The organism is Nonomuraea sp. NPDC048882, from assembly GCF_040649755.1.
Taxonomy (GTDB): domain Bacteria; phylum Actinomycetota; class Actinomycetes; order Streptosporangiales; family Streptosporangiaceae; genus Nonomuraea; species Nonomuraea maheshkhaliensis.
Window position 1 is genome coordinate 1036436 of the sequence record NZ_JBEZGB010000001.1, and the last position, 55258, is coordinate 1091693.

Consider the following 55258-nt stretch of genomic DNA (forward strand, 5'->3'; position numbering starts at 1 on the left):
GGCCGCCTCGACCCCCGCTGCACGCTTGGCGCTGGACGCCGCCTCGCGCTTGTCGACGTCAACCGCTTGACTCATGCTTGTTACACCTCCGGAGAAGACCTGCACGGTCTTCGTTGAGAGAAGGAATACCGGCCGTTCGCCGGCCGGAGCCGGTGCGGTCGGCGACCGCACCGTTCCACCGCCCTCCGTCGCGGAAGCCCGCGGAACGGTCGCGCCTTGACGTGGCGCGACCACTGCCGCGTGGCACCGGCGTAGAGCAGGTCTACGGGGAGCGCACCAGACCGACGCCCCGGTCGGCGATGTCCACGCCGGAGGCCAGCGGGCTGACGGCGGCGTTGGCGAGAAGGCGGGCCAGCACCGTCGTCGACGTGGCCGGCAGCGGTGACTTCATCACTTCCTCCCACCACAGCGCCGCCACGCCCGCGACGTGCGGCGTCGCCATGCTGGTGCCGCTGAGCGAGCGCAGGCCGCCACCGACCCGGGCGGAGACCACGCCGACCCCGGGCGCGCTGATCTGCGGGAAGGTGTTGGAGAAGGGCGCGACGACCAGGCCGTTGCCGGTGGGCGACTGCGCCAGCGCGCCCACCGCGATGACGCCCTCGGCTGCGGCGGGCAGCGACACGGCGATCTCGAAGTCAGGCCCGGTCTGGCGCTCGCTCTCGTTCCCCGCCGCGGCGACGACAAGGGTGCCGGGGCTCACGGCCTCGCGGGCGGCGACCATCCGCATGAGCGCGTCGAAGAGCCGCAGGTTGGCCCGGTACGCCTCCAGCGCCAGCGACGTGGCGAACTTGGGCTGCCGTCCGAGGTCGACCAGGCGCTGCACCATGCCGGGGAAGTCGAACCCCAGCGACATGGAGATCACCTGCGCGCCCTGGCGCAGTGCCCACTCCATCCCGCGCAGCAGCCCTTCGGTGTCGCCGCTCCCGTCGTCGGCGAGCACCTTGCCGATCACGGCGCGGGTCACGCCGGGCGCGACGCCGATCCTGGTGCCGTCCACGGCCCGGCCGAAGATCGTGCCGGCGCAGTGGGTGCCGTGTCCCTGCTTGTCGCCGACGCCGGAGCCGCTGAAGTCCTCCTGGATGAGGGTGACGCCGGTGAACGCGGGGTGGTTGCCGTCGATGCCGGTGTCGAGGACGGCCACGATCACGTCCGCGCCCGTCCGGGTCGAGACGTCGGCGCCCACCGCCTTGACGCCCCAGGTGGCCGCGGCGGCCGCCGCCTCGGCCGTGGCACGTTCGTCGGCGCCGTCCTCGAACGGCTGGATGAGCATGGTCGGCATGACCGGCGCCACCGCCCGCACCTCCGGATCACGGGAGATGTCGCGCAGCTCGTGCTTGGCCAGTTCGAGCACCTCGACGTGCGGCTCGCCGCCGGCGAGGACGCGAGCGGGCTCCGGCCCCGGCTGCCGCGCCGACTCGAAAGGACTCGCTGTGCTCACGCCGCTCATGTCGCGCAGCACGCTGTATCTTTCACCCACCGAAATTTCTCCCCCTCGCACCCGTCCGTTTCCGGACGGGGGCCGGACGTGCCCGGCTCCACCCGGATCAGTTCCCAGCACCGGCTCGGCTCGTGCTCAAGGCACGCCCGGAATACCGCCAAGGGCACGCACAGGACTCACAAGTGGGGTGCCGGCTCGAACGGCTGGTCCGCGCGCTTCTCCTGGAGTCCACGGGTGAGGTGCTGCTGCAACTCGATGTGGCGGAACTGGTAGTACGGGCCTTCCGTACGCAGCAGGCCGAGCCGGTGGGCGTCGTCCAGGAAGTCCATCGCCCGCATGGGCAGACTGCCCTTGGCGGCCAGGCGCGGCACGGTCAGGTTGTAGGCCAGCCAGGCGTGGTGCCGGCCCACGACGAGCCCGAACAGCAGGCCGAGCAGCAACCCGCCGACGATCGCGACGGTCGTGGGGAGCCGGGCCTCCCTGGCGATGAGCCCGGCCATGAGGCCGACCACGATCCCGCTGAGCATCCGGATGACGGTCAGGGTCCGGTCCGCCCGCCAGGTCGAGCGGGGGGATCGCGCGGTCGCGGTGACGGTCGGGTGCTCGACCCAGCGGATCAGGCCGAGGACGATGACGAAGCCGATGCCCGACAGCAGCCCGATGTTCCGCGCGGTGTTCCAGGCGGCCTCGTAGTTACCGAAGTACCAGCCCACCAGCCAGCCGAGGATCGCCCCGACAAGTCCGATGATCAGCCCGGCCAGGAGCACGCGGGCCAGTTCGCCGAGCCGGCCGCGCCACTGGAGCTCGGCGTGACCGGGGGTCTCGGTGAACCAGGACCCGGTCATGACGATGACCACCAAGGCCGCCAGCAAGCCGGTCACCACGCCTACGAGCACCATCCCGTCGGTCAGTAGGAAGAAGACCAGCCCGGTCACGACGCCGATGCCGATGCCGCACCAGAGGCGCACCGTGCGGTTGGGCGTGCGGCCCGCCAGGTGCCACCAGGCCATGTCGCGGGTGTCGTCCTCGCTCACGGCCAACTGCCGGCAAACGTACGTGAGCCAGCGGCCGACCTGCTCCGGGGTCCACGCGTGCCGGGGCCTGAAGGGCTGCACCGGACCGTCGGCGGGCGTCCTGGTGCTCACCAGAGCGGGAATGAGCTGGTCGCAGAGGTGGTCCTGCAGTTCGGCCGCGCTGCCGTGCGCGTACCGCAGCAGCGGGGACGGATCCACGCGCGGGGCGATGTAGGTGGCGCGGACCAGCCACAGGCCCAGCGAGGTCGAGGTGACCTCCGCCAGAGCGGGGGCCGCGCCTGTGCGCAACGCCTCGATGACCGCCGGCCAGTTGGGATGCGGCACCGGCGGAAGGCAGGCCTGCAGATAGTCGGCGGCGACGTCGGGCCCCATAGGCTGCGGCTCGATGACCGCAGCCGCTGTCAGGACGTCGCCGATCTCCTCGACCGACTCGGCGAACTGCTCCGTCCGGCAGGTGAGGATGAGCTGGTCGTTTCCGCACATCGACCGGTTGAGCGCGGCCAGCAGATCCGCGCGGGCGTGGTCGGGCAGCTCGTCCAGGCCGTCGATGACGGGCAGGATCTCCCCCCTCGCCACCAGCGACTCAGGGATGTCGGTGCCGAGTTCCGCCGCACGCAGCGCGGGATAGTCCATGACCAGGCTCCCGGCCAGCCATTCCTGAAGCCGGGGATACGCGCGATCGTCCCAGCGGGCGGCCGACAGCAGCACCGGGACGGGCTCGTCCGGCTCGCGGGTGCGCAGAAGTTCGAGCACGAGCTGCACCGCCAGCGTCGTCTTGCCGGTGCCTGGGCCGCCGAGGATGACCAGCCGCCTGCAGCGCAGGGCACGGAAGTTACGGACCATGTCCTCGATGTGCACATCCAGGCCGGAGAAGGCGACGGTCCCCTCGGCGATGATCTCGGAGCGGTCGGCGAGTTCGCGGCGCTCGGTCGAGCGCCAGGCCAGCGGCATCGGCTCGGGGTCGGCCAGCGAACGCAGGGCGGTCTCGTCCCGCCACTGCTGCGCCACCAGGCCGGCGAGCACATCCTTCGCGGTGCTGATCTGGGCGGAGGTCGGGGCGGGCAGGGGCGCGCCGCTGCGCCGCCACCAGGACACGGACTGCAACACGTGGGTGCCCAACGCGATCACAGTGCTCGCGAAGGCGTAGATCTGGGCGGACCCGAACACCTGCCCCAGGGGCTGGCCCTTGAGATTCGTGGCGGCCATGTAGAACACCAGGGACAAGAACCCGAACAGCAGGAAGAAACCGAACGACATCCTGGCCAGGCGATTTTGTCGTCGCCAATATCGAGCAGTCATAAACTCAGTATGCGCAGGTTCCACGCGAAACCAGTGCTCGGAATTCTCCGCACAAGGTTGATTATCGGAAAACAGGGCTGCGGCTCTCCAATATCCGTCAAAGACGTGGCAGAGATACGTTCTCAAGGGCAGAAAGTGCGGCCGCCCTGCCGCGACGGCCGGGAATGACGAGGTTTCCGTCGATCACCAGCATGAAACGCTCCAGCCCAGGAACGAACACGTGCACGGCGGTGACGCCGGAAGGAAGGGCGTGCACCGTCCGGCCATAAGCGGTGAAACCCCGCGCCGCCAGCGCCGCGACGACCCTCCATAGCTGATCCCCAGGCGTCCCTGCCGTCACACCCGCCGGCGCATCGGCCGGGAAGGGCACCACGTGGGCGTCGGGCAGGGCCTGGGCGAGGTCGAACCGGGCGCACGCGTGCAGCGCGGGATGCGCCGCCGGCGCGGCCGGGTCGCGGTGTGTGCCGGCCGGGAGCCGTTCGCCGAGCGTGGTCTGGACGAGTTCGGTGAGGGCGCGCCAGGCGGCGTGGGACGGGCTCAGCGAGGTGCCGGTGCCGCGCCGGTGCGGGTGGCGGGAGGTGGGCAGCGTGTACGCCAGCATGGTCGGCACGCCGAGGTCGCTGGTGATGTCCAGCAGGTACACCGGGGATCCGGTCAGCTCCCGGGCCACCGCGTACGCCCGCGCGGGCCTGTCGGGCAGCGTCCCCGGATCGATCAGCCGGGGGCGGAACCCGGGCCCGCCCAGGAAGGCCCGTACCAGGAGCAGGGACAGGGCGTCCCGCTCGATCGTCTCGTTGAGCGCGTGCAGCAACGCCTCGGCCACGGTGACGCCGACGGCGGAGCCGCTGTTGCAGCTGTAGCGCATGAGGTCGGCGTAGTCGCAGCGGTCGCCCACCAGCTCCCGGAGCGGCGCGGAGCCCGCCTCGACGTACCAGGGAGCCGACAGAAAGAGCGGCACCAACACCCCGCCGCCGCCACTGAGGCCATCCTCGCTGCGGCCGCCACCGCTTGGACCGCCGCCATCGAGGCCGTCCCCGCTTGGACCGCCCCCGTTCAGGTGACCGCCGCTGAGACCGTCCCCGCTGAAGCCGCCACCGCTGAGGACGTCCCTGCCGAGCTTTGGCCCGCCGATGGCCCGGTAGCGAGCGCAAGCCATCCGGTGGCCGCTCATGGGGGCCAGCAGGGCCCCGCAGACGTCATCCCGCAGCGGCCCGGCGGCGACGTCGGCCGGGGCGGCCAGTTCCACAGTCTCGGGGGCGAATCCTGCCGATCCGGTCAGGTAGTGCTCGACGGCCTCGAAGAGGGCGCCCGCGCGGGCCTCGTCCCGGCTGCCCTTGCCCATCCCGCAGGCAGGCGGCGCCGCGTCCGCCTCACCCCGCAGGCCGCACCACCAGGCGGACGGGTCACGACCGGGACCCGCGTCGACGAGCTGCGCGCGCAGGCCGAGCGCGGACAGCGTGGCCGTCACCCGCCGGACGGCGACGGGGAGCGGCACCTCGCGCTCGGCCGGGCAGCGCGGCGGCGGATGACGACCCCCGCTACTGTCCGTCATCCCGGGCTGGCAGCTCGTCCAACAGTTGGAGCTCCACCGGGGTGAGCTGCTGGGCCTGCCGGTCCAACGATTCCACGGTTACGAAGTCGACCTTGTTTCCCATGGGACCGCCTCCCTTTCTCACGTCGTTTGATTGTAGTCCCGCCTTCATCCGGAAAAGAGAAAAGCATCTTGATGACATATTTAATGAGTTAACTTGACTGGCGACCGTCGAGGTGGACGGGAAGTGCGCGCCGAAATGTCGGTCAACGTGCGGCCAATTACCGTACACCCGCCTGGACGCCGCACCGCCCCGAGCCGCATCGTCGAAAGTGACACGGCTTTTACGTGAGGTGGCGGAACTGCCATGGATATAGCAACCGAGGTCCGTGAGAACCGGGTGGGCCACAGCAGGGCCGCCGCGAAGCGGTATCGCTGGAGCGACAGCGACCGCGAGGCCACCTCCCACAGGCAGCGGCAGGGAGAGGCGTTCCCCGACACGCCGGAGATGCTCGCCGCCCGCACCGCCCGCCTCGTCCAGCGCAACGGGCTCCCGGTCGAGGCGGCGCTGGAGGCCACCAGGACCGAGGCTCTCGACCGGCCCAAGATGTACGAGCGCATCCTGGGCGTGGCCAAGGACCTCCAGGCGTGGAGCTTCCTGCCCCGCGGCGCACGGGCCGCGCGGACGGTCGCCAGGATCGCGGTCCGCGAGAACGGCCGCGAGATCCCGATCGGCACCGGCTTCCTGGTCTCCCCCAGGCTGCTGCTCACCAACCATCACGTGTTCCCCGACGCCGGCGTGGCCCGCTCGGCGGTCGTGGAGTTCGACGCCCAGGTCAGCGTGGACAACACTCCCGAGGTGTCGCAGCGCTTCCTCCTGGCCCCCGACGCCTTCCTCGTCGCCGACGAGGCCCTCGACTTCGCCCTCGTCCCGGTCGTCCCTGACGCCACCGGCCGGCCGGTCGGGGAGACGTTCGGCTGGAACAGGCTCAGCGTCCAGACCGGCAAACTGGTCATCGGGGAGCCGGTGAACATCATCGGTCATCCCAGCGGCAGGCTGAAGGAGATCTCCATCCGGGAGAACCGGCTGGAGGCGCGGCTGGACGACTTCCTGCAGTACCAGACCGACACCGAGCCCGGCAGTTCCGGCTCTCCCGTCTTCAACGACCAGTGGGAGGTGACGGCGCTCCACCACAGCGGCGTGCCCAGGACGGACGGCCGCGGCCGGATCCTGCGGCGCGACGGGCAGCTCTGGCGCGAGGGCGACGGCGACGACGCCGTCGACTGGATCTCAAACGAGGGCGTACGAGTCAGCGTCATCCTCAAGCACCTGGCCGCGCTGCCGCTCGACGATGAACGGCTGACGTACCTGACCGAAATGGGCCCAGAATCCGGCCTCCAGAACCTCACCACGGTACGAACCACCGCCACCGCAACCGCAACCGCCTCGCCCTCGACAGACGGGCGATCCGCCAGCCCCTCGACAGACGGACGATCGGCTCCACTTTCAGCGGACGGGCTATCCGCCGCACCTTCGGCAGACGGGGAAACGATCCCTCCTGCGTCGGACGCACAAGCAGTCCTTCCTGCGATGGATGGACAAACGGTCCCGCCGTCGGAAGACGCGCGATCGGCCGCGCCGCCACAGGACACGCGACCGGTTTCGCCACCGCAGGACACGCGATCGGAGCCGCCGCTGATGGATCCGCGGTCGGTCCCGCCGCCGCAGGTTGGGCAACCGGTCCCGCCACCAGGCACCGGGGCATCGGTGGCGCCGCCCGGAGACGGGCGATCGGAGCCGCCGCCGGAGGCGTGGCGGTCGGTTGTGCCGTCGCAGGGCGGGCCGCCCGTCGAGGCCGGCGTACGTGCCGCGCCCCTCCGGACTCGCACCGGCCTGCCCGCTGCGCCGGGCGCGTTCGGTGGGGCGAAGCACCTGGTGTTCCTGCACGGCCGCAACCACGAGGATTGCGTTCCCGAAGAGGTGCGTCGCAACTGGGCCGCCGGGCTGAACTGCGGGCTCACCCGGGCCGGCCTGCCCACCATCGTGCCCGCCGACGCCTGCTTCCCGTTCTACGGGCGGCGGCTCGTCGACGCCATGCGGCCGCTGGAGGCGCTGCAGCGTTCGCCGAGGGTGGCCGTCGGGGATCCCGTCGAGGCGGCGGCGCCGGCGGCCGGTTCCACGCGGCGGCTGTACGAGCAGCTGATCGTCGAGGCGGCGGCCCGAGCCGGCCTGCCCCCGGCTCGGGCTCCGGGCATGGAGGGGCTGAGTGACGCCGTCCACGACGGGCTGAGCTGGCTCGCCGACACCACCGACCTGGACCGCCTGGCCATCGCCGCCGTCTTCGGAGACGTGGCCGCCTACCTCGACGACCAGCGGGTACGGGACGCGGTTCTGGACTGCGTGCTCCAGGAGCTGCCACGATCCGGCCGCATGGTGCTGGTCAGTCACAGCCTGGGCACGGTGGTCGCGATGGACCTGCTCACCCGGCTCGATCCGGCGGTGGAGGTGGAACTGCTGGTGACGGCGGGCAGCCCGCTCGGCCTGGACAGCGTGTACGAGCGGCTGATCAGCGGCGGGCCGTACCGTCCTGACCGGGTGGCCCGCTGGTTGAACGCCTGGTGCCCGACCGATTCGGTCACCATCGGCTGCCCGCTAAGTGATCGCTGGCAGGACGGGCCGGATGAGGTCCCCGTCGTCAACGCGACGGGCCGGGCTCATGACATCGACGAGTACCTCGCCCACGCCGAGGTGGCCCAGGAGATCGGCATCTCGCTGTGCGCCCCGGCCTGGACGGCGCCGCACGGCTGAGCAAGCCGACTCAAACCGCAGGCCAGCTCAGACCAGAGGCCGACCCCGCGGGATCGGGTCAGGACAGAGCCGCGCGGGATCGAGGGTCGGACCGGGCTCCTGGGAGATCGGGGCCGGTCGCAACCCGAGGGACGGGGGCCGGTCGCGACCCGAGGGACGGGGGCGGTGGCGGACTGAGGATGGGGTCGATCGCGACCCGAGGGACGGGGTCGATCGCGAGCCCAGGAATGAGGGCGGTCGCGACCGAGGAACGGAGCCGGCCGGGGCCCGGTCCCGAGGGGTGGGGCCGGGCCGCGAGCCGGGGCGGGTCAGGCGCTGATCAGTTCGGCGATGGTCAGGTCACGGAAGACCGTGATCGGCACGTCCTGCGACGAGCGCTGGAACAGCGCCCCCGAGGACCGGTGCGGCAGGTCCACCGTGCGGACGTGGCGGAAGCCGCGCCTGCGGTAGTAGTTCTGCAGCCCGGGGTTGTTCTTGGCGCAGTCGAGGCGCAGCCACGGCAGGCCGGCCCAGTACGCCGAGGCGCCCGCCCAGTCGAGCAGGGCGTCCCCGAGGCCGGAGCCCGACCAGGGGCGGGCGACGGCCAGTTTGTGGACGTAGAGCGCGGCCCCCGGGTCGTCTCCCGGCCGCCAGAACTCGGGGTCGGCGTGCTCGTCGAGGGCGATGGTGGCCACCGGCGGGGCGGATTCGTCGGGATCGAGGTATCTGAGCTCGTCGTCCAGCAGGAACAGCACCCGCTCCTCGATGAGCGGCTCGATCCTTTCCGGGCCGAACCCCCCACGGGGCCATTGCCGCAGTCCCTGCCGCCAGAGCCACTCGGAGGTGTCGGCGAGGAGGGTGAGCACGCCGGGAAGGTCCGCGGGTTCCGCTCGGCGGAGGGAGAGAGGGTGAAGCAGGGTGTGTGTGTGCATAGTAAATCCTTCACTGCGTTGGGTGTCCGCCCCAGCGCACAGCGTGATGACGCAACGGTGCGTTAGGGCGAAATAGGGCCTTATCCCGATATATATGGATAAATGGCGATTTAGGGGAGTATGCACGACTCCCCTAGGCCAGCGAGGCGGCTATTTCTCGCTGCGCCCGGCCGGCGGGATCACCCCTTCACCCACGAACTCGTCAGCGGCGATCGAGTTCGTATCTGATCAGATGTTTGTCGGCTGGCAACACCGACACGGCGACACGCACAGGCATGTCCGCCCCGTCGTAACCCACTCGGACATAGACCATCACTGGCGTGCCGAGCTCAAGCTGGAGGCGCTCGGCCTCCTCTTGGTTGGGCATGCGGGCCCAGATGTCGTCGACGACGCGCACCTGCGCATGACCCAACTCTTCCAGTACCCGGTTCGCCCCTCGCGCGATGTCTCCGGGTCTGGCGATCTCGGAATCGGCGACCATGTCACGGGGAAAGTAGGAATCGTTGGTGTTGTACGGCTGCCCGTCCACGAACCGCAGACGGCGTCTCACCACGGCCAACTCCCCGTCGGCCAACTCCAGCCTGCTGGCGATCTCCTCTACCGGAGACACCGTCAGGACCTCGATGTACTGGCTTGGCGCACGGCCTTCCTGCGCGACGGCGTAGGCGAAGGCCTCCCGCAGTTCCCCACTGGGTTGTGGCTCCAGCTCCCGCTGCGGATAGATCAGCAGCGGTCTGCGGTCTCTGACCACTGTTCCACGCCGTGGCGTGCGAGTGACGAGTCCCTCATTGACCAGCTCCCCAAGGGCCAGCCTCACAGTGTTCCTGCTCACGCCATGGTCTTCCATGAGCTGAGCCTCGGTCGGCAGCTGCGACCCGGGGCCGAGGACACCCGAGTAGATGGCTCGTCGCAGTTCCGAAGCCACCTGCTGATACAGCACCGACCTTGCCACTTTCACCCCTTTTGTTCCAACAATTTAGACGATCTGGTTCTAGCAGGCCACAACCCCTTGACCAAACCCGGTCCACCGGCCCATCATCCATTCGTTGGTACAAATCCATCTAAAGGCCGGTGAGGGGGTGAAGGCCAGTGTCGCCGGTCCGCACGGGTACGCCATACCTGCCCTGGCATGACCCTCGCGAAGCAACTCGTTTACTGCGTTACGCGTTGCGCCGCCAGGTGATCACCCACACCTGCCAGTGCAGTGGCACATCCGTGCCATCGCCATCGGTGCTGACTGAGCTGACCGCGTGCTGCGAAGACGGATCCTTTGTCGGAGACAAGGAGGGTGGCGCCACCGTCACGCAGCACATCGATGACCCGGTCGGTGCAGCTCGAAGCATCGCCGCACGTTGCCGACGACAGGGACCTTCACGTTCCCCCATCGACTCCGTGTGCGGCTCAACGGTCTAGGACTCCATCCCTCGCCGGAGTCCTGGGCCGTCGCACACGGGGAAGGAAGCGCGTCCTGGCGGGTCCCCCACGCCCGCCAGGACGCGTTCTCCTCGACAGGGATCCGCACGAACAGCCGCCTCCATCTCCCGATGGGGGCTTTTCCGTGTCAGGGGGCGCACGGGCCGCCCCGCTCCGGAACCCGGGGCGGCTGGCCCGGGTTCCGGAGCGGGGAGACCGGGTGTCACGACGGCAGGCGGGCAGGATCGTCTCACGTGACCTCGTGGCCACGTCCGTCACCCAGCACGCACGAATCACATCTGCCGCCAAGTCCAGGCCGTCCGCATCGACGACGCCTACAGCCACATCATCAACCCTTGAGGCCGAACGCGGGGGCACCTTTCGTGATGGTGGGACTGGTGGGATTTACCGGTACCAATGCAATTTGCCACGCAAGGTCAACTAGCGGGAGGACTTGCGCTCGGGCGGATGAACATGCAGGCTCCCGGCATCGGCCGGCGCCCAGTCGAGCAGCGTCACATCCCCTGTGACCTCGGTGAACGCCCCCACGACCCGCTCCCCGTGCTCCGGCGGACGCGTCGATCGCCAATTTCCGTACACCAGACAGCCGGAAACCGCCTCCAGCCGGACCATTACCACTAGGTATGGATCGAGCCGTCCCGGCACGAACGGCTGGTGGCTGACGATCCAGCTCTCCACCGTTCCCACGGGGTCGACCTTCCGCCAGCGACACCCTTCCGTACGGCAGACCGGGCAGAAGGCCCGCGGTGGGAAGCGCGGCGTGCCGCAGCCGGCACATTCCTGTACCGCGAACTCCTTCCCGGCGATCCGCTCCCACCACGGGCGGGAGTCCCGGTCGGGCTCGGGACGGTAGGCCATCACGCCCTCCTCAGGATCAGGGCGGAGGTGGCGGGCAGGATGTAGCCGGGCTGGGACGTCGAGAGCGCCACCTCCGCGCCCGGCACCTGCCGGTCCCCCGCGTCCCCCCGGAGCTGGGAGACCGCCTCGGCGACGTGGTTGAGCCCGTGGACGTATCCCTCGGACAGGAAACCCCCGTGCGTGTTGACCGGGAGGGCGCCGTCCAGGGCGGTCGCGCCCGACTCCACGTACGGCCCGCCCTCGCCCTTGGCGCAGAACCCGTAGTCCTCCAGCTGGACGATCACCGAGTAGGTGAAGCAGTCGTACAGCTCGGCCACGTCCACCTCCTCCGGGCCGAGCCCGGCCTGCGCGTACAGGCGGGGGGCCAGGGCGGCGGCCGCGGTGACCGTGGGGTCGGCGCCGGCGAGCGAGAGGTGCGAGGTGCCGCCGCCCCAGGCGGCGCCGGAGACGAGGACGGGCGGGCGGCGCAGCGAGCGGGCGCGTTCGGCCGTGGTGACGACCACGGCGCAGGCCCCGTCGGTCTCCAGGCAGCAGTCCAGCAGCCGGAACGGCTCGGCGATCCACCGGCTGGCCAGGTAGTCGTCGAGGGTGATGGGCGTACGCATGAGAGCACGCGGATTCTTGGCGGCGTTGGCCCGCTGGGTGACGGCCAGGCGGCCGAAGTGCTCGGCCTTGGTGCCGTAGCGGAGCATGTGGGCGCGGGCGTACATGGCGAACTGCTGGGGCGGGGCCACGTACCCGTACGGGGCCTGGTACTGCACCTCAGGGCTCACCGGCACGCCCCTGCCGGTGCCGCCCATGCGGAACTCCGAGCGGGCGTTGATGGCCCGGTAGCAGACGACGGTCTCGGCCAGGCCCGCGGCCACCGCCAGCGCGGCCTGGCCGACGACGGCATGGGAGACGCTGCCCCCGCCGAACTGGTCCAGGTGCCAGGCCAGGTCGCTCAGCCCCAGGGCGGGGCCGACGAGGGTGGGCGGGGCCGAGTCTCCGACGCGGTGAGTGGCCAGGCCGTCCACGTCGTCCGCGGTCAGGCCGGCGTCCTCCAGCGCGGCCAGCACGGCCCGGCAGGCCAGGGTCAGCGTGCTGACGCCGGAGTCCTTGGTGAAGGGCGTGTAGCCGACTCCCGCGACGGCCGTGACATTCCTGAATTCAAGCAAGCGCTTGGGCACATACGTCACGTTATGCACCCGTTTTCGCCCCTGTCAACGCAGGTGAGCCGGTGCGACTTGACACCTTTCGCCGCTTCCCCTTAGCGTCCAAGCAAGCGCTTGGTAAGATGAGCGCAGTCGGCGTACGAGGAGGCGGATCATGAGCACACACGCTGCCCGGCTCATCGCGCCGGACGGCTGCCGCGGCCTTCCGACGCCCTACCAGCGCAGGACTCGCAACGGAGCCGCCATGCCGACGAGCCCATCCCAGCACAGCCCGAACGGCCACCTCGACAGCCGCCGCTTCCGGCAGGTGCTGGGCAGGTTCGCGACCGGCGTGGTGGCGATCACGGCCGTCGACCCGCTGAGCGGCCGGCCGTGCGGCCTGGCCGCCAACTCCTTCACCTCGGTCTCGCTGGACCCGCCCTTGGTGGCCTTCTGCGTCGCGCACACCAGCACGAGCTGGCCCAAGGTACGCGCCGCCAAGGTCGTCACGGTCAACGTGCTGGCCGAGACCCAGCAGGACGTGTGCGCGCAGATGGCGAGCAAGGGCGGCGACAAGTTCGCCGGCCTCGCCTGGACCGGCTCCCCCGGCGGCAACCCGGTGCTCGACGGCGCGCTCGCCTGGCTCGACTGCGTGGTCGAGGCCGAGCACGTGGCGGGCGACCACATGATCGTGGTGGCCCGGGTGCACCAGCTCGACACGCTCGCCGAGGGCGGGCCACTGCTGTTCTTCCGCGGCGGGTACGGATCGTTCAACGGCGGGTTCCTTGAGCCTTCGTGAGCGGGCCAGGGCCTGGCTGGAGGAGAGCCTGCGCGGCGAGTTCGCCGACGCAAGGGGGCTCGGCGGCCCCGGGCGCGAGCACGAGGGATTCGAGCGGCGAAAGGCGTGGGAGCGCCACCTCGGCCGGCACGGCTGGACCTGCCTGGGCTGGCCCGAGAGGTACGGCGGCCGCGCCGCCTCCCTCGCCGACCAGGTCGCCTTCCACGAGGAGTACGCCAGAACCGGCGCCCCCGCCCGGGTGGGCCTCATCGGCGAAGGGCTGGTCGGCCCGACCATCCTGGAGTTCGGCACCGACGAGCAGAAAGAGCGCTTCCTGCCCCCGATCCGGCGCGGCGAGGAGCTGTGGTGCCAGGGCTACTCCGAGCCGGAGGCCGGCTCCGACCTGGCCAATGTCCAGACGCGGGCCCGGCTCGAAGCGGGCGAATGGGTGATCACCGGCCAGAAGGTGTGGACGTCGCTGGCGCACGTGGCCGACTGGTGCTTCGTCCTGTGCCGTACGGAGGAGGGCTCCCGGCGTCATCACGGGCTGTCGTACCTGCTGGTGCCCATGAACGGCCCCGGCGTCGAGGTGCGCCCGATCGTGCAGCTGACCGGCACCTCGGAGTTCAACGAGGTCTTCTTCGACGGCGCGCGCACGGCGGCGGGCAACATCCTCGGGGCGCCGGGCGACGGCTGGCGGGTGGCCATGGCCACGCTCGGCCACGAGCGCGGGGCCTCCACGCTCGGGCAGCAGCTCGGGTTCGCGCGGGAGCTGGACACGGTGATCGCGACCGCCCGGCGCACGGGCGCCGCCGCCGACCCCGTGCTGCGCGACCGGCTCGTACGCGCCTGGCTGGAGCTGCGGATCATGCGGCTGAACGCGCTCAGGACGCTGGGCTCCGACCCGGGTCCCGAGGTGTCGATCGCCAAGCTGTACTGGTCGGAGTGGCACCGCAGGCTGGGCGAGCTGGCCCAGGCCGTCCAGGGCCGGGCGGGGCTCGCCTGCGGCCCCGACGGGCTGAACGAGCTGCAGCGGCTCTACCTGTTCAGCCGGGCCGACACCATCTATGCCGGTTCCAGCGAGATCCAGCGCAACATCATCGCCGAGCGCACCCTGGGACTTCCCCGCTGATCGGAGCCGCCGATGTCACCATCCCGACCGACGCCGCCCCAGCCGAAGGCTCACGGCCTGCTGGACGGCAAGGTCACGCTCGTCACGGCCGCCGCGGGCGCCGGCATCGGCTACGCCACGGCCAGGCGCTGCGCCGAGGAGGGCGCCACGATCGTCGTCTCCGACCGGCACGAGCGCCGCCTGTCGGCCGCCGCCGACGCGCTGACCGAGCTGACGGGGGTCAAGCCGCTGGCCGTCCCCTGCGACGTGACCTCGGAGGCGCAGGTGCTGGCGCTGTTCGACGCGGTCGTGGAGGCGCACGGGCGGCTGGACGTGGTGGTCAACAACGCCGGGCTCGGCGGGACCGCGCCGCTGGCCGAGATGACCGACGAGCAGTGGCACGCGGTCATCGACGTCACGCTGCACGGCACCATGCGCTGCACCAGGGCGGCCCTGCGGCAGATGATCGCCCAGGGCTCCGGGGTCATCGTCAACAACGCCTCCGTGGTCGGCTGGCGGGCCCAGCGCGGTCAGGCGCACTACGCCGCGGCCAAGGCCGGCGTGATGGCGCTGACCAGGTGCGTCGCGATGGAGGCGGCCGAGCACGGGGTGCGGGTCAACGCCGTGGCGCCGTCGCTGGCGGTGCATCCGTTCCTGGCGAAGGTGACCAGTGAGGAGCTGCTGACGGAGCTGGCGGCCAAGGAGGCGTTCGGGCGGTCGGCGGAGCCGTGGGAGGTGGCGAACGTGATCGTCTTCCTGGCGAGCGACTACTCCTCGTACATGACGGGCGAGGTCGTCTCCGTCTCCTCGCAGCATCCGTGAACCCGCAGGAATCATCCCTGACCGGCGCGGATCGCCCCTGTCAGGGAAAGACCAGGGTGGCCGTACGGGCGATCCGGATCTAGTGTCCGGACCATGGGCACACGCTCTTCGTTCCTGCTCGATGTCCTCATGACGGAGTTCGGCGAGTCGATCAAGCGAGACCCCGCCGCGTTCAGGCGGAAGTTCAGGAAGATGGCGGCCTCCCCCTTCGCGTTCTACCGGGGCAGCGCCTGCCTGTTCTACGCGGACATGACCGGATCCTTCGCCGACGAGTCCTACCTCGACGGGCCGACCAGCCGGGTGTGGATCCACGGCGACCTGCACGCGGAGAACTTCGGCACCTACATGAACGCCTCCGGCGTCCTCGTCTTCAACGTCAACGACTTCGACGAGGCGTACGTGGGCCCCTACGTCTGGGACCTCAAGCGGTTCGCGGCCAGCCTGGCCCTGCTCGGGTACGCCAAGGCGCTGTCCGACGACTCGATCAGCGTGCTGGTGACCGACTTCGCCGGGGCGTACCTGGTCGAACTGGGCGCCATCGCGGCCGGTGGCGACGACGCGATCGGCTCGCTCACGCTCGACACCACCACCGGCGTGCTGCACCGGGTGCTGCAGCGGGCCCGGCTGAGCACCAGGGTGGCGCTGCTCGACGTCGAGACCATGATCGACGACTACGACCGGCGCTTCGCGCTCATGGAGGGGCGCGAGCCGGTGGACGAGGCGACGCGGCTGGCGGTGCTGGCGGCCTTCGACGACTACCTGGCCACGCTGCCGGCGCCGCTCGCGCCGCACGAGCAGACGATCAAGGACGTGGCGCTGCGCAAGGGCGTGGGCATCGGGTCGGCGGGGCTGCCGTCGTACAACCTGCTGCTCGAAGGGCGCTCGCAGGCGCTGGAGAACGACGTGATCCTCTACATGAAGCAGGCGGCGGCCCCCGCGGTGGCGCGCTACATCTCCGACGAGAAGGTCACCTCCTACTTCCTGCACCAGGGGCACCGCACGGCCGAGTCGCAGCGGGCGCTGCAGGCCTACGCCGATCCGTGGCTGGGATACACCTCGCTCGGCGGGGTGGGGCAGCTGGTGGCCGAGGTGTCCCCGTACTCGGCCGACCTCGACTGGGACGACGTCAACGAGCCGGCGGAGCTGCGCTCGATCGTGCAGGACCTGGGGCGGGCGGTGGCCCGCATGCACGCGGTGGCCGACGACGAGTCCAGCCACGACCTGGTGGACTTCTCGACGGAGGAGGCGATCGTGGCGGTGATCGGCGCGGACAGGTCCGGATTCGTCGCCATGCTGGTGGACTTCGCCCATCGGTACGGGGCGCGGGCCAGGGACGATCATCAGCGGTTCGTCGACCTGTTCCGCAACGGCCGCCTGCCCGGAGTGTGAGCGTCCGACCCTGACAGCCGACCGGTCGGTATGGCATGCTCCCAGAACATGACTCTGTTCTCAGTGGAAGGCAAGAACGTCGTCGTCACCGGCGGTTCGCGCGGCATCGGGCGCATGATCGCCGCCGGGTTCGTCGAGGCGGGCGCGACCGTGCACATCTCCGCCCGCAAGACGGCCGAGGTGGAGAAGACGGCCGCCGAGCTCGGCTGCTCCGCCGTGCCGGCCGACCTGTCCACGCCCGAGGGGCTGGACCGGCTGGTGTCGGCGGTGGACGGGCCGCTGCACGTGCTGGTGAACAACGCGGGGGCGACGTGGGGCGCGCCGCTGGAGGAATATCCGGAGAGCGCCTTCGACAAGCTGTGGAACATCAACGTCAAGGGGGTGTTCCAGCTGACCCAGCGGTTCCTGCCGCAGTTGCGCCAGGCCGCCGGCGCCGACGACCCGGCCCGGGTGATCAACGTCGGCTCGATCGACGGGCTCAGGGTGCCGGCCTTGGAGAGCTACGCCTACTCCGCGACGAAGTCGGCCGTCCACATGCTCACCCGCCACCTGGCCAAGCGCCTGGCCGGCGAGCACATCACGGTCAACGCCATCGCGCCGGGGCCGTTCGAGTCGAAGATGATGGCGTTCGCGCTCGACGACCCCGCCACGCGCGCGAGCATCGCCGCGAGCGTCCCGCTGGGGCGCATCGGGCGGCCTGAGGACATGGCGGGCGCGGCCATTTACCTGGCCTCGCGGGCGGGGGCGTACCTCACCGGCACGGTCATCCCGGTGGACGGCGGGATCTCCTGCTGATCAGAGCAGCTCGCGCAGCGCCCTGGCGAAGCTCGCCGCCGCCGACGGCTCGTGGCGCAGGTAAAGGGCGGGCTCGGTCAGCTCCAGCTCGATGACGGCGGGCGCGCCGCCGGGGAGCCGGACCAGATCGACCCTGGCGTAGAGAAGGACATGGGGTACGGCGGTGAGCACCTTCTCGGCGAGGTCGACCTGGTCCGGAGCCGGCGTGCGGAGCCGGGCCCGCGAGATGTCGCCGGGGCCCGCCCCGCGGGCGAGCATGGGCCTGCGGCGGACGGCGTGACTGAGGCGGCCGTTGAAGAACAGCAGCGAGGTCTCGCCCTCCGACTCCACCATGTCGAGGTACGGCTGCACCATCGGCGCGCGCCCCGCGGCCTCCAGCGCCGCGGCCAGCGCCTCGGCCTCGGCGCGGTCGGCGGTCCTGACGGTGTCGCGGGCCCCGCCGGAGACGGTCGGCTTGACGACGTATTCCGGCCAGTCGGGCAGCCCCCGCGACGACCAGTGCGTGGGCACGATCGGCACACCCAGGTCGCGCAGGTAGGTCTTGTCGGTGTTCGACTCCAGCACCGCGTACGGGTTCAGCAGCCGCGTGACGGACTCCACGCCGCGCGCCCACGCCAGGAACTCCTCCCGCCGCAGGATGTAGTCCCAGACGGAACGGACGACGACGGCGTCGTACGCGCTCCAGTCGACCGCCGGGTCGTCCCAGCGCTCGGCGCGCCCGTCGATCCCGGCCTCTTTCCAGGCGGTCAGGACCAGGTCGAGCTCGTCGTCCTCACGAAAGTTCTCAAACGTGGCATAGGCGCAGAGAGTCACGCAAAGATGCTATTACGGTGCGAGCCGGGCCTTTTCGGCCCGGCCCGCCCCCTACCCCGCACGGGCGCGCCGCCTTCCGTCAGGTCCGCGGCGCGGGAGCCGGATTAGTCGACCACGTCGTCGACGGCCACGTCGCTGCCGTTGGTGCCCGTCACGGCGTTGCCGTTGACGTTGTTGATCGCGGTGGCGCCGAGGCCGTTCACGTTGGAGTTGACGACGTTGCCGAAGTTGTTGCCCGACTGCGAGGAGCCGCGGTTGGAGCTGGTGTTGCCGGCGTTCGTGTCGGCCTGGGCGGGGGCGGACAGCAGGGTCACGCCGGCCGCGGCGGCGATGAGACCGGTCACGCAGAGCTTCTTCATCATGGTGCTTGCCCTTTCGTAGTGCTGTTTCGGGACGCCAGCGGGTCAGTGGAAGATGTACGTCACCGTGATGCCGCCGTGGGTGGCGGTCGGCGCGATGCCGTTGACGTTGTTGACGTTGGTCGAGTGTCCTGAGCCGTGGTTGCCGGCCAGGACGTCCCCGAAGTTGTTTCCCGACTGGGACGAATCGCTGTTGCCGCTCCGGTTCGCGGACCAGTTGGCGCCGGTCCACGGGCTGATCCAGTCGTCGTCAGCGTGAGCGGGGACTGCCAGTAGTGTGCCGCCGGCGACCGCTGCCAGCACGGCCGCGGCGGCGCACACCCTTCTGATCACTTCTGCTCCTTCGCCAGTTGGGGAAGAGCTCGGAGACGGCGCTCGCAGGGCCCTGAGCGCACACCGCCCCCTTGACCTTCCTTGGACCTCAGGGGATCAAGGTCAGTGCGAGCATATAGCGTTGCGTGGTCGATTAGTAGCTGTGCGTGATCAGAATATTGTTCGAAGCTTACGCTGACACGGGATGTCAGTGACCCGGCCCTAACGTCCGGCGCATGATCTACGAACTACGGCGCTACCAGATGCGCCCCGGGCGGCGTGACGTCCTCATCGAGCTGTTCGAGCGGGAGTTCATCGAGACGCAGGAGGCCACCGGCATGCGGGTCGCCGGATCCTTCCGCGAGGACGGCGAGCCGGACACCTTCCCCTGGTTGCGGGCCTTTCCCGACATGGAGTCGCGGCGGGCGGCGCTGACCGACTTCTACAGCGGCCCGACCTGGCTGGCCAACCGTGACACGGCCAACGGCACGATGGTCGACTCCGACGACGTGCTGCTGCTGCGGCCCGCCGGACCGGAGCTGCCTTTCGGTGAACGGCCTCCGGTGGGGGCGAAGGAACTGCCCTCGTCACTCTACGTAGCCACGATCCATCACGTGGCCGGAGACGGCTTCGCCGGACTCTTCGCGCGGGAGGCCCTGCCGGCGCTGGCCGAGGCGGGGGTGCGGCCGGTGGGGTGCCTGGAGAGCGAGCACGCGGAGAACACCTATCCGCGACTGCCCGTGAGGACGGGGGTGAACGTGTTCGTGTGGTTCGCCCGTTTCGAGACTCCGGAGGAGGAGCGGGAGGTGGAGCTGCCGATGCTGAAGCCGTACCTGACCGCGCCCACGGAGCGGCTGCGCCTGCGCCCCACCGCCCGGTCTTCCCTGCGCTGATCCCCCACCGCCCGCTCGTCTCTGCGCTGACCTCACACCGCCCGGCGTCCGCGCGCTGGTCCCGCGCGTCCCCTGCCGCCCCGGCGCTGAGGCCCGCACCGGTCGGCGCATCGGTCCACAGCGTCAGGGGGCGCTCCGGCTCCCGTGCTGGCCGCCGTTCAGTCCGCGACGAGGTGGCGCCAGGCGGGGATCTCGCCGCCGCCGTCCACTCGCACCTCCGCGCCGGTCACGTAGCCGGGGGCGGCCAGCCACAGGCAGGCCTGGGCCACGTCGGCCGGTGTGGCCATCCGCCCGGCCGGGATGGCCCGGCCGTCGAGATCCGCCCGGCCGCCATAGTGGTCCGCCGCGCCGTGGGCACCGGCGCCCCGAGTGCCGAGGTCCCGGGCTCCGGCATCCTGGGATCCGGCGTCCCGGGTGTCGGCGTCCCGGGTGGTGGCCAGGCCCACGACGACCGTGTTGACCCGCACCCGGGGGGCCCACTCGGCGGCCAGGCAGCGGGCCAGGTGGTGCAGGCCGGCTTTGGCGGCGCCGTACGCGGAGGTGCCGGGTGAGGGGCGGGCGCCGCTGGCGCTGCCGATCATCACCACGGCCCCGCCCGCCTCGGCGAGCAGCGGGTACGCGCACTGCGAGACCAGCAGCGGAGCCGTCAGGTTGAGCTCGATGACGCGGGCGTGCAGGCGCGGCGACGTGCCCTCCAGGGGTGCGGGGGGCGAGCCGCCCGCGTTGTTGACCACGACGTCGAGCCGGTCGAACCCCGAGATCAGCCGCTCGACGTCCGAAGGATCGCGCACGTCGGCCTGGACGAAACGGAACCCCCCGGCCGGGACGGCGCCGCGCCCGACCGCTCCGGTATCGCCGGAGTGATGGTCACGGGCGGTGGGTGGGGTTCTGGCGCAGACGGTGACCTCGGCGCCGGCCGAGGCGAAGGCGGCGGCGATGCCGGCGCCGATTCCCTTGGTGCCGCCGGTCACCAGGACGCGCTTGCCCGCGTAGTCGTAAGTCACGGTCACGAGTGCTACCGTACCAAGCAAGCGTTAGGTAAGGGGGGAGATGGGCATCACGTTGCTGGGCGGAGCGGTCGCCGAGGTGGTCGTTGACCTGCCGCCGGTGAACGCACTGGCCGTGCGGGACTGGGAGAAGCTGGCCCGCCTCGTGCGGGCGGCCGGCGAGGACCCCGCGACCCGGGTGGTCGTGCTGCGGGCCGAAGGGCGCGGGTTCAACGCCGGAGTGGACATCAAGGAGATGCGCGACAGCGAGGGGCACGCCGCGCTGGTCGGGGCCAACCGGGCCTGCTACGAGGCGTTCGCCGCCGTGTACGAGTGCGCGGTGCCGGTGATCGCGGCCGTGCACGGGCACTGCCTGGGCGGCGGCGTCGGGCTGGTGGGGAACGCGGACGTGGTGGTGGCCGGCGAGGACGCCTACTTCGGCCTGCCCGAGGTGGACAGAGGCGCGCTGGGAGCCGCCACGCACCTGTCCAGGCTGGTGCCGCAGCATCTCGTCCGAGCCATGGTCTACACGTGCAGAAACGTCACCGCCGCCGAACTGCACGCCTTCGGGTCCGTCCTGGAGGTGGTGCCGCGCGACAAGCTGCACGAGGCGGCGATGGAGGTGGCGGGGCAGATCGCGGCCAAGGACCCGTACGTGATCCGGCGCGCGAAGGAGTCGCTCAACGGCATCGACCCGATGGACGTCAACCGCAGCTACCGCTTCGAGCAGGGCTTCACCTTCGAGCTGAACCTCCTGGGCATCGGCGAGCGGCACAGGGAGCGGTTCGAGTGAGCGCATCGGCCAACGAACCGGCGGCCGATCTGGGAGCACGCCCGGGGAGCAAGGTGATGACGGCCGAGCAGGTGGCCGCGTCCGTGGAGAGCGGGATGGCGGTCGGGATCGGCGGCTGGGGCTCGCGCCGCAAGCCCATGGCTCTCGTCCAGGCCCTGCTCCGCTCCCCCGTCCGCGACCTCACCCTCATCTCGTACGGCGGCCCCGACGTCGGCATGCTCTGCGCGGCGGGAAAGGTGCGCAGGGTCGTGGCCCCGTTCGTGACCCTCGACTCCATCCCCCTCGAACCGCACTTCAGAAGGGCCCGCCAGACGGGGGCGATCGAGTTCACCGAGTACGACGAGGGCATGTTCATGTTCGGCCTGCTGGCCGGGGCGCACCGGCTGCCGTTCCTGCCGACGCGGGCCGGGATGGGCTCGGACGTGATGCGGGTCAACCCGGAGCTGCGGACCGTGCGGTCGCCGTACGCGGACGGGGAGGAGCTGGTGGCGGTGCCGGCGCTGAGGCCCGACGTGGCGCTCGTGCACGTGAACCGGGCCGACGCGCGGGGCAACGCCCAATACCTGGGCCCCGACCCGTACTTCGACGACCTCTACGCCAAGGCCGCCGGGCGCTGCTACGTCTCGTGCGAGCGGCTGGTGGACCCGGCGGACCTGCTGAAGGAGGGGCCGGTGCAGTCGTTGCTGATCAGCCGCTCGATGGTGGCGGGCGTGGTGGAGGCGCCGGGCGGCGCCGGGTTCACCTCGTGCGAGCCCGACTACGGCCGCGACGAGGCCGAGCAGCGGCGATACGTGGAGACTCCGTGGGAGGACTTCCGTGAGCAGGGCTGACGTGTGCGTGGTGGCCTGCGCGGAGGCGTTCATGGGCGACGGGGAGATCCTCGCGGCCGGGATCGGCGGGGCGGTCACGGTGCTGGCCGCGCGGCTGGCCCGGCTCACGTTCGAACCTGACCTGCTCACCCACGACGGCGTCTGCCTGCTCACCGGCGACGTGCCCGCGCTCGGCGAGGCACCGCAGGTGGTGGAGGGGTGGCTGCCCTTCCGCGAGCACCTGTGGCTGGTGCTGAACGGGCGGCGGCACGTCATGCTCGGAGCCAGCCAGATCGACCGGCACGGCAACACGAACATCTCCTGCGTCGGCGACTGGGCCAGGCCCAAGGCGCAGCTGCTCGGTGTGCGCGGCGCCCCGGGGAACACCCGCTGCGACCCGACGAGCTACTGGATCCCCCGGCACTCGACCAGGGTGTTCGTCCCCGAGGTGGACATGGTCAGCGGGCTCGGCACCGACAGGGGCGCGTTCGAGCTGCGCCGGGTGGTGACGAACCTGGCCGTGCTCGACTTCGGCGGGCCCGGCGGGGCGATGCGGCTGGTGTCGACGCATCCTGGGGTGAGCGTGGCCGACGTGGTCGCCGCGACCGGGTTCGAGCTGGCCGGCGCCGGCGACGACGTCCCCCGTACGCGGGAGCCGACCGAGGAGGAGCTGCGCGTGCTCGACCGCCTCGACCCCGGTCGCCTGCGCGACCGGGAGGTGCCGGCGTGAGGACCGCGCTGACGTCGCTGGTCGGCTGCCGGCATCCGATCGTGCAGACCGGCATGGGGTACGTCGCCGGGGCCCGGCTGGCCGCGGCCACGTCGGCGGCGGGCGGCCTGGGCGTGATCGGGTCGGCCACCATGTCGGTGCCCGAGATGACCGCGGCGATCAGGCGGGTCAAGGAGCGGACGGACGCCCCCTTCGGGGTGAACCTGCGTGCCGACGCCGACGACGCGGCGGCCAGGATCGAGGTGCTGATCAAGGAGGGCGTGCGGGTGGCGTCGTTCGCGCTGGCGCCGCGCCGCGAGCTGATCGCCCGGCTCAAGGACGCGGGCGTGGTGACGATCCCGTCGGTGGGGGCGCGCCGGCACGCGGAGAAGGTCGCGGCGTGGGGCGCCGACGCGGTGATCGTACAGGGCGGCGAGGGCGGGGGGCACACGGGGCCGGTGGCGACCACCCTGCTGCTGCCGCAGGTCGTGGACGCGGTGGACATCCCGGTGATCGCGGCGGGCGGCTTCTTCGACGGGCGCGGGCTGGTGGCGGCGCTGGCGTACGGGGCCTGCGGGATCGCCATGGGCACCCGGTTCCTGCTGACCGCCGACTCGCCGGTGCCCGACGAGGTGAAGCGGTTCTACCTGGCGGCGCGCGAGACCGTGGTGACCCGCGACGTGGACGGGGTGCCGCACCGGGTGCTGAGCACGCCGTTCGTGGCCTCGCTCGAACGTTCCCGCCTGGTCAGGGCGGTGGTGAACGGGGCCAGGTTCAAGCGGCTGTCGGGGCTGTCCTGGCGGTCGATGCTGCGCGAGGGACGGCGGATGCGGCGGGGCCGCGAGCTGACGTGGGCGCAGGTGCTGCAGGCGGCGAACACACCGGTGCTGCTGCGGGCGGCCATGGTGGAGGGCAGAGTGGACCTGGGGGTGATGGCCTCGGGGCAGGTGGTCACGGTGATCGACGACCTGCCGTCCTGCCGTGAGCTGGTCGAGCGCGTCATGGCGGAGGCGGAGGCGACACTGGCCCGCCTGCCCGCGAGCACGTCCCTCCAGGACGAGGCACCCACAGGACGGTGACGCCACGTACGACGCGGCGGCTACAGGACGGTGATGCCGCGGGCCGCGAGGATGGCGTTGGCCTGCGTCTGGTTGATCACGGCACCCGCGAACGCGCGCAGCCTGTCGTCGTCCGGCTGCCCCAGATCGGCCCCGCGCAGGTCGGCCTGCTGGAACTTGGTCAGCAGCAGCCGCGCGCCGATGAGCCGGCAGTCGCTCAGCGTGGCCTGGGTGAAGTCGCAGCCGGACAGGTCGGCGTCGTCGAAGCGCACGCCCTCGATCACCTCGCCGCGCAGCGAGCAGCCGCCGAGGTTGGCCAGCGTCAGGTTGGAGCGCGCGACCTTGAAGCCGGTGCCCCTGGAGCCGGTGAGCGAGGCACCGATCATGCGGCAGCCGGTGAAGGAGACGTCGGTCAGCAGCGCGCCGCCGAACCGGGCCGACGACAGGTCCACGTCGGTGAAGGTCGCGTCGATGAGGTCGGCGTCGCTGAACCTGATGCGCATCCCGCCGCCGCCCTTGAAGACCGCCCCGTCGAGGTCGGCCTTGCGGAAGTCGGTCTGCTCCAGCACGCACGACTCGAACCGCGCCCCGGCCAGCGAGGCGCCCCACAGGTCGGTCTCCGTCAGGTCGCACTCGCGGAAGACATGGGTCTCCCCCTGGGGAAGCCGGTCGCCCAGCGCCTTGTGTGAGAGGTCCTCGCCGTCGAAGTTCACGATCTCAGAGACTACCGGTCAGCACCTCCGCCGCGGCCTGGCCGCAGACTCGCGCGGAGCCGTACGTGGCGATGTGCACGGCCCCCAGGTCGGACCTGGCGGGCAGGCCCATCTCCACGACCACGGCGTCGGGGCGGGCGCTGAGCAGGTGGCTCAGGGCCTCCGACTGCCAGCGGTGGCGGTGCACGTCCCTGACCACCACGACCAGCGGACGGCCGGCGGCCCGGCCGATCACCCGCTCCAGCTCGGGGCCGGTGGTCCGGCCCGCCGTCAGGCGGACGGTGGAGGTGCCGGGGCGCAGCCGGGTCAGGGGCTCGCCGACGCCCCACGGGGTCTTCCTGTCGATGGCCAGGTTCATCTCCGGCGCCAGCTCCACCACGCAGGGCTCGGGGCCGAGCGGGAGCACGGCCGCGGTGGAGCGGCGGGTGAGGCGGATCGCCCGGCGGGCCGCGGTCAGGCCGACGTGGCCGTCGGCGGGGGCCGGACTGCCCGAGGAGGCGGCCCACGTGGCCAGCTCGCGGACCCTGCGAGCGGCGTCCGCCAGTCGCTCCTCGGGCAGCAGCCCGCTGGTCACCGCCGCCGCGATCGCGTCGCGGATCCCGGCCGCGGTGGCCTCGTCGGCGTGCTCACCGCCGACGCAGATGGCGTCCGCCCCGGCGGCCAGGGCTCGGGCGGAGGCGCCGCCGATCCCGTACGCGCCCGCCACGGCGGCCATCTCGATGCCGTCAGTGATGATCATTCCGTCGAAGCCGAGCTCCTCCCGCAGCAGCCCGGTGAGCACTTTGGGGCTGAGCGTGGCGGGCAGTTCGGCGTCGTACGACGGCACCAGGAGGTGGCCGGTCATGACCGCCTTGACCCCTTCGGCGATGGCCTCGCGAAAAGGGAACAGCGCGTCCTCGATCCCGCTCTCGGCGACGACCGGCACCCCGTGGTGCGAGTCCACGGAGGTGTCCCCGTGCCCGGGGAAGTGCTTGGCGCAGGCGGCCACCCCGGCCGACTGCAGCCCGCGGACGAACGCCCTGGTGTGCCGGGCGACCAGCGCGGGGTCCGCGCCGAAGGCCCGCAACCCGATGACCGGGTTGTCCGGGTTGGAGTTGACGTCGGCGGAGGGGGCGAAGTCGAGGGAGATGCCCGCCCCGGCCAGGTCCGCGCCGAGGCCGGCGGCCAGCGACTCGGTGAGGTCCACGTCGTCCACGACGCCGAGCGCGTATCCGCCGGGGCGGCTGCTGCCGGTGTCCGCCTCCAGCCTGGTGACCTCGCCGGACTCCTCGTCGGTGCCGACGAGCACCTCGGGGTTCTCCGCGCGCAGGGCGGCCGTGAGCCGGGCCACCTGGGCGGGGTCGGCGATGTTGCGCGAGAACAGCACCACGCCGGCCAGCCCCGCGCCGAGCCGGCGGCGGATCCAGTCGGGAGGGTCGTGTCCGGTGAAACCGGGGAAGAGGACGGCGTCGGCGAGGCGAAGCAGGTCACCGCTCAGGGGCATGGTCTGCAATCTAATAGGAAAGTTTCCTATTTGCTAGAGGCATTTTCTGACGTCAGCCCGTTTCCTATCATGACAGACCCGACTCATAGCGAGCCCGGCTCACGATCCGCCCGGCTCCTGACCCCCGGCCGGCCCTGGCTCGCCATCCGCCCGGCCCATGTCGAACCGGGCGTCCCCCACCCCCAGGCCCCGGTCCGTCAGGGCGATTCCGGGCCGGGCGTGGCGAGTCGTTCGATGATCGTGACGTTCGCCTGGCCGCCGCCCTCGCACATGGTGAGCAGGCCGTACCTGCCGCCGGTCCGCTCCAGCTCGTGCAGCAGCTTGACCGCCAGCACGGCGCCGGTCGCGCCGAGCGGATGGCCGAGGGCGATGGAGCCGCCGTTCGGGTTGACCCTGGCGGGGTCGGCGCCGGTCTCCTGCATCCAGGCCAGCACGACGGAGGCGAACGCCTCGTTGATCTCGATCGCGTCGAAGTCCCCGATGGACAGGCCGGTCATCCCTAGCGCGTGCACGGTGGCGGGGATGGGAGCGGAGAGCATCATGATCGGGTCGTCGCCGCGCGCCGACAAATGGTGCACGCGGGCGCGCGGCGCCAGGCCGTGCTCGCGCACCGCGCGGGGCGAGGCGACGAGCAGGGCGGCGGCGCCGTCGGAGATCTGGGAGGCCAGGGCGGCGGTCAGGCGGCCGCCGTCCGTCAGTGGCCTGAGCGCGGCCATCCGCTCGCGGGTGGTGTCCCTGCGCGGGCCCTCGTCCACGGCGACGCCTTCGAAGGGGGCGATCTCGCGCCCGAAGTGCCCGGCGTCGATGGCGTGCAGGGCCCGGCGGTGCGACTCGTACGCGTACCGTTCCATCTCCTCGCGCGAGATGCCCCAGCGCTCGGCGATCAGCTCGGCGCCGGTGAACTGGGAGACCTCCTGGGTGCCGTACCGCTGCGCCCAGCCCTTGGAACCGGAGAACGGCGTCTCGTGCCCGAGCGGCCGGCCCGCGAGCATCGCGGAGGAGATGGGGATCATGCTCATGTTCTGCACACCCCCGGCCACCACCAGGTCGTTCGTGCCGGACAGCACGGCCTGGGCGGCGAAGTGCAGCGCCTGCTGCGAGGAGCCGCACTGGCGGTCGATCGTGACGCCCGGCACCTCCTCCGGCAGGCCCGCCGCGAGCCAGCAGGTGCGCGCGACGTCGCCGGCCTGGGGGCCGATGGTGTCCACGCAGCCGAAGATCACGTCCTCGACGGCGGACGGGTCGGCGTCGGCGCGGTACATCAGCTCTTTGAGCACGTGCGCGCCGAGGTCGGCGGGGTGGGCTCCGGACAGCCCGCCGTTCCTGCGCCCGACGGGGGTGCGGACGGCGCCGACGATGTACGCCTCACTCATCCCGATATCGTAGCAAGCGCTTGGTATGTGCGGGAATGCCGTATGAGCTGGGCCGGTAAGGTGAACAAGCGATTGTCCGATGGCTCATAATGGTGTCGTGACCACGCGAAAGAACTCCGGCACCACCGCCGCCCCGGCCAAGCGCCAGCGCGCGACCTCATCGGGGTCGGCGTCCGAGCGTCGCGACCACCTCGTCAAGCTCGCTGCGGAGCTCTTCGCGCGCAAGGGCTTCCAGGCCACGACCGTACGCGAGATCGCCGACGAGGCGGGCATCCTCTCCGGAAGTCTCTACCACCACTTCGACTCCAAGGAGACGATCGTCGACGAGGTGCTGTCCACCTTCCTCGACGACCTCATCGCCCGCTACCGCGCCGCCCTCGACACCAAGGCCGACCCCCGCACCGTGCTGTCGGAGATGGTGCGCATCGGCTTCGGCACGCTGGAGCCCCACCGCGCCGCCATCACGGTGATGCAGAACGACTGGAACTACCTGCGCCAGTTCGAGCGCTTCAACTACCTGGTCAAGGCCGAGGACGAGGTCGAGCAGATCTGGGTCTCGCAGATCAAGGCGGGGCAGGCGGCCGGGCTGTTCCGGGCCGACGTCGACCCCAAGCTGACCTACCGGATGATCAGGGACACGATCTGGGTGGCGGTGCGCTGGTTCCGCCCCGGCGGCAGGCTCAACACGGCCGGCCTGGCGGAGCACTACATCACCGTGCTCTTCGACGGGCTCGCCACCGGCGAGCGCACCACCCAAAAGGGATGAGCCTCGGCAAGGCGGTGCGCCTGGCACTGCAGGAGGCGGCCGAGCCCGCCAAGGCCGAGACCATGCGCGCCTACATGAAGTCCACCATGCCCTTCCTCGGCGTCAAGGCGGTACCCCGGCGGGCGGCGCTGCGGAAGGTGTTCGGCGAACACCGGCTGGGCAGCGCTCCCGAGTGGCGGCGCGCCGTGCTGTCGCTGTGGCGCGAGGCCGAATTCCGCGAGGAGCGCTACGCCGCCGTCGAGCTGTCCGGCTATCACCTCTACCGGGAGTTCCAGACCCTCTACACCGTGCCGATGTACGAGGAGATGATCGTCACCGGCGCCTGGTGGGACCTGGTCGACGAGCTGGCCACCCATCGCGTCGGCGGGCTGCTGGCCGTCTATCCCGACTCGATGCGGCCGCTCATGCTGGAGTGGGCGCACGACGACGACCTGTGGAAGCGGCGCACGGCCATCCTGTGCCAGAACCGGTTCAAGTCGCGTACGGACACGGCTCTGTTGTACGCGTGCATCGAGCCGAGTCTTTCGGACAACGACTTCTTCGCCCGCAAGGCGATCGGCTGGGCCTTACGCGAGTTCGCCAAGACCAATCCCGGCGAGGTGATCCGCTACGTGAAGGCCAAGGGCATCTCGGGGCTCAGCCGCCGCGAGGCGCTCAAGAACCTGCCGGCCCAGTAGATCAGGCCCCTATGATCGGGCCGGCGATCAGCCCGGTGGTCAGGCCCAATGATCGGCCCCGGTGTTCAGGCCCCGGCAGGCTGTGCGCGCAGTGACAGCACGGCTTCGGCGATGCGCTCGGGCTGCTCATCGAGCATGTTGTGGCTGGCGTCCAGTTCGAGCACGCGCAGGTGCGGGCGGTCGGCGGTGAGCGCCGTCAGGTCGCGGCGGATGCCCGCGCGCAGCGCCGGCATGAGGTCGCCGGTCCGGCCGGGCAGCCCCGGCAGGTTCCTGGTGGCCAGCACGAACAGGGCCGGGCAGCGCAGGTCCGCCACCGCGGGGACGCTGTCCTGGAAGTGCGGGTCGTACCTGACCCGCGCGGCCAGCTCGGCGTCGGGGCGCGCGTAGACGCCGTCGGCCGTGTGGCGCAGCGCCCGCTGGGGGAACATCGCGACGTGCTCCTCGGGCAGCGGCTGGGCCATCGCCGCGGCCTGGGCGTCGAAGACGGCCTTCAGCTCCGCCAGCAGCGCGGTCACCTCCTCCTCCGCGAGGCCGGCGTAGTGGCGCGGCGCGGTCTCGGCCGAGCGCAGGCCGTCGAGGTTGACGATCCCCGGGCCGTCCGGGTGACGCAGGCCCCAGCGAATCGCGATCATGCCGCCGAGCGAGTGTCCGGCCACCAGGGGCGCGTCCAGGCCGAGGTGGTCGACGACGGCCTGCACGTCGTCGAGGACGGCCTCCCAGTCCCACGGGCCGTCGCCCGAGCGGCCGTGGCCGCGCAGGTCCATCGCCACGACGCGGCGACTGCCCGTCAGCGGCGGCGCGAGGGCGTCCCAGTGCAGCAGGGTGCCGCCGAGGCCGTGCAGCAGCAGCACGGGAGGCCCGTCGCCGCCGTGATCGCGGACGGCAAGGCTGACAAGGCGGTCATCGATGATCAGGTCTTGCGGTGCCACGGGATGCTCTCCTGGGGTCGGTTGAGCCGGTCGCGAATGGAGGAGGTGGTGACGCCGCCGTCGGGGTGCCGGTCGAGCTTGCCCCGCTTGACCAGGTCGTGCACGCCCTGCCGGGTGATGCCGAGCATCGCGCCCGCCGTGGCGTACGGCACCGCCGCCGCCGTGGGGTGCCCGGCCGTGCGGGCCACGGCCCGGCCGAGCGCGCTTCGCCACCACGAGTCGGGCGGGTCGAAGGGTCCGTCGCCGGGGAAGAGCACGCCGATGAGCCTGGCCGCGGTCGCGGTGGCCCGCTCCCTGTCGGCGCCCAGCAGTTGCGCGGCCCACACCTCGGCCTCCACGCGCAGCCGCGCCCTGACGGGGCTCAGCAGCTCGTCGGAGGTCAGCAGGATCTCCAGCGGGTCGAGGATGCGCGTCTCCAGCAGGCGCACCAGCTCGGCCACCAGCTCGACGTGGTCTTCCGTGGTCGTCACTTGACACAAGATAGCAAGTACTTGCGCGCCGACGTCAAGTAGTCGGAGTCACCTCGTCCACAGGGCGTCCTGGACGGCTTGGACCAGGGCCATCAGCTCCGGGGTGACCCGTTCCTTCGACCACGCCAGCGCGTACGTGATCCGCAGATCGCCCGCCTCCAGCGGCACGAAGCGCACGTCGTCCCGCCGGATCGTCCTGACCATGAGCTGCGGGATGGGCAGCAGGCCCGCCCCTGCGGCCACCAGGTCGAGGGCGGCGGCGAAGTCGTCGGCCACCAGCCGGGAGCGGCCGGGCAGCCCAGGCCACGGGCGGCTGCCCGGCGTGAGGAGCACCTGGCCGCCCAGCTCGGCCGGACTCACTCGCGGAAGGGACTCCAGGCGGTGCCCGGCGGGAACGGCCAGATGGTCGACGGTGACGTGGAACCTGGCCGCCGTGACGAACCGGGCGGGCGCCGGCGTGGCCAGGATGGCCGCCGAGACCTCGCCGTCCGCCAGCGCCCGCGCGGCCTCGTCGCGCCCGGCGGCGCGCAGCTCGACCCCGACCGCGGGGGTGCGCGTCGCCAGCCGCCTGACGATCCGGGCGGCCAGCGTCCCGACAAGGGGTGGATAAGCCAGGTGAATGGTCGGCCGAGCCAGCCGGGCAGCCTCCGCGCCGAACGCCTGGACCGAGTCGATCACCTGCTCCGCGTACGCCAGCAGCGCCTTGCCCGCGGCGGTGAGCCGCACCTCGCGGGCGCTCCGCTCGAAGAGCCTGACCCCGGTGGCACGTTCGAGCCGGGTGATGGCCTGGCTCATGGCGGGCTGGGACATCCCCACGTCGGCGGCGGCGGCCGAGAAGCTGAGCCGTTCCGCGACCCGCGCGAAGCACTGGATCTCCCGAAGCATAAGCAGCACAAATCCATGGTGCATGACGTTCCGGCAATCGGCAGCATTCCACCGACCTGAACGATCTCGAAGGAGCACCAGAACATGTCAGCACTTATCCCGTCTTCCCCCGGGCCGTTTCCCGCGTCCACCGTGCTCGGATATCCGCGGGTCGGACCGCGGCGCGAGCTGAAGCGGGCGCTGGAGTCGTACTGGGACGGGCGGGCGAGCCGGGCGGAGCTCGACCGGGTGGGCGCCGAGATCAGGGAGCGCACCTGGCACCGGCTGGCCGAGCTGGGCCTCGAAGGGCTGCCGTCGAACACGTTCTCGCTATATGACCAGGTGCTGGACACGGCGGTGCTGCTCGGCGCGGTGCCGGCCCGCTACCGCGACGCGGCCGACCCCTACTTCGCGATGGCCAGGGGCACCGACGGACTGGCGCCGCTGCGGATGACGAAGTGGTTCGACACGAACTACCACTACATCGTGCCCGAGATCGGACCGGAGACCGTGTTCAAGCTGGACGCCGCCAAGCCGTTGGCCGAAGTGCGGCAGGCGCGGGCGCTGGGGTACGAGACGCGGCCCGTGGTGGTGGGGCCGGTGACGTTCCTGCTGCTCGGCTCGGCCCTGGACCGGCTGGACGAGGTGCTGGCCTGCTACGAGGAGCTGCTGGCCGCGCTGGCGGCGGAAGGGGTCGCGTGGGTGCAGCTCGACGAGCCCGCGCTGGTGGGCGACAGGACGCCGGAGGAGCTGGCCGCCGTCAGGACCGCCTACGAACGGCTGGGCGCCCTGGGCACGCGGCCCGCGCTGTTCGTGGCGTCGTACTTCGGCGACCTCGGCGAGTCGCTGCCCGAGCTGGCCGCCACGCCGGTCGAGGCCATCGGGATCGACCTGGTCAGGGGCGGGGTGCCCGGTGTCGATCTGAGCGGCAAGACCGTGGTCGCGGGCGTGGTGTCCGGGCGGGACGTGTGGCGCACCTCGCCGGAGCGCGCGCTGGCCGCTCTGGGCGCCGTACGCGCCGCGCAGGTCGTGGTGTCCACCTCGTGCTCGCTCCAGCACGTGCCCTACTCGGTCGCGGACGAGCCTGACCTCGCGCCGGAGCTGAAGGCGCGGCTGGCGTTCGCGGAGGAGAAGGTGGCCGAGGTCGTGGCGCTGGCGCGGGCCGACTTCCGCGGCTCCCTGCCGGCCGGGCCGCCCGGACTGTCCGTGGCGCTGCCGGCGCCGGTGGTGACCGAGGGGCGTGGCTCGTACGCCGACCGCGCCGCCGCTCAAAAGGCGCACCTGCGGCTGCCCGTCCTGCCCACCACCACGATCGGCTCGTTCCCGCAGACCGGTGAGCTGCGCGCGGCCCGCGCGGCCCTGACGGCGGGGACGCTGAGCCAGGAGGAGTACGAGCGGCGGGTCGAGGCGGAGATCGAGCGGGCGATCCGGCTCCAGGAGCGGCTCGGCCTCGACGTCCTCGTGCACGGGGAGCCCGAGCGCAACGACATGGTGCAGTACTTCGCCGAGCACCTCGACGGGTTCGCGGTCACCAGGAACGGCTGGGTGCAGTCGTACGGGTCGCGCTGCACCCGCCCGCCGATCCTGCACGGCGACGTGAGCCGTCCCGGGCCGATCACGGTGCGCTGGTCCACGTACGCGCAGTCGCTCACGGACCGGCCGGTCAAGGGCATGCTCACCGGCCCGGTCACGATCGTGGCCTGGTCCTTCGTCCGGGACGACCTGCCGCTGCGCGACGTGGTGTTCCAGGTGGCCGACGCCGTCAGGGAGGAGGTCCGCGACCTGGAGGCGGCCGGGCTGTCGATCGTCCAGGTGGACGAGCCGGCGCTGCGCGAGCTGCTGCCGCTGCGGCGGGCGGCGCAGGACGACTACCTGGAGTGGGCGGTGGCGGCCTACCGGCGGGCCACGTCCGGGGCCAGCGACCGCACACAGATCCACACGCACCTGTGCTATTCGGACGCCGACCAGATCCTGGCCGCCATCGACGGCCTGGACGCCGACGTCACGACGATCGAGTCGGCCCGGTCGGGGGCGCGGATCCTGGGGACGGTGGCGGCGTTCGGGCGCGGGCTCGGCCCGGGGGTCTACGACATCCACTCGCCCCGGGTGCCCGGCGTCGAGGAGGTCGAGGAACTGCTGCGCAGAACCGTGGCGGCGCTGCCGGCGGAACGGGTCTGGGTCAACCCGGACTGCGGGCTGAAGACGCGTACGTACGAGCAGGTCGAGGCCGCACTGGCCAACGTGGTCACCGCCACCCGGCGGATCAGGGCCGAACTGGAGGCTCAGGCGTAACGCTCGACGTCCCCGCTCAGGCGTAACGCTCGGTGTGCTCGACGATTGCCGCGATGGCCAGGTCCCAGAGTTCTCGTGGCGGTTGTTGATGCCCGGCGCCGGGGAGGGGGACCAACTGCGCGCCAGGGATCTCGGCGGCGAGGGCCTGGCCATGCTCAAGAGGGAACATCGGGTCGGTGGTGCCGTGCAGGACCAGGGTGGGGGTGGTGATCTGGTCGAGCCGGGAGCCGGTCGGGGTGTCGTCGTCCAGGGTGAAATGGTTGGTCATCGAGGCGGCCATGTCCCGGGTTCGATCGACCTCCTGGGCAGCGAGCCGCCGGTAGTGCGGCTCGTCGAACCCGAGACTTCCCGCGTACGGCCGTTCCACCTCGACCCGATAGGCCACCACCGCGTCCCGGTCGGTCCAGTCGGGCTCGGGTCCGGGGTCGGTGAACGTGGCCATCACCTGCGGTCTCGGTGGTGGGAGCCTGCGATCGTGCTCGGCCGGGACGGCGGGGCTGGTTGAGGCCAGGCACAAGGTGCTCACCCGTTCGGCGTGTTCGAGAGCGATACGCTGGGCGATGCCGCCTCCCATCGACAGCCCGACCACGTGCGCGCGGCCCACCCCCAGGGCGTCCAGTATTCGCAGTGGGTCGGTGGTCAGATCGTGGGCGGTGTACGACGGTCGTCCGGGCGGTGAGCTGGTCGACCGGCCGGTGTCGCGGTGGTCATAACGCACGACCCGGCGACCCGCCTCGGCGAGCCTGCTGCAGAACTCCTCTTCCCACCAGATCATCGACTGTGCTCCGCCGGCGATCAACAACACGGTGGCGTCGGCCGGGACACCGAACACCTCGTAACACAGGTCGATCCCGTCGATGGTGACCGTTTGCTCGGTCATGGTGCGGTCCCCTTGGTCGTGGCGGGCCGGGTGCTCGTGGGCCGGCCGCCGGCGTAACGCTCGGTGTACTCCTCGACCGTCATGCCGAAGAGCACCTCGTCGTGATAGCGGCCGTTGGCGTAGTGGCTCCTGCGCCGGCGGCCCTCCTCCACGAAGCCCAGCCGGCGGTGGAGGGCGAGCGAGGCGTCGTTGTAGCCGTAGACCCAGGCCTCGGCCTTCTGGAAGCGGCGCTCGAAGAACATGTAGCGCAGGGTCAGCACGATGGCCTCGCTCGCGTAGCCCTTGCGCTGGTGCGGCGTGCCGACGGCGATGCCGTAGGAGAAGGTGCCGTGGACGCGGTCGATCGTGTGGGTGTTGACCGAGCCGACCAGCAGGTTGCCGGCCTTGGTGGCGATCGCCAAGGAGAACTCGTCGAGGTCGAGCTCCTCCTCGGCGTGCTCGATCGCCGCCTTCTTCGCCCGGGCGACCGAGGTGGGCGGGGTGAGCCGCCAGCCGCTGCGCACGGCGTCGGAGTCCTCGTCGAAGGCGTGGAAGGCCTCCCAGTCCTCCGGCTCTCTGGCACGCAGCCGGACGCGCTCGCCTACCCAGGCCGACGTTGTCATGGCAGGCAGCCAAGCAGATCGGGGCACGGTCCTGCGAGCGCTTTTCCGGCAGTGATCACCGCTGAGCGAACGTCCTGGCCAGGTGGGCGAGGGCGGCGTCGGCGTAGTGGCGGGGGCCGATGCTCAGCCCGTACGCCAGGTCCTCGATCAGCGCGCACCTGGCGTGGAACAGGATCCGCGCCCGGTCCTCCTCCGTCACCTCGAACTCGTAGAACGACACCGTCAGCTCGAAGATCTCCGGCCCCAGATCCCGATAGATCAGCGCGAAGTCGTGCGCGGGGTCCGTGATCGCGGCGTCCGTCCAGTCGATGACGCCCGTGATCGTGGCGCCGTCCGCGTCCACCAGCAGGTGCTCCGCGCCCAGGTCGTTGTGGCAGAAGCGCGTCAGCTCCGGCTCGGCCGGCGGGTGCTGCCGCAGGAAGCGCTCGACCAGCGGGCGCTGCTGTTCCGGGACGTGCCGCTCCACGTCCCGGTAGTCGAGCTCGGCGTCCTGGAGCAGCGTCGGCATGGGATAGGCGTCCCGTGGCGCCAGCTCCTCCATCCGGGCGGGCTCGGCGCCGTGGATCGCGCTGAGGAAGCCGCCCAGGGGCCTGGCCAGCTCCCGGGGCCGCAGGCCCGGGGAGCCCTCCAGGAGGTTGAGCGGGGTGCCGGCGAGCTTGCGGTAGGCGATCGCGCCGGACTCGTCGTCGGCGAAGACGACCTCGGGGACGGGCAGCGGGGACAACTCCCTGACGGCCGCCAGGCGGGCGACCTCCTGGCGGGTCTTGCGCGCATCGCTCACCCTGCTCCGCCGTACCAGCAGCTCGTCGTTGACCTCGGACACGTGGTTGTCGAGGCCGGTGCCGAGCCGCCGGACGGAACGCACCCGGTAGCCGGGCAGGTGCCGAGCCAGCAGGGCGTGAATGTCGCCGGTCACACCCCGCACCCTAAGCCGGATATATCCGGCGTGCGCGCTATTTCAGGGCACCCGACGTCAGGCCGGACTGGATCTGGCGCTGGAACACCGTGTACACGATCAGCATCGGCAGGATGGCCAGGGTGAGGGCGGCGAACATGGCCGACCAGTCCTGGTCGTAGCCGGCGGCGGTGGAGATGTCGGCGATGCCCATGGTGAGCACCCACTTCTCCCGGTCCTGGAGCAGGATCAGCGGAAGCTGGTACTGGTTCCACTGGCCCAGGATGTTGAAGATCGTGATGCTGATGATGCCCGGCCTGGCCATGGGCAGCATGATCTGGAAGAAGACCCTCGTGTGCGAGGCGCCGTCCACCATGGCGGCCTCCCCCACCGCCGTGGGCAGCGTGCGGAAGAAGGCCGACAGGAAGAAGACGGTGAAGGGCATCGAGTACGCGATGTAGACCAGCACCAGCCCCGCGTGCGTGTTCAGGCCGATGAACGGCCCGATCACCGGCAGGTTGCCCATGTTCTGCACGACGAAGAACAGCGGCGTCAGGGCCAGGTAGACGGGGAAGGCCAGACCGGAGACGAACAGGAAGTAGATCGCCCGGTTGCCCTTGAAGGGGTAGCGGGCCAGCACGTACGCCGCCATCGACCCCACGAGCATCGTCCCGAACGTGCTGAAGGCCACCACGATGATGCTGTTGAGCATGTACTGGCCGATGTGCACCTGGTCCCAGGCCCTGGCGAAGTTGTCCCAGCGCAGCGCGGACGGCAGCGACCAGGCGTCGCTGAAGATCTCGTCCTCGCTCTTGACCGAGGCCAGGAACGTCCACAGGATCGGGATCATCACGAGCAGGGTCCAGATCAGCAGCGCCAGATGGGTCAGAATGCCCAAGGGGCCGAGCCGGCGCCTGCGCTCGGAACGGGCGAGCTTGCGCGAGTTCGCCACCGTCCACGAGATCATCGTTGTCATCAGTACTCGATTCGTTCGCGCCGGGACAGGCGAAGCGAGAGGATCGCGAAGCCGACGGTGAAGAAGAACATCACCACGCCCAACGCCGAGGCGTAGCCGAAGCGGAAGTGGCCGAAGGCGCTGCGATAGATCTCGGCGGCCATGACCGTGGTCGCGCTGTCGGGGCCGCCCTGCTGCAGGGTCATCACCCAGACGATCGCGAACACGTCGAGGGCCAGGATGCCCAGGTAGACCCAGGCCACCTGGACGGTGTCCCAGAGCAGCGGCAGCGTGATGCGGAAGAACAGGCTCATCCGGCCGGCTCCGTCGATCTGCGCGGCCTCGAACATGTCCTTCGGGATGCTGGCCAGGCCGGCCGAGAACAGCACGACGTAGAAGCCGACCGCCTGCCAGACCATGACCGCCAGCACCGACCAGAACGCCACGTCCCGGTCGGACAGGAACCCGATGGGGTCCATCCCGAGCGCCATCAGGGGGCCGTTCAGCATGCCGCTGCCGTCCGGCCGGAACACCTGCTGGAACAGCACCGCGACCACGGCCACGGCCAGCACCTGCGGGAAGAAGAACACCACCCGGTAGAACTTCGACCCGCGGATGCCGCTCACGCCCGAGGGGCCGCCCACGTTCAGCAGGAACGCGAAGAACAGCGCGATGACGATCGTGATCAGCGGCAGCAGCACCAGCAGGGCGCCGTTGTGCGTGACGGCCTGCCAGAACTTGCTGTCGCCGAAGAGCCGCTGGAAGTTCTCCAGGCCGATGAACCTCGGCGTGGCCGTGACCCCGCGCCAGTCGGTCAGCGCGATGTAGAACGCCTGGAGGTACGGCGCGATCACGTAGACCAGATAGAGGATCACCGGGGCTGCCAGGAACGAGGTGATGAACAGCCCGCGGCGATACCTGTTGAACAACATCAGCGCTTGTATTTCTTGATCGAGGAGTCGTTCTTGATCTCGTCGGCCTTCTTCTGGATGCGCTCCAGGTACTTGTCCGGGGTCAGGCCGCCGGACATCAGCTCACCGGTGGCGGCGATGGCCTCGTCCTTGAGCGGGCCGTACCAGTTGAACCAGCGGTAGTAGACGGTGTTGGCGCCCGCGGCGGCGACCGCGGCCGAAGCGCTGGTGACGCCGGGCGAGATGTCGCGGCCCTCGGTGGCGCCCTTGACCACGGTCATCGTCCGGACGAGCGCGCTGAAGTCGCCGGCCGCCTTCTTCGACAGCATGGCGCGCAGGTACTCCATGCCGGCCTGCGGGTGGGGGCTCCTGGCCGAGACGATGAAGTTCTCGCCGGGCTGGGTGTGCAGGGTGCCGTAGGGCATCTTGTCGGAGCCGGTCACGTCGGGGATGGGGAACATCCCGTACGCGAAGTCCTCAGGCGTGGTCGTCTTCTGCTCGTTCTCCAGCCAGGAGCCGGAGGGCAGCATGGCCACCTTGTACTTGTTCTGGGCGGTCTGCGTCTGCACGTGGTCGAGGCCGGTGGTGCCCTGCATGAGGTATTTGGCGCCCACCTCCGCCCACGCCGTGGCCGCGGTCTTCATCGCCTCGGAGGTCCAGGCGCCGTCCTCCAGGTTGTCGATGTTGACCAGCACCTCGTTGCCGCCGACCTTGGCCGCCATGGTGAGCAGCGGCTCGTAGAGGTACTGCGGGAACTTGCCCGCGTAGGTGAAAGGCGCCATCTTGCCGGACTTCTTGATGGTCTCGCAGAGCGCCAGGAACTCGTCCCAGGTCTTCGGGATCTCCCAGCCGTTGTCCTTGAACGCCTTCTGCGAGTACCAGATGCCGTGGATGTAGTTGACGTAGCCGAGGACGCTGAACTTGCCGTCGTAGGTGCCGATGTCGATCACGGACGGGTCGATGGTGTCCCTGACCTTGACGTTCGGGTCGTCCCACGAGGGCGCGTCGAGCAGGGCGGTCAGGTCCTGCAGCTGCGAGTCCTGGGAGAGCGCGCCGAAGTCGATGAAGTTGGCGCCCGAGTTGTCGATGACCTCGGGCGGGTTGCCGCCGGCGAAGCGCGGCTGCAGCACCTTGGTGATCTCCTTGGTCGAGTTGTGCTTGATCTCGACCTTGGGGTACTTCGAGGCGAACAGCGGCTGGTGGATGTTCTTGGCGTAGTCCTGGCCGAAGCCGCCGTCGAAGATCCAGACCTCCAGCGGCTTGCCGTCGGCGACGCCGAACGGGTTGGCCGCGCTCGTCGCCGCCGGAGCCGCCGAGCTGGAGGCCGCGGGAGGCGCCGCCGGCGTGGCACACGCGGCCAGCGCCCCCGCCACGGGTACGAGCGCGGCGCCGCGCAGAAGCTCGCGCCTGGAGATATGGGGGGTGTTAGGCATGGTTGTACTCCTGATCTTCATGTACCGCGTCTGATGCGCCCTGCGTAGCGGCTCTCAAGGGCCTTGTTGTGCTCGTCGCCGCCGGTCACGTTGGCCGACAGGTAGATGGGAGGCGTCTCGCCCAGCGCGATGAGCCGGTCCACCGCCTCGGTGACCACCAGCTGCGCGAGCAACGCCGAGGTGATCGTGGAAACCGCGCCGTAGCTGCCGCCGCCGGGCAGGTCGAGAACGGCGTCCCCGTACGGCGCGCCGTTGTCGAGCACGACGTCGGCCAGGTCGAGCAGCTTGCCGCCCGACGGGTGGCGCGAGGTCATGCGGGTGCTGTGCTGGACCGAGGTGATCGCGATCAGCGGATGACCCCGTTCCTTGACGATCGTGGCCAGCTCCACGACCGTGCCGTTGACGCCCGAGCTGGACACCAGCACGAACACGTCCGCGGGCTCCACCGGCGCCAGCTCGTAGATCCGATGGGCGACGGCCGGGTCGCGCTCCAGCTCGGGAGTGAGCACGCTGGGCGGCTCGCCGCCGTAGAACACCAGGTCGCGCGGGCTGAGGCGGTTGCTCGGCACCAGGCCGCCGGCCCGCCCGGCGATCTCCATGGCGATGGCCTCGGAGTGGCCGGAGCCGAAGGCGTTGACCACGCCGCCCGCCCTGATCGAGGTCACGAACAGCGCCGCCGCGCGGCTCACCGGCTCGGACTGGCTCTCGGCGACCCGCTGAGCCAGGCCGAGGGCCTCGGATGCGTACGTCATTGGCCTCTCTCCACGCGGTGGCTCTCCACGGCGCTGATGGTGCGTTCGAACGCCTCGTTCGTGCGTTCGTAGGTGAGCTGGGCGACCGCCACGTACACGGCGTCCAGGACGAAGAGCTGCGAGTGCACGGCGGCCAGCCCGCCGAGCCGCCACGTGGTCTCCCTGCTGGCGGTGGTCAGCACCAGGTCGGCCAGCTCCGCCAGCGGGGAGCGGGCGAACGAGGTGACGGCGACGGTGGTGGCGCCGTGGCTGCCCGCCTCCGCCAGCGCCTCCATGACCTCCCGCGTACGGCCCCGGTGGCTGATGCCGATGGCCACGTCGCCCGTCTTCATCAGCGCCGCCTCCGACAGGGCTACGTGGGCGTCGCCCGCGCTCCAGCCGGGGATGCCGATGCGGCGCAGCCGCCCTTCGAGCATGCTGGCGACGTTCCCGCTGGTGGAGACGCCTACGAGGAGCACCCTCGGCGCGGCCACGATGGCCTCGGCCACGCGGGCGACGATGTCGAGGTCGAGCTGGGCGGCCGTGTCCGCGATGAGCCTGGTGTCGGCGGCGGCCATCACCTCGATGGCGGCGTCGAGCGGGTCGTCGGGGCCGATCTCGTGACCGACGCCCGCGCCCCAGCCCGCCTGGGCGGCCCGGCCGGTCTCGGTCGCCAGCGCCACGCGCAACTCCGCGTAGCCGGAGAAGCCGAAGGCCCGGCAGAACCTGGTCACGGTGGCGGGCGAGCTGCCCGCCCGTTCGGCCAGCGCGATGATGGTCGACCGCGCGGCCTCGGCGGGGTCACCGAGAATCACCTCACCGACCCTGCGCAACGCCTCCGGCAAACCGGGTAGTTCTGTTTCAACGCGCCCGAGCGCTCCTGAAGTCACGAATATTCCTTCCGAATACCCGGTCTTCTGGCGAAAATTATTCTTGCTTACCGGTCACGTCAACCCCCAGACTCGGACCGTGACTGAATCGCTAGTGGTCGGTGTCGATGCCGGTGCCACCTCCAGCCGGGTCGCCGTCCACACGCTCGACGGGACGCGGGTGGGCTACGCGCGGGCCGGGGCGGGCAATCCGAGCGCCCACGGCCTGGACAAGGCGGTGGCGGCGATCGGGAACGCGCTGGAGTCGGCGCTGCCGGCCGGCGGTGGGGGGCGCGTGGTGGCGTCGCTGGCCGGGGTGGCGGGGCTGGTGCAGGAGATGGAGCCCGAGCTGGCGAAGGTCTGGGCCCGTCACGGCATCGCCGAGGGCCCGCGGTGCATGGGCGACCTGGCGATCGCGTACGCCGCCGGCTCCGCCGAGCCGGACGGCTCGCTGCTGCTGTCCGGCACGGGCGCGGCGGCGGCCCGGCTGACCGGCTTCGAGCTGGACGCGGTCGCCGACGCGATGGGCTGGCTGCTGGGCGACGCGGGCTCCGGCTTCTGGATCGGCCGCCAGGCCGCCAAGGCGGTGATCGAGGCCCTCGACCGGGGTCTGCCCGTGGAGTCCCTGCTGCCGGGCTCGGGTCACGAGCTGGTGAGTCTCGTGGGGGCACGGTTCCTGGGCGACGAGCGGCCGGCCACGCCGCGCGCCGCGGCCGCCCGCATCGTCCGGCTGGCCCAGGCCGACCACATGCGGCTGGCCGCCCTGTCGCCGCTGGTCGGCCAGGCGGCCGAGGCGGGCGACCCGCTGGCGGAGCGGATCGTGCGGGAGGCCGCCGATCACCTGGTGGCGACCCTGCGCAGGGTGCACGTGTCGGGGCCGGTGGTGTTCGCGGGCAGCGTATTGACGAACGACGGGCCGGTGCGGCGGGCGGTGTCGGAGCTGCTCGCCGGCGAGCGGGTGGCGACGGCCGGTGACGCGGCGGGGGCGGCGTCCTGGCTGGCGGCCCGCGACCTGCTGCGGGACGCCGACGCCAGGTCCCGGCACGCCGCCTTCACCGCCGTTTCCGGCTCCCCGCCGCCGGCCCCCGAGTAACGCGAGGTGGGCCGGCGCCGCACGAGGATCACCGGGCCTTCACCGCTCACGAGACGAGTTCGATGATCAGCTTCTCCACCCGGGTACGGATCTCGTCGCGGACCTGCCGCACCATCTCGATGCCCTGGCCGGCGGGGTCGTCAAGATTCCAGTCCTCGTAACGTTTGCCGGGGAAGACGGGGCAGGCGTCGCCGCAGCCCATGGTGATCACGGCGTCGGAGGTCTCGACCGCGTCGATGGTGAGCGCCTTGGGCTGCTCGCCGGTGATGTCGATGCCCACCTCGCGCATGGCCTCGACCGCGACCGGGTTGATCCGGCCGGCGGGCGCCGACCCTGCGGAACGGACCTCGATGCGGCCTGCGGCCAGGTGGGTGAGCCAGCCGGCGGCCATCTGGGAGCGTCCGGCGTTGTGCACGCAGACGAACAGGACCGACGGCTTGCCGGTGGTGGTCTCGGGGGCGCTGTCAGGCACGGGCGGGCTCCTCTGCGGTGCGGAACAGGCGGCGGCCGGCCAGGCTGACGTAGACCAGGGCGACCAGGACGGGAACTTCGATGAGCGGGCCGACCACGCCCGCGAGGGCCTGGCCGGAGGTGACGCCGAAGACGCCGACCGCGACCGCGATGGCCAGCTCGAAGTTGTTGCCGGCGGCGGTGAAGGCGAGCGTGGTCGTCTTGTCGTACGGCAGGCCGATCGCCTTGCCGGTCAGGAAGCCGCCGCCCCACATGAGCGCGAAGTAGGCCAGCAGCGGCAGCGCGATGCGGGCCACGTCGCCGGGGCGGGAGGTGATGGTGCCGCCTTGCAGGGCGAACAGGATGACGATGGTGAACAGCAGCCCGTACAGGGCGATCGGGCCGACGCGCGGCAGGAAGCGCTGCTCGTACCAGGTACGGCCACGGGCGCGTTCGCCGAGCTTGCGTGAGGCGTAGCCCGCGAGCAGCGGGATGCCGAGGAAGACCAGCACGTAGAAGGCGATGTCCCAGGCTGAGACGTCGAGCGCGGACTGGGGCAGGCCGAGCCGGCCGGGCAGCACCTGCAGGTAGAACCAGCCCAGGGCGCCGAAGGCGATCACCTGGAAGAGGGAGTTGAGCGCGACCAGGACGGCGGCGGCCTCGCGGTTGCCGCAGGCCAGGTCGTTCCAGATGAGCACCATGGCGATGCATCGGGCCAGCCCGACGATGATCAGGCCGGTGCGGTACTCGGGCAGGTCGGGCAGGAGGATCCAGGCCAGCGCGAACATCAGCGCCGGGCCGAGCACCCAGTTCAGCACCAGCGAGGAGATCAGCAGGCGGCGGTCGCCGGTCACGGTGCCGAGCCGGTCGTAGCGGACCTTGGCCAGCACCGGGTACATCATCAGCAGCAGGCCGAGCGCGATCGGCAGCGAGATCTCGCCGATTCTGACGGCGTCCAGCACGGTGTCCAGGCCGGGCACCAGACGCCCGAGCAGCAACCCGGCGGCCATGGCCGCGATGATCCACACCGGCAGGCGGGCCCACTGGCGGGCAGGGTCAGTAGCGCCGACAGCTCGCCCAGCGTCTCGGGCACCAGCCGGTAGTAGACCCAGGAGGCGCGCCGCTCGGAGGTCAGCAGCCCGACTTCTTTGAGCACCTTCAGGTGGTGGCTGATGGTCGGCTGGGACAGCTCGAAAGCGCCGGTGATGTCGCACACGCACACCTCCCCGCCCGCACGGCTGGCCACGATGGACAGGATGCGCAGCCGCACCGGGTCGCCCAGGGCCTTGAACACGCGCGCCACCCCGGCCGCCTGCTCGGCGTCCAGCGGCTCGCGGGTCAGCGGCGGGCTGCACTCCAGGATCTCCAGCAGTTCCATCCGCCGCCCTTTCATATAGATGCTCATCGAAATAGATGCATGTCTATATTTACATCCGTCGCCACCCGCCCGCTATGTGAGCCTGCTCTCAGTCGGCAAAGTACGTACGGTCGTCTCTTCTCGTCTGTATAAGCAATGTGCTTTGTCTACTGAGACCGAACGATATGAGAGCTGTCGCCCGGCTTGGCCTATGTTGCTCACGTGCTCGACTTTGAAGGGGACACCCACGTCTACATCCAGATCGCCGACATCCTGCGGGAGCGGCTCTCCTCGCTCGCGGCGGGCAGCCCGGCGCCGAGCGAGGCCGAGATCCAGCAGGAGTTCGGGGTCGCCAGGACCACCGCCAGGCGGGCGGTCCACCTCTTGCGCGAAGAGGGGCTCATCTACACCGTCCAAGGGGAGGGCGCCTTCGTCGGCCCGCCCACCGGAGGTCCGCGACAGAAGCGGAGAACCCCGCTTTACCAGCAGATCGCGACAAAGATCAGCGATCAGATCAAGGCCGGGGAAATAGCGCCGCGACGTCCCATCCCCGGCGAATCGGCGCTGCAGAAGCAGCACGGGGTGGCGCGCGAGACCGTCCGCCGGGCCATGGCGCTGCTGCGGGAGCAGGGCTGGATCTACACCGTCGCGCAGCGCGGCAGCTACGTCTCGCCGAAGGAGTCGTGGCCGGAAGACTGACTTCGCCTACCTACCCGTATCGACACGTCTACTCTGTGAGCATGCTCGACCGTGATGGCCCGACGCCCCTGTACGTTCAGGTCGCCGAGATGCTCCACGAACGGATCGCCCGCGGCCTGCTGCGCATCGGCGAACCCGTTCCGAGCGAGGCGGCGCTGGAGGCGGAGTTCGGCATCGGGCGCACCACCGCGCGCAACGCGGCCAGGGAGCTGCGCCGGCGCGAGCTCGTCCACACCGTACCCGGCGAGGGCACGTTCGTCGGGCCGCCCGGCGTGCCGCGGGTCAAGCCCGCGCGCGGCCTGCACGCGCTCATCGCGGCCGACCTGGCCGGCCGGATCAGACGCGGCGAGCTGCGGCCGAACCGGGTGATCCCCAGCCAGAAGATCCTCATGCGGCAGTACGGGGTCGCCGGGGTCACGGCGCGGCGGGCCGTCTCCCGGCTGCGGGAGCAGCGCTGGGTCTTCACCGTGCCCCGGCGCGGCACGTACGTGTCGGACCCGGCCGAATGGCCCGAGGACGCGCCCAGCGCGCCCCTCACCGGGACCTGACCCGGCTCCAAGGTCAGCCCTTGACCGCTCCCGCCGTCATGCCGGTGCCGACCCGGCGTTGCAGGAAGAGGAAGAGCAGCAACGCGGGCAGCGCGAACAGGCTGGCCGCGGCCATCGTGGCGCCCCAGTCCGTGCCGAACACGTCCCTGAACGACGACAGCCACACCGGCAGGGTGCGCTTGTCCTGATCCTTGATGATCAGCACGTTGACGAACGCGAACTCGTTCCACGCCGTGATGAACCCGAACAGCGAGGTCGCCATCAGCCCGGGAGCGAGCAGCGGGAAGACCACCCGCCGGAACGCGGTCATCCGGCTGCAGCCGTCCACCTGCGCCGCCTCCTCCAGCTCCACCGGGATGGCGGCGAGGAACCCGCGCAGCGTCACGATCGTGAACGGAAGCGTGATCATGAAGTACACGCCGGTCAGCATGGCCAGCGAGTCCAGCAGCTCGGTGTCGCGGGCGATGATGAACACCGGCACCAGCAGCGCCTCCCACGGCGCCATCTGCGCCGCGAACACCGCCACCACGAACGCCCCCTTCCCTCGCCACGACATCCTGGTCACCGCGAACGCCGCCAGCAGCGCCACCAGCAGCGCGATCAGCACCGCCCCGACCGTGACGAGCAGGCTGTTGCGCCAGTAGGTCCAGAAGCCCGGCGCGTTCACGGCGGTGACGAAGTGGTCGAGCGTGGGACTGGCGGGCCAGAAGGTCGGGGTCTCCGACTGGATGTCCTTGGTCGGCTTGAACGCGGTCAGGAACATCCAGTAGACCGGGAAGATCGTGGTCACCAGCACGGCGACCGCCGCCGCGTTGAGCATGAACCGCTTCACGAGCGCACCATCCGACGCAGATTGCTGATCAGGGCGACGGCGAGGATGAGCACCGTCAGCATGGCCACCGCGGACCCGAGGTCGTAGCGGTGCAGGACACGGGCGATCTTGAACGCGTAGACGGGCAGAGTGGTCGTGGCGCCGTCGGGGCCGCCCTGGCTGAGCACCCAGATCTGGGGGAAGCACTTGGCCACCCAGATCACCTCAAGCGCGGCGATCAACGCGAAGAGCTGCCTGAGCATGGGGAAGGTGACCTTCCAGAACACCTGCCAGCCGGTGCCGCCGTCGATCCTGGCCGACTCGAACAGCTCCACCGGGATCGTGGTGAGCCCGGCGTACAGGGTGAGCGCGGCGAACGGAACCGACTGCCACACGACGAGGATGACGAGCACGGCGAACGTGGCCGTGCCGTCGGCGAACCAGGCGTAGCCCTGGAACTGGTCGAGGCCGAGCGTGACCAGCACCCAGTTGACCACGCCCAGCTCCGACTGGAACAGCCACTGGAAGACCGTGGTGGCCGCGATGATCGGCGTGGCCCAGGCCAGCGCCAGCGCGCTCATCAGGGCCAGCCGCAGGCCGCGGCGCAGGCGCGGGAGCATGAGGGCGACGCCCGTGCCGAGGCCCACGATGAGCACCACGTTGATCGCGGTCCACACGACCGTGCGCAGCAGCACCTGCCAGAACTCGGCGCCGGTCAGCAGCTCCGCGTAGTTCTCCAGGCCGGCGAACGCCGCCCCGCCCTTGATCAGCTCCCCCATGCGGAAGTGCTGGAACGAGATCACCGCCGCCTTGAGCACCGGATAGAGCAGGAGGAAGGCCCCGCCCGCCACCGTGGGCGCGATGAGCAGGTAGGGCCAGAGCGAGCGGTTCCTTGCCGACATTCAGGATCCGCTGTTCAGCGTGGTAGTGATCGTCTCGGACACCTTCCTGCCCTCCGCGGCCGGGTCTCCTCCGGTGAGCACGGCGGTCATGTACTGCTTGATCACCGAGGTCGCCTCGACCGCGGCCCAGTTGGGGGTGTTCGGGGTGGCCCGGCCGTTGGCGGCGCCGACGGCCATGGCGGCGGTGCCCTCGTCGCCCGCGAGCACGCCGGCCAGCGACGTACGGTTCGGCACGAAGCTCATGGCCTTGGCCAGCTCCGTCTGGAACTGCTCCCCCGCCAGCGCCTTGACCACCTCGTACGCCTGCTCCTGCCGCTGGGAGGCGGCCGGGATGATCAGGTCGGAGCCGCCGGTGAAGACCGTGCCCGGCTTGTCGGCCGTCTTGCCCGGAATGGGGAAGAAGCCGATCTTGTCCTTGAGCTTGTCGTCCACCTCCAGGACGCGGGCGGCGATGCCCGGCACGGCGATGATCTGGCCGACCTTGCCCTGCGCGAACACCTCGTGCTGGGGCGGGTTGGCCTCGTCGGCGTCCTTGGGACCCTTGCCGAGGGCCTGGAGGCGCTTGTAGTAGTCCATGCCGGCCAGCGCCTGGGGCGTGTCGAGCGCGCCCCTCCACTTGCCGCCCTCCTGGACCGCCAGGTCGCCGCCCTCGTCCCAGACGAAGCCGGCCAGGGCGTACCAGGTCTGACCGGTCAGATAGATGCCCTGATTGCCACCTTTATTGAGCTTTTCTGTAACTTCTAGCCATTCATCGCGGGTCTTCGGTGGCTCCGCGATGCCGGCCGCCTTGAACAGGTCCTTGTTGTAGACCACGACGCGGTTGGCGGCGTACCAGGGGATGCCGTACTGCTTGCCGTCGATCTTGCCCGGCTGGGCCAGTCCCGGCAGCCAGTCCTCGCCCTTCAGATCCGTCACCTTGGCGCTCAGGTCGCTCACGCCGCCGCTGGCGGAGTACTGGGCGACCTGGGTGTTGCCCACCTCGATCACGTCGGGGGCGTCGGTGCTGGCCAGCGCGGCGGTGACGCGCTCGCCGATGCCGTCCCACGCCTGGATCTGGACGTCCAGGTCGACGCCCTGGTGGGCGGCCTCGTACTCGGTCTCGAACTTCTTCAGCAGCTCCTGCGTGACGCTGCCGTCCATGATCCAGACGGTCAGCTTCACGGGACCCGCGGCCTGCTGCTGCCCGGGCTCCTCGGCGGCTCCGCAGGCGGCCAGCGCGAACACGGCGGCCAGGGCCAGGATGCGGTTTCTCATGGCGATCCTTCGGTGGGGGTGCCCGACGGGAGGTGCCCGCGCCCGCACGGAAGGCGGGCGCGGGACGGTGCCGGGAGGCGGGTCACGGGTTGGGGACGGTGTCCTTGAAGGCGGTGCCGGCCGCGCGCAGGGCGTTGACCCGGCTGGTCACGACCGAGGGCGAGACGACCTCGTTCTTGCTGTGGTAGAGGTAGTCCACCTGCTGCCGGTACGTACGGGTCCCCGAGGCTCCCTGAAGATCGATGAACCACTGGTTGAACATGATCCACATCGGCGTCTCGGGATAGTAGATGTCACCGTGGTCGGCGAAGAGACGGCCGTCCACGTAATACTTCATCCGCCCGCCCGACACCTGGATCACCAGGTCGTGCCAGCCGGCGAAGCTCGTGCGCTCCTCGGTGTGGGTGTTGACCGCCTGCCAGGGCTCGGCCTGGTAGGTCTCCCAGCTGGTGGTGTAGAGGATGTTGCCGGGCTCGCCCCAGCCGCCGTTCGGGAGGTACTCGAAGTCGAGCTCGCCGTAGTCGGGGTCCAGGTTGTAGCGCAGCGGGGTGATGGTGAAGAACGTCTGCACCACGTGCTCGCCGTCGGGGCCGCTGGTGGGGGCGTCGCTGAAGCGCACGCGGGCGGCGTAGGTGCCCTCGCGGAACTTGCGGCTCGACGTGGACAGCTCGGTCTGTACGGTGCCCGCGGCGGTGCCGTTCGTCGAGGAGTCGAGCGTCAGCAGACCGCCGGGGAACGAGACGCCGGAAGGCGACCACGTCGCGCCGGGCACGCCGGGCCCACCTGAGCTGGAGCGGACCGTCCAGCCGCGCTGGGCGAGGCGCGGGTCGCTGGAGTTGTCGTAGGTGAAGTCGTCGAACAGCTCTCCCGCGCCGCCGGGAGGATCGGTCGGGTCGGGATCGGGGTCAGGGTCGGGGTCGGTGCCCGTGGGGTTGCCCCAGGCGAGCTGCCCGTTCACGTAGACGGCGACCTTGTCCCAGTTGGCGTAGGACGTCTGGGAGCCGTAGGAGTAGTCGTCGCTCTGGGTGAACGTCTGCCAGTCCGAGCGGTAGAAGCGCAGCTGCATGTCGCTGGTGTTCTGGCCAGGCGCCAGGCTGCCCGAGGTGAAGCCCACCTCCAGGTACTGGTCGTTGCCCTGCTGGCGGACGAACTGACCGGTGATCGCGGCGCAGCCGATCACGGCCCAGGAGCAGGCGAACCGGTAGGTCTCGGCGCCGGTGAGGTAGTAGCGGATCTTGACCTGGTTGAGCGGGATCGTGGTGGTGCCGTCGTTGTGCAGGCGCAGCCAGGGCTCGGCCTGGGCGGTGGTGGCGCCGGGCGCGCTGGTGCGGTACTGCAGGCGGACCGCCTGGGCGGCGGCGGCCGGGGTGGCGACCAGGGTGGCGCCGACCAGGATGGAGGAGAGTCCTAAGGACAGCAGAAGTTTTCCGAAATTTCGGGACATGGGCGGGGTTCTCCCTTGCGGTTTGTACGGCCCCCGAATTTCGTGCATGCCGAGCAGAGGTGTTGTCGTGCTGAGGAGATGACGGGAAGAGGTGGTGACGGTGGGGGGTGACGGTGGGGGGTGACGGTGGGGGGTGACGGTGGGGGGTGACGGTGGGGGGTGACGGTGGGGGGTGACGGTGGGGGGTGACGGAGAGAGGCGGTGGCCAGGCGAGGCCAGGCGAGGAAGACGTCAGGCGCCGCGGCGGATGCGGCCCGCGTACCGCGCCTCCAGGCCGAGGTTGTGCGCGTCGCCTTCGGGGACGTTGGCCGACAGGTAGACGGGCGGCACCTCGCCGGCTTCGAGCAGGTTCCGTACGGTTCGGGTGACGACCAGCTGGGCCAGCAGGGCGGAGGTGATGGTGGAGACGGCTCCGGTCGCGCCTCCACCGGGGAGGGGCAGGACGGCGTCGCCGTACGGGGCGTGGTTGTCCAGGACGACGTCCGCCAGGTCGGTGAGCTTGCGGCCCGAGGGGTGACGGGACGTGGAGGCTTCGCCGTGGGCGCGCGAGGTGATCGCGATCAGGTCGTGACCGCGTTCCTTGACGAGGCCGGCGAGCTCGACGACGACGCCGTTCACGCCGGAGTTGGAGATGATCACGAACAGGTCGTGCGGCTGGACGGGGGCCAGGTCGAGGATGGTGCGGGCGATCGAGGGGTCGCGTTCGAGGTCGTAGCGGTCGAGCTCGGAACGGGGGGCGTCGCCGTACAGGACGATGTCGCGCAGGGCGAGGCGGTTGGTCGGGACGAGCCCGCCGGCCCGGCCGGCGATCTCCATGGCGACGGCCTCGGAGTGGCCCGAGCCGAACGCCTGGATGATGCCGCCCGCGGTGAGCGACTTGGTGAAGAGGTCGGCGGCACGGGTGATCTCCGGATCTTCCGGGATCGTCCGTACAAGGTGAGCGATGTGCTCGACGAACTCTTGCGGTTCTAGCGTCATATATCCCCTTCTGGTAGGCGGTGTCCCGCCACGGCGCGGACGGTGACGTCGAACGCCTGCTTCGTCCGCTCGTACGTCTGCTGAGCCACCGACACGTACACGACGTCGAGCACCAGCAGCTGCGAATGGATCGCGGCGAACCCCTCGGAGCGGAAGCTCGTCGCCCTGCTGGCCGTGGTCAGCACCAGCTCGGCCACCTCAGCGAGCGGCGATCTCGGCTGCGAGGTGACCGCCACGGTGATCGCGCCGTGGCTGCCCGCCTCCGCGAGCACCTCGATCACCTCGCGGGTCCTGCCGCTGTGGGAGATCCCGATCGCCACGTCGCCCTGGCCGAGCAGCGCCGCGTCGGTGAGCGCGCTGTGCGCGTCGGACCTGCTCCACGTCGGCACCCGCATGCGCTGCAGCCGGTACTCCATCTCGCTGGCCACGGCCGCGCTGCTCGACACCCCGAACAGCAGCACTCGCCCCGCCCTGGCCACGGCCTGCGCGGCCTTCTCGACCACGGCCAGGTCGAGCTGGTCGCGGGTCTCCTGGATCAGGCGGATGTCGTTGCCGGACACGACGCCCAGCACGCGTTCGAGGCTGTCGTCGGGCAGGATCTCCTGGCCGATGTCGGTCTCCCAGGTCTGCTGCGCCACCCGGCCGGTCTCGGTGGCCAGGGCCACCCGCAGCTCGGCGTAGCCCGCGAAGCCGAGGGCTCGGCAGTAGCGGGTGATGGTGGCGGTGGACGTCCCGCTCCGCTCGGCCAGCTCGACGATGGTCAGCCGGGCCGCCTCGGCGGGCGCGCCGAGAACGGCGTCGGCGACCTTGCGCAGGGCCTCCGGCATGTCGTGCTGTTCGGCCCTGATCCGGTTGAGGAGTTCCACGGGCCGATAATTATGCTCAGACAGTGGCGTCGTCAAGGCTTATCGGCAATAATTTTTGACATGCGACTGGTGCTGGGCGTCGACGCCGGGGGCACGTCCTCCCGCGCGGCACTGTTCACAATAGAGGGCGCGCCGGTGGCGCGCGGCCATTCGGGCGGGGCCAACCCGGGGACTCTGGGGCTGGACCAGGCGTCCGCCAACCTGACCACCGCCGTCGGCGCTGCCCTGGTCGGGGTCGCTCCGTCGCAGGTGGAGGCCGTCGTCGTGGGGCTGGCGGGCCATCCGGAGTCGTGCGCGAAACTGGTGGAACGGGTCGTCGGCGACCTCCTGCCCGGCACCCTCGCCCAGGCCGTGGGCGACATCGTGACCGCGTTCGCGGCGGGCACGGCGGAGGACTCGGGAACGGTACTCATCTCGGGCACTGGGGCAATCGCGGCAAAAATTACCAACCACTGCGCCTCCGCGACCGCCGACGGGTACGGCTGGCAACTCGGGGACGAGGGCTCCGCCTTCTGGCTCGGCCGCGCCGCCGCCCGCGCCACCATCCGCGCTCTGAACACGACGGCCGCCCCGGCGAGCGACCCTCCGGTCACCGGGGCGACCGCGAACAGCACTGCGGATGCCGGGGCGGCGGGTTGCGCGGCGTCCGGTGGCGGGCTCGTGGGGATGGTCGTCCGGCACCTGGTGCCCGAGGGGCTGGGCGAGGATCCGGTGTCGCAACTCGCGGCGGCGGTGTACGCCCGCCCACCGCTCGCGCTGGCCGAACTGGCCCCGCTGGTGAGCCGGGCGGCGAGCGACGGCGACCCCCCGGCCCTCTCCATCGTCGCCGCAGCGGCCTCCCGGCTGGCCAGAACCATGGCCGAGGTGTACGAACCCGGCCTGCCGATCGTCCTGGCCGGCAGCGTACTCACCACGGATGGCCCGATCCGCGAGGCGGTGCGACAGGCCATCCGGGAGACGGTCGGGGCAACGCCCGAAGCCACCGTGCCGGATGGAGCGGGACTGGTCGTGGCGGGTGATGTGGCGGGGGCGGCGGCCTGGCTGGCCGCGCGTCCGTTCCTCAGCCGGAGGGAGTCGCGAGCCCGCCACCCGCGCTTCGTCCACCCCTCCGGCTGAGGCGTCCACGGGTGGTCCCCATGGTTGATCTCCTTGCGTTCGGGATCGGGACATCCCGTACATGTCTCGCCGAGCCTCAGCATTTCCCAGGAAATCTCAACTGGTGAGCAGGGCCGCGCTTCCGTAGCTGCCGCCGAACCCCGTCACCAGCGCCACCTCGCGCCCGGCCCGCAGCTCGCGCACGGCCTGGGCCACGTTGTTCAGCCCGTGCACATAACCCTCCGAGAGCAGCCCGCCGTGCGGGTTCACCCAGGCGTGCCGGCGCTCCAGCAGGTACGGTCCCAGCTCCCCGCGCCCGGCCAGCCCGAAGTCCTCCAGTTGCCTGGGCACGAGCCACGAGTAGGCGTCGTAGAGCAGCGCCGTGTCCACGTCGGACGGCCGCAGCCCGGACGCCTCCCAGAGCATGGGCGCCACGTACGCGGAGAAGACGGCGGTGACGTCCGGCGCGCGGTCCATCGAGGAGCAGCCCGGCCCGCCGCCGCGCACCACCGCCCGCACGCGCGGCCCGTCGAGCACGCCGCTGACCAGCAGGGCGCAGGCTCCGTCGGTCTCCTGGCAGCAGTCCGCCGTGCGTAAGGGGGTGCACACGTACGGCCTGGACAGGTAGTCGGAGAGGGTCAGCGGCTCGCGGCGCAGCGCGCGGGGGTTGGTGCCGGCGTTCTCCCTGGACTGGGCGACGACGGCGTGCAGGTGCTCGGCCGTGAGCCCGGTGTCGTGCAGGTAGCGGGTGGCGGCCAGGGCGAACATCGGGATGGGCCCGGCGAGCCCGTACGTGAAGCGCTCCTGCGGGCCGGTGGAGACGGCGTTCATGCGCCGGCCCGAGCGCCCGTTGAGCGCCCGGTAGACGAGGACGTTCCTGGCCAGCCCCGCGTGGATGAGCATGGCCGCGTCGCCCAGGATCGACGCCGCCTGCGTGCCGCCGCCGGCGATGTCGTTGTGCCAGCCGAGCCGCTCGATCCCGAGGGCCCTGGCGACCTGGACGACGGGGGCGGAGTCGTTCATGTGGTAGCTGAGCACGCAGTCCACCTCGCGCGGGGCGAGGCCGGCGTCGGCGCAGGCCGCCCGGCCCGCCTCGGCCGCCAGCTCCAGCTCGGTACGCCCGGAGTTCCTGGTCAGGGGCGTCATCCCGATCCCGGCCACGGCCGCCCGGCCCGCGAACGGCTGCATGCCACCTCCTCCGGGCCCGTACGGGCGTTCTGCCACCACGCTAACCGGCCCGCGTCGGCCTGCACAAGCGCTTGTTCAACTGACTAAATACCTTCGATTCCGCGATTCCGGACGGCCGTAACCACGACTTCTCCCGCCCTCGGTCGCCTCCGGAGCACCTCAACAAAGGCCACAGACCCGGTCCCACCAGCACGTTTCACTATTTTGACCGGAAATATCACCATTCGAAGGTAACTGGAACCTTCACGGGACCTACCGCCTCTTGTAATACGGAGGTGTGATCTACCGATAGCCCATCATCATCAGGCCGAGGTGGGGCGATGGATCTACGCTATGTCCGGTACGCCATGGCGATCGCGCGCGCGGGCAGCCTGCGCCGGGCCGCCGCCGCGCTGCACATCGCACAGCCGACGCTGTCGGAGCAGTTGCGGGCGCTGGAGAAGGAGATCGGCGTCGAGCTGTTCAGCCGGTCGTCGAGCGGGGTGCAGCTCACCGAGGCAGGCGAGGCGTTCCTGGCCCAGGCCACCGTGGCGGTGGACGCCTTCGAGCGCGCCGTGGCCGCGGCCAGGAGCAAGGGCGAGACCGCCCGCCTGGGCGTGGCCGACGGGCTGGCCGACGTGGTGGCCCGCCTGCTGTCACAGGTGCACGGCGGCCGCCTTCGGGTGGCCCCCATGGGAACGGCCGAGCAGATCGTCTCGATCGCCGACGGCACCCTTCAGGCGGGACTCGGGTACGCGCCCGGCTCGCTGCCCAGGGGCGTGGCCCGCATGCTCATCAACCGCTTCCCCGTGCACGCGCTGCTGCACAGGGAGCACCACCTGGCCAAGCACGAGGCGGTGTCGCTGGCCGACCTGGCCGCCGAGCCGCTGGTCATGCCGGAATCCGACGCGGTGGCAGGAGCGCGCAGGTTCCTTGAGGGGTTCGTCCGCCATCGCCTCCACCCCCGCCTGGGCCCGTCGGCGGCCACCCACGACCTGGTCATCACCATGGTGCGGGAGGGCGCCGGCTACGCGCTGTGCGTACGCGAAGGCACCACAATTCCCGACACGCTAGTCTTTATCCCTATAAAAGAGGACGTTCCGCCACTTGAGGTGGTCTTCCTCTGGAACCGCCAGTCGGAGGTGCAGGAGCTGGTGAGCGCGGCTCGGCACCTGGCGCGATCTGGATAGCAGTATTATCTAACGATGCGCATCTCCGAGCTCAGCGCCAAGTCCGGCGTGGCCATCCCGACGATCAAGTACTACCTGCGCGAGGGCATGCTCCACCAGGGCGAGCAGACCGCCGCGACCAGGGCCGAGTACGACGAGACGCACCTGCGCAGGCTGCGCATGATCCGGGCCATGCTGGAGGTCGGCCGGCTGTCGGTGGCCTCGATCAAGAAGGTCATCGAGTCCGTCGAGGACGAGTCGTTGCCCACCCACGAGATGCTGGGCACCGCCCACTACGCGCTCAGCCCCGGCGTCGAGCCCGAGCCGGGCGAGGAGTGGGAGGCCGCCCGCGCCCAGGTGGACGCCCTGGTCGAGGAGCTGGACTGGGACGTCCACCCCGAGGCGCCTCCCCGTGACGAGCTGGCCCAGACGATCATCAGGATGCGCCAGCTCGGCGTGTCGATCGACCTGGGCCCGTACGCCGAGGCCGCGCGCAAGCTCGTCGCCG

Annotated in this window: 55 protein-coding genes and 1 pseudogene (2 of these 56 cut by a window edge); 20 read left to right on the plus strand and 36 right to left on the minus strand. The window is 70.9% G+C overall.

The genetic code is table 11. From position 1 onward, the window contains the following. The 4 genes from AB0C27_RS04465 to AB0C27_RS04480 form a co-directional block, all read right to left on the minus strand. On the minus strand, positions 1–75 hold the 5' portion of the coding sequence (locus AB0C27_RS04465; RefSeq protein WP_357837657.1) for a hypothetical protein. Its footprint begins 141 nt before the window's first position; the window shows 75 of its 216 coding nt (coding positions 1–75); the start codon lies at positions 73–75; the stop codon falls past the left edge of the window. A gap of 187 nt (positions 76–262) precedes the next feature. Further along, on the minus strand, positions 263–1477 hold the full coding sequence (locus tag AB0C27_RS04470) for a S8 family serine peptidase (RefSeq protein ID WP_357837660.1): 1215 nt from the start codon (positions 1475–1477) through the stop codon (positions 263–265). A 137-nt stretch (positions 1478–1614) separates the two neighbouring features. Next, positions 1615–3729 (minus strand): NACHT domain-containing protein, encoded by a 2115-nt coding sequence (locus tag AB0C27_RS04475; RefSeq protein WP_357837663.1) that lies wholly within the window; start codon positions 3727–3729, stop codon positions 1615–1617. Positions 3730–3868: 139 nt separating this feature from the next. Further along, positions 3869–5323, minus strand: coding sequence for a YcaO-like family protein (locus AB0C27_RS04480; protein WP_357837666.1), 1455 nt, complete (start codon positions 5321–5323; stop codon positions 3869–3871). A gap of 346 nt (positions 5324–5669) precedes the next feature. On the opposite strand from AB0C27_RS04480, the gene AB0C27_RS04485 reads away from it, so the two are divergent. After that, positions 5670–8111 (plus strand): trypsin-like peptidase domain-containing protein, encoded by a 2442-nt coding sequence (locus AB0C27_RS04485; protein WP_357837669.1) that lies wholly within the window; start codon positions 5670–5672, stop codon positions 8109–8111. A gap of 308 nt (positions 8112–8419) precedes the next feature. Here AB0C27_RS04485 and AB0C27_RS04490 read toward each other — a convergent pair whose 3' ends face one another. The 4 genes from AB0C27_RS04490 to AB0C27_RS04505 form a co-directional block, all read right to left on the minus strand. Further along, positions 8420–8956, minus strand: a complete 537-nt coding sequence (locus AB0C27_RS04490) for a GNAT family N-acetyltransferase (RefSeq protein ID WP_357837671.1) — start codon at positions 8954–8956, stop codon at positions 8420–8422. Between the two features lie 268 nt (positions 8957–9224). Then, positions 9225–9962 (minus strand): GntR family transcriptional regulator, encoded by a 738-nt coding sequence (locus tag AB0C27_RS04495; RefSeq protein WP_106235132.1) that lies wholly within the window; start codon positions 9960–9962, stop codon positions 9225–9227. A 914-nt stretch (positions 9963–10876) separates the two neighbouring features. After that, positions 10877–11314, minus strand: coding sequence for a zinc ribbon domain-containing protein (locus AB0C27_RS04500; protein WP_357837675.1), 438 nt, complete (start codon positions 11312–11314; stop codon positions 10877–10879). Next, complete coding sequence (locus tag AB0C27_RS04505) at positions 11314–12483, minus strand: acetyl-CoA acetyltransferase (RefSeq protein ID WP_357837678.1); 1170 nt, start codon at positions 12481–12483, stop codon at positions 11314–11316. Before AB0C27_RS04505 ends, AB0C27_RS04500 begins: the two co-directional genes overlap by 1 nt. 229 nt (positions 12484–12712) lie before the next feature. Between AB0C27_RS04505 and AB0C27_RS04510 the strand changes: the two genes are divergently transcribed. The 5 genes from AB0C27_RS04510 (at position 12713) to AB0C27_RS04530 (ending at position 17342) form a co-directional block, all read left to right on the plus strand. After that, positions 12713–13246 carry a flavin reductase family protein gene (locus tag AB0C27_RS04510; protein ID WP_357838016.1) on the plus strand — a complete coding sequence of 178 codons (534 nt, stop codon included), beginning with the start codon at positions 12713–12715 and terminating at the stop codon, positions 13244–13246. Next, positions 13233–14357 (plus strand): acyl-CoA dehydrogenase family protein, encoded by a 1125-nt coding sequence (locus AB0C27_RS04515; protein WP_357837681.1) that lies wholly within the window; start codon positions 13233–13235, stop codon positions 14355–14357. Before AB0C27_RS04510 ends, AB0C27_RS04515 begins: the two co-directional genes overlap by 14 nt. A 12-nt stretch (positions 14358–14369) precedes the next feature. Continuing rightward, complete coding sequence (locus AB0C27_RS04520; RefSeq protein WP_357837684.1) at positions 14370–15158, plus strand: SDR family oxidoreductase; 789 nt, start codon at positions 14370–14372, stop codon at positions 15156–15158. 93 nt (positions 15159–15251) lie between these two features. Further along, a complete protein-coding gene (locus AB0C27_RS04525) occupies positions 15252–16547 on the plus strand; it encodes a DUF2252 domain-containing protein (protein WP_357837687.1) in 1296 nt (431 codons plus the stop codon). A gap of 48 nt (positions 16548–16595) precedes the next feature. Next, positions 16596–17342, plus strand: a complete 747-nt coding sequence (locus tag AB0C27_RS04530; RefSeq protein ID WP_357837689.1) for an SDR family oxidoreductase — start codon at positions 16596–16598, stop codon at positions 17340–17342. On the opposite strand, the gene AB0C27_RS04535 is transcribed toward AB0C27_RS04530, so the two are convergent. From AB0C27_RS04535 to AB0C27_RS04545, 3 genes are all read right to left on the minus strand, one after another. Beyond that, positions 17343–18155, minus strand: a complete 813-nt coding sequence (locus AB0C27_RS04535) for a hypothetical protein (RefSeq protein WP_357837692.1) — start codon at positions 18153–18155, stop codon at positions 17343–17345. A 104-nt stretch (positions 18156–18259) separates the two neighbouring features. After that, a complete protein-coding gene (locus tag AB0C27_RS04540; RefSeq protein ID WP_357837695.1) occupies positions 18260–18517 on the minus strand; it encodes a hypothetical protein in 258 nt (85 codons plus the stop codon). 42 nt (positions 18518–18559) lie between these two features. Next, positions 18560–18847, minus strand: coding sequence for a hypothetical protein (locus tag AB0C27_RS04545; RefSeq protein ID WP_357837698.1), 288 nt, complete (start codon positions 18845–18847; stop codon positions 18560–18562). A gap of 215 nt (positions 18848–19062) precedes the next feature. Here AB0C27_RS04545 and AB0C27_RS04550 point away from each other — a divergent pair, with 215 nt between their 5' ends. Further along, on the plus strand, positions 19063–19719 hold the full coding sequence (locus AB0C27_RS04550; RefSeq protein WP_357837700.1) for an NIPSNAP family protein: 657 nt from the start codon (positions 19063–19065) through the stop codon (positions 19717–19719). Positions 19720–19877: 158 nt separating this feature from the next. Here the strand turns inward: AB0C27_RS04550 and AB0C27_RS04555 are convergent, their stop codons facing one another. Continuing rightward, positions 19878–20729 (minus strand): SDR family oxidoreductase, encoded by an 852-nt coding sequence (locus AB0C27_RS04555; RefSeq protein ID WP_357837703.1) that lies wholly within the window; start codon positions 20727–20729, stop codon positions 19878–19880. A gap of 40 nt (positions 20730–20769) precedes the next feature. Here AB0C27_RS04555 and AB0C27_RS04560 point away from each other — a divergent pair, with 40 nt between their 5' ends. From AB0C27_RS04560 to AB0C27_RS04575, 4 genes are read left to right on the plus strand one after another with little or no spacing between them, the layout of a single operon-like run. Continuing rightward, the gene (locus AB0C27_RS04560; protein WP_357837706.1) at positions 20770–21498 is read left to right on the plus strand and encodes an enoyl-CoA hydratase family protein; all 729 of its coding nucleotides are present in this window, start codon (positions 20770–20772) and stop codon (positions 21496–21498) included. 56 nt (positions 21499–21554) lie between these two features. Continuing rightward, positions 21555–22328 (plus strand): CoA-transferase, encoded by a 774-nt coding sequence (locus AB0C27_RS04565; protein ID WP_357837709.1) that lies wholly within the window; start codon positions 21555–21557, stop codon positions 22326–22328. Positions 22329–22359: 31 nt separating this feature from the next. Continuing rightward, positions 22360–23037, plus strand: coding sequence for a CoA-transferase (locus AB0C27_RS04570; RefSeq protein ID WP_357838019.1), 678 nt, complete (start codon positions 22360–22362; stop codon positions 23035–23037). Then, complete coding sequence (locus AB0C27_RS04575) at positions 23034–24095, plus strand: nitronate monooxygenase (protein WP_357837712.1); 1062 nt, start codon at positions 23034–23036, stop codon at positions 24093–24095. Before AB0C27_RS04570 ends, AB0C27_RS04575 begins: the two co-directional genes overlap by 4 nt. A gap of 20 nt (positions 24096–24115) precedes the next feature. On the opposite strand, the gene AB0C27_RS04580 is transcribed toward AB0C27_RS04575, so the two are convergent. The 3 genes from AB0C27_RS04580 to AB0C27_RS04590 form a co-directional block, all read right to left on the minus strand. Continuing rightward, on the minus strand, positions 24116–24787 hold the full coding sequence (locus AB0C27_RS04580; protein ID WP_357837715.1) for a pentapeptide repeat-containing protein: 672 nt from the start codon (positions 24785–24787) through the stop codon (positions 24116–24118). 4 nt (positions 24788–24791) lie between these two features. Beyond that, the gene (locus AB0C27_RS04585) at positions 24792–26270 is read right to left on the minus strand and encodes a glycoside hydrolase family 3 N-terminal domain-containing protein (RefSeq protein WP_357837718.1); all 1479 of its coding nucleotides are present in this window, start codon (positions 26268–26270) and stop codon (positions 24792–24794) included. 197 nt (positions 26271–26467) lie between these two features. After that, the gene (locus tag AB0C27_RS04590; RefSeq protein WP_357837720.1) at positions 26468–27643 is read right to left on the minus strand and encodes an acetyl-CoA C-acetyltransferase; all 1176 of its coding nucleotides are present in this window, start codon (positions 27641–27643) and stop codon (positions 26468–26470) included. A gap of 97 nt (positions 27644–27740) precedes the next feature. Here AB0C27_RS04590 and AB0C27_RS04595 point away from each other — a divergent pair, with 97 nt between their 5' ends. After that, positions 27741–28409: a TetR/AcrR family transcriptional regulator gene (locus AB0C27_RS04595; protein WP_346104227.1), complete on the plus strand. Its 669-nt coding sequence runs from the start codon at positions 27741–27743 to the stop codon at positions 28407–28409. Beyond that, entirely contained in the window at positions 28406–29086 is a 681-nt protein-coding gene (locus AB0C27_RS04600) for a DNA alkylation repair protein (RefSeq protein ID WP_357837724.1), read from the plus strand. Before AB0C27_RS04595 ends, AB0C27_RS04600 begins: the two co-directional genes overlap by 4 nt. A gap of 65 nt (positions 29087–29151) precedes the next feature. Here the strand turns inward: AB0C27_RS04600 and AB0C27_RS04605 are convergent, their stop codons facing one another. The 3 genes from AB0C27_RS04605 to AB0C27_RS04615 are packed head-to-tail and all read right to left on the minus strand — an operon-like array spanning position 29152 to position 31370. Then, positions 29152–30015, minus strand: coding sequence for an alpha/beta hydrolase (locus tag AB0C27_RS04605; RefSeq protein WP_357837727.1), 864 nt, complete (start codon positions 30013–30015; stop codon positions 29152–29154). Next, on the minus strand, positions 29997–30485 hold the full coding sequence (locus tag AB0C27_RS04610) for a hypothetical protein (protein WP_346104233.1): 489 nt from the start codon (positions 30483–30485) through the stop codon (positions 29997–29999). The genes AB0C27_RS04605 and AB0C27_RS04610 overlap by 19 nt, the downstream gene beginning before the upstream one ends. Positions 30486–30533: 48 nt before the next feature. Further along, on the minus strand, positions 30534–31370 hold the full coding sequence (locus AB0C27_RS04615) for a LysR family transcriptional regulator (RefSeq protein ID WP_346104369.1): 837 nt from the start codon (positions 31368–31370) through the stop codon (positions 30534–30536). Positions 31371–31454: 84 nt separating this feature from the next. Here AB0C27_RS04615 and metE point away from each other — a divergent pair, with 84 nt between their 5' ends. Continuing rightward, positions 31455–33641, plus strand: a complete 2187-nt coding sequence (gene metE / locus AB0C27_RS04620) for a 5-methyltetrahydropteroyltriglutamate--homocysteine S-methyltransferase (RefSeq protein WP_357837730.1) — start codon at positions 31455–31457, stop codon at positions 33639–33641. Between the two features lie 16 nt (positions 33642–33657). Here the strand turns inward: metE and AB0C27_RS04625 are convergent, their stop codons facing one another. The 8 genes from AB0C27_RS04625 to AB0C27_RS04660 are packed head-to-tail and all read right to left on the minus strand — an operon-like array spanning position 33658 to position 40938. Continuing rightward, positions 33658–34521 carry an alpha/beta fold hydrolase gene (locus AB0C27_RS04625; protein WP_357837733.1) on the minus strand — a complete coding sequence of 288 codons (864 nt, stop codon included), beginning with the start codon at positions 34519–34521 and terminating at the stop codon, positions 33658–33660. After that, the gene (locus AB0C27_RS04630; RefSeq protein ID WP_357837736.1) at positions 34518–35123 is read right to left on the minus strand and encodes a GNAT family protein; all 606 of its coding nucleotides are present in this window, start codon (positions 35121–35123) and stop codon (positions 34518–34520) included. The genes AB0C27_RS04625 and AB0C27_RS04630 overlap by 4 nt, the downstream gene beginning before the upstream one ends. A 55-nt stretch (positions 35124–35178) precedes the next feature. Further along, positions 35179–36039, minus strand: coding sequence for a phosphotransferase (locus tag AB0C27_RS04635; RefSeq protein WP_357837738.1), 861 nt, complete (start codon positions 36037–36039; stop codon positions 35179–35181). A gap of 37 nt (positions 36040–36076) precedes the next feature. Beyond that, a complete protein-coding gene (locus AB0C27_RS04640; protein WP_357837742.1) occupies positions 36077–36994 on the minus strand; it encodes a carbohydrate ABC transporter permease in 918 nt (305 codons plus the stop codon). Continuing rightward, the gene (locus AB0C27_RS04645) at positions 36994–37905 is read right to left on the minus strand and encodes a sugar ABC transporter permease (RefSeq protein WP_357837745.1); all 912 of its coding nucleotides are present in this window, start codon (positions 37903–37905) and stop codon (positions 36994–36996) included. Before AB0C27_RS04645 ends, AB0C27_RS04640 begins: the two co-directional genes overlap by 1 nt. Then, on the minus strand, positions 37905–39317 hold the full coding sequence (gene ngcE / locus AB0C27_RS04650) for an N-acetylglucosamine/diacetylchitobiose ABC transporter substrate-binding protein (RefSeq protein ID WP_357837746.1): 1413 nt from the start codon (positions 39315–39317) through the stop codon (positions 37905–37907). The genes AB0C27_RS04645 and ngcE overlap by 1 nt, the downstream gene beginning before the upstream one ends. 17 nt (positions 39318–39334) lie before the next feature. Continuing rightward, the gene (locus tag AB0C27_RS04655; RefSeq protein WP_357837749.1) at positions 39335–40069 is read right to left on the minus strand and encodes an SIS domain-containing protein; all 735 of its coding nucleotides are present in this window, start codon (positions 40067–40069) and stop codon (positions 39335–39337) included. After that, complete coding sequence (locus AB0C27_RS04660; RefSeq protein WP_357837752.1) at positions 40066–40938, minus strand: MurR/RpiR family transcriptional regulator; 873 nt, start codon at positions 40936–40938, stop codon at positions 40066–40068. Before AB0C27_RS04660 ends, AB0C27_RS04655 begins: the two co-directional genes overlap by 4 nt. A gap of 79 nt (positions 40939–41017) precedes the next feature. On the opposite strand from AB0C27_RS04660, the gene AB0C27_RS04665 reads away from it, so the two are divergent. Beyond that, positions 41018–42010, plus strand: coding sequence for a BadF/BadG/BcrA/BcrD ATPase family protein (locus AB0C27_RS04665; protein ID WP_357837755.1), 993 nt, complete (start codon positions 41018–41020; stop codon positions 42008–42010). A gap of 46 nt (positions 42011–42056) precedes the next feature. On the opposite strand, the gene AB0C27_RS04670 is transcribed toward AB0C27_RS04665, so the two are convergent. The 3 genes and pseudogenes from AB0C27_RS04670 to AB0C27_RS04680 form a co-directional block, all read right to left on the minus strand. Beyond that, positions 42057–42482 (minus strand): arsenate reductase ArsC, encoded by a 426-nt coding sequence (locus tag AB0C27_RS04670; RefSeq protein WP_357837758.1) that lies wholly within the window; start codon positions 42480–42482, stop codon positions 42057–42059. Continuing rightward, entirely contained in the window at positions 42475–43470 is a 996-nt protein-coding gene (arsB, locus tag AB0C27_RS04675) for an ACR3 family arsenite efflux transporter (protein WP_357837761.1), read from the minus strand. The genes AB0C27_RS04670 and arsB overlap by 8 nt, the downstream gene beginning before the upstream one ends. 38 nt (positions 43471–43508) lie before the next feature. After that, a pseudogene (locus AB0C27_RS04680) lies at positions 43509–43838 on the minus strand (metalloregulator ArsR/SmtB family transcription factor); the annotation flags it as partial. 201 nt (positions 43839–44039) lie between these two features. Here AB0C27_RS04680 and AB0C27_RS04685 point away from each other — a divergent pair. Next, positions 44040–44516 carry a GntR family transcriptional regulator gene (locus AB0C27_RS04685; protein ID WP_357837764.1) on the plus strand — a complete coding sequence of 159 codons (477 nt, stop codon included), beginning with the start codon at positions 44040–44042 and terminating at the stop codon, positions 44514–44516. 41 nt (positions 44517–44557) lie between these two features. Next, complete coding sequence (locus AB0C27_RS04690; protein WP_357837766.1) at positions 44558–45064, plus strand: winged helix-turn-helix domain-containing protein; 507 nt, start codon at positions 44558–44560, stop codon at positions 45062–45064. Positions 45065–45077: 13 nt separating this feature from the next. Here the strand turns inward: AB0C27_RS04690 and AB0C27_RS04695 are convergent, their stop codons facing one another. From AB0C27_RS04695 to AB0C27_RS04720, 6 genes are all read right to left on the minus strand, one after another. Then, on the minus strand, positions 45078–45896 hold the full coding sequence (locus AB0C27_RS04695) for a carbohydrate ABC transporter permease (protein WP_357837769.1): 819 nt from the start codon (positions 45894–45896) through the stop codon (positions 45078–45080). Next, positions 45893–46777 carry a sugar ABC transporter permease gene (locus tag AB0C27_RS04700; RefSeq protein WP_357837772.1) on the minus strand — a complete coding sequence of 295 codons (885 nt, stop codon included), beginning with the start codon at positions 46775–46777 and terminating at the stop codon, positions 45893–45895. The genes AB0C27_RS04695 and AB0C27_RS04700 overlap by 4 nt, the downstream gene beginning before the upstream one ends. After that, entirely contained in the window at positions 46778–48031 is a 1254-nt protein-coding gene (locus AB0C27_RS04705) for an extracellular solute-binding protein (protein ID WP_357837774.1), read from the minus strand. It lies immediately after the preceding gene. Positions 48032–48113: 82 nt separating this feature from the next. After that, entirely contained in the window at positions 48114–49475 is a 1362-nt protein-coding gene (locus tag AB0C27_RS04710) for a cellulose binding domain-containing protein (RefSeq protein WP_357837777.1), read from the minus strand. A gap of 231 nt (positions 49476–49706) precedes the next feature. Then, the gene (locus tag AB0C27_RS04715) at positions 49707–50453 is read right to left on the minus strand and encodes an SIS domain-containing protein (protein WP_357837780.1); all 747 of its coding nucleotides are present in this window, start codon (positions 50451–50453) and stop codon (positions 49707–49709) included. Continuing rightward, positions 50450–51319 carry a MurR/RpiR family transcriptional regulator gene (locus AB0C27_RS04720; RefSeq protein WP_357837783.1) on the minus strand — a complete coding sequence of 290 codons (870 nt, stop codon included), beginning with the start codon at positions 51317–51319 and terminating at the stop codon, positions 50450–50452. The genes AB0C27_RS04715 and AB0C27_RS04720 overlap by 4 nt, the downstream gene beginning before the upstream one ends. 60 nt (positions 51320–51379) lie before the next feature. Between AB0C27_RS04720 and AB0C27_RS04725 the strand changes: the two genes are divergently transcribed. Further along, positions 51380–52435 carry a BadF/BadG/BcrA/BcrD ATPase family protein gene (locus AB0C27_RS04725; RefSeq protein WP_357837785.1) on the plus strand — a complete coding sequence of 352 codons (1056 nt, stop codon included), beginning with the start codon at positions 51380–51382 and terminating at the stop codon, positions 52433–52435. A gap of 96 nt (positions 52436–52531) precedes the next feature. Here AB0C27_RS04725 and AB0C27_RS04730 read toward each other — a convergent pair whose 3' ends face one another. After that, complete coding sequence (locus tag AB0C27_RS04730) at positions 52532–53602, minus strand: acetyl-CoA acetyltransferase (protein ID WP_357837788.1); 1071 nt, start codon at positions 53600–53602, stop codon at positions 52532–52534. Between the two features lie 320 nt (positions 53603–53922). Between AB0C27_RS04730 and AB0C27_RS04735 the strand changes: the two genes are divergently transcribed. Together AB0C27_RS04735 and AB0C27_RS04740 are read left to right on the plus strand one after the other, a co-directional pair. Continuing rightward, positions 53923–54771: a LysR family transcriptional regulator gene (locus AB0C27_RS04735; protein WP_357837791.1), complete on the plus strand. Its 849-nt coding sequence runs from the start codon at positions 53923–53925 to the stop codon at positions 54769–54771. Between the two features lie 15 nt (positions 54772–54786). Then, on the plus strand, positions 54787–55258 hold the 5' portion of the coding sequence (locus tag AB0C27_RS04740; RefSeq protein WP_357837794.1) for a MerR family transcriptional regulator. The gene runs 149 nt beyond the window's last position; the window shows 472 of its 621 coding nt (coding positions 1–472); it begins with the start codon at positions 54787–54789; the stop codon falls past the right edge of the window.

Excerpts from the sequence above, each read along its gene's own strand:
- AB0C27_RS04725 (WP_357837785.1), top strand. The coding sequence starts at position 51,380 with ATGCGACTGGTGCTGGGCGTCGACGCCGGGGGCACGTCCTCCCGCGCG.
- AB0C27_RS04570 (WP_357838019.1), top strand. The coding sequence starts at position 22,360 with ATGGGCGACGGGGAGATCCTCGCGGCCGGGATCGGCGGGGCGGTCACG.
- AB0C27_RS04615 (WP_346104369.1), bottom strand. The coding sequence starts at position 31,370 with ATGCTTCGGGAGATCCAGTGCTTCGCGCGGGTCGCGGAACGGCTCAGC.
- AB0C27_RS04625 (WP_357837733.1), bottom strand. The coding sequence starts at position 34,521 with ATGACCGAGCAAACGGTCACCATCGACGGGATCGACCTGTGTTACGAG.
- AB0C27_RS04705 (WP_357837774.1), bottom strand. The coding sequence starts at position 48,031 with ATGAGAAACCGCATCCTGGCCCTGGCCGCCGTGTTCGCGCTGGCCGCC.
- AB0C27_RS04645 (WP_357837745.1), bottom strand. The coding sequence starts at position 37,905 with ATGTTGTTCAACAGGTATCGCCGCGGGCTGTTCATCACCTCGTTCCTG.
- metE (WP_357837730.1), top strand. The coding sequence starts at position 31,455 with ATGTCAGCACTTATCCCGTCTTCCCCCGGGCCGTTTCCCGCGTCCACC.
- AB0C27_RS04730 (WP_357837788.1), bottom strand. The coding sequence starts at position 53,602 with ATGCAGCCGTTCGCGGGCCGGGCGGCCGTGGCCGGGATCGGGATGACG.
- AB0C27_RS04550 (WP_357837700.1), top strand. The coding sequence starts at position 19,063 with ATGATCTACGAACTACGGCGCTACCAGATGCGCCCCGGGCGGCGTGAC.
- AB0C27_RS04630 (WP_357837736.1), bottom strand. The coding sequence starts at position 35,123 with ATGACAACGTCGGCCTGGGTAGGCGAGCGCGTCCGGCTGCGTGCCAGA.
- AB0C27_RS04600 (WP_357837724.1), top strand. The coding sequence starts at position 28,406 with ATGAGCCTCGGCAAGGCGGTGCGCCTGGCACTGCAGGAGGCGGCCGAG.
- AB0C27_RS04565 (WP_357837709.1), top strand. The coding sequence starts at position 21,555 with ATGACGGCCGAGCAGGTGGCCGCGTCCGTGGAGAGCGGGATGGCGGTC.
- AB0C27_RS04540 (WP_357837695.1), bottom strand. The coding sequence starts at position 18,517 with ATGATGAAGAAGCTCTGCGTGACCGGTCTCATCGCCGCCGCGGCCGGC.
- AB0C27_RS04560 (WP_357837706.1), top strand. The coding sequence starts at position 20,770 with ATGGGCATCACGTTGCTGGGCGGAGCGGTCGCCGAGGTGGTCGTTGAC.
- AB0C27_RS04520 (WP_357837684.1), top strand. The coding sequence starts at position 14,370 with ATGTCACCATCCCGACCGACGCCGCCCCAGCCGAAGGCTCACGGCCTG.
- ngcE (WP_357837746.1), bottom strand. The coding sequence starts at position 39,317 with ATGCCTAACACCCCCCATATCTCCAGGCGCGAGCTTCTGCGCGGCGCC.
- AB0C27_RS04585 (WP_357837718.1), bottom strand. The coding sequence starts at position 26,270 with ATGCCCCTGAGCGGTGACCTGCTTCGCCTCGCCGACGCCGTCCTCTTC.
- AB0C27_RS04525 (WP_357837687.1), top strand. The coding sequence starts at position 15,252 with ATGGGCACACGCTCTTCGTTCCTGCTCGATGTCCTCATGACGGAGTTC.
- AB0C27_RS04500 (WP_357837675.1), bottom strand. The coding sequence starts at position 11,314 with ATGGCCTACCGTCCCGAGCCCGACCGGGACTCCCGCCCGTGGTGGGAG.
- AB0C27_RS04530 (WP_357837689.1), top strand. The coding sequence starts at position 16,596 with ATGACTCTGTTCTCAGTGGAAGGCAAGAACGTCGTCGTCACCGGCGGT.
- AB0C27_RS04655 (WP_357837749.1), bottom strand. The coding sequence starts at position 40,069 with ATGACGTACGCATCCGAGGCCCTCGGCCTGGCTCAGCGGGTCGCCGAG.
- AB0C27_RS04590 (WP_357837720.1), bottom strand. The coding sequence starts at position 27,643 with ATGAGTGAGGCGTACATCGTCGGCGCCGTCCGCACCCCCGTCGGGCGC.
- AB0C27_RS04690 (WP_357837766.1), top strand. The coding sequence starts at position 44,558 with ATGCTCGACCGTGATGGCCCGACGCCCCTGTACGTTCAGGTCGCCGAG.
- AB0C27_RS04485 (WP_357837669.1), top strand. The coding sequence starts at position 5,670 with ATGGATATAGCAACCGAGGTCCGTGAGAACCGGGTGGGCCACAGCAGG.
- AB0C27_RS04480 (WP_357837666.1), bottom strand. The coding sequence starts at position 5,323 with ATGACGGACAGTAGCGGGGGTCGTCATCCGCCGCCGCGCTGCCCGGCC.
- AB0C27_RS04710 (WP_357837777.1), bottom strand. The coding sequence starts at position 49,475 with ATGTCCCGAAATTTCGGAAAACTTCTGCTGTCCTTAGGACTCTCCTCC.
- AB0C27_RS04700 (WP_357837772.1), bottom strand. The coding sequence starts at position 46,777 with ATGTCGGCAAGGAACCGCTCGCTCTGGCCCTACCTGCTCATCGCGCCC.
- AB0C27_RS04475 (WP_357837663.1), bottom strand. The coding sequence starts at position 3,729 with ATGTCGTTCGGTTTCTTCCTGCTGTTCGGGTTCTTGTCCCTGGTGTTC.
- arsB (WP_357837761.1), bottom strand. The coding sequence starts at position 43,470 with ATGGCCGCCGGGTTGCTGCTCGGGCGTCTGGTGCCCGGCCTGGACACC.
- AB0C27_RS04510 (WP_357838016.1), top strand. The coding sequence starts at position 12,713 with ATGCCGACGAGCCCATCCCAGCACAGCCCGAACGGCCACCTCGACAGC.
- AB0C27_RS04640 (WP_357837742.1), bottom strand. The coding sequence starts at position 36,994 with ATGACAACGATGATCTCGTGGACGGTGGCGAACTCGCGCAAGCTCGCC.
- AB0C27_RS04715 (WP_357837780.1), bottom strand. The coding sequence starts at position 50,453 with ATGACGCTAGAACCGCAAGAGTTCGTCGAGCACATCGCTCACCTTGTA.
- AB0C27_RS04735 (WP_357837791.1), top strand. The coding sequence starts at position 53,923 with ATGGATCTACGCTATGTCCGGTACGCCATGGCGATCGCGCGCGCGGGC.